The sequence below is a fragment of the Micromonospora sp. NPDC049081 genome, from assembly GCF_040648835.1.
Lineage (GTDB): Bacteria > Actinomycetota > Actinomycetes > Mycobacteriales > Micromonosporaceae > Micromonospora > Micromonospora antibiotica.
The window spans coordinates 1-55,312 of record NZ_JBEZEK010000031.1; the positions used below are offsets into that span (position 1 = coordinate 1).

Annotated in this window: 57 protein-coding genes and 1 pseudogene (1 of these 58 cut by a window edge); 23 read left to right on the forward strand and 35 right to left on the reverse strand. The window is 74.1% G+C overall.

Annotated features, from left to right (window positions below; translation table 11 throughout):
- Positions 1–57: 57 nt before the first annotated feature.
- The 3 genes from AB0B63_RS28755 to AB0B63_RS28765 all read left to right on the forward strand — a co-directional run bounded on the left by AB0B63_RS28755 (position 58) and on the right by AB0B63_RS28765 (position 1,935).
- Positions 58–531, forward strand: a complete 474-nt coding sequence (locus AB0B63_RS28755; RefSeq protein ID WP_357024367.1) for a hypothetical protein — start codon at positions 58–60, stop codon at positions 529–531.
- 118 nt (positions 532–649) lie between these two features.
- Positions 650–991, forward strand: a complete 342-nt coding sequence (locus AB0B63_RS28760) for a PadR family transcriptional regulator (protein WP_208569439.1) — start codon at positions 650–652, stop codon at positions 989–991.
- Positions 988–1,935 (forward strand): permease prefix domain 1-containing protein, encoded by a 948-nt coding sequence (locus AB0B63_RS28765; protein WP_357024371.1) that lies wholly within the window; start codon positions 988–990, stop codon positions 1,933–1,935. The genes AB0B63_RS28760 and AB0B63_RS28765 overlap by 4 nt, the downstream gene beginning before the upstream one ends.
- An 87-nt stretch (positions 1,936–2,022) precedes the next feature.
- Here AB0B63_RS28765 and AB0B63_RS28770 read toward each other — a convergent pair whose 3' ends face one another.
- The 8 genes from AB0B63_RS28770 to pgsA form a co-directional block, all read right to left on the reverse strand.
- Complete coding sequence (locus AB0B63_RS28770; RefSeq protein ID WP_307799648.1) at positions 2,023–2,637, reverse strand: DUF402 domain-containing protein; 615 nt, start codon at positions 2,635–2,637, stop codon at positions 2,023–2,025.
- A gap of 5 nt (positions 2,638–2,642) precedes the next feature.
- On the reverse strand, positions 2,643–3,395 hold the full coding sequence (locus tag AB0B63_RS28775) for a YebC/PmpR family DNA-binding transcriptional regulator (protein ID WP_357024375.1): 753 nt from the start codon (positions 3,393–3,395) through the stop codon (positions 2,643–2,645).
- A 208-nt stretch (positions 3,396–3,603) separates the two neighbouring features.
- Positions 3,604–4,209, reverse strand: a complete 606-nt coding sequence (gene pdxT, locus AB0B63_RS28780) for a pyridoxal 5'-phosphate synthase glutaminase subunit PdxT (RefSeq protein WP_208569436.1) — start codon at positions 4,207–4,209, stop codon at positions 3,604–3,606.
- A gap of 43 nt (positions 4,210–4,252) precedes the next feature.
- Positions 4,253–5,170 (reverse strand): pyridoxal 5'-phosphate synthase lyase subunit PdxS, encoded by a 918-nt coding sequence (gene pdxS / locus AB0B63_RS28785; RefSeq protein WP_208569435.1) that lies wholly within the window; start codon positions 5,168–5,170, stop codon positions 4,253–4,255.
- Positions 5,171–5,473: 303 nt separating this feature from the next.
- Positions 5,474–5,977, reverse strand: a complete 504-nt coding sequence (locus tag AB0B63_RS28790) for a hypothetical protein (protein ID WP_357024483.1) — start codon at positions 5,975–5,977, stop codon at positions 5,474–5,476.
- An 8-nt stretch (positions 5,978–5,985) separates the two neighbouring features.
- Positions 5,986–7,155, reverse strand: coding sequence for a glycosyltransferase family 4 protein (locus AB0B63_RS28795; RefSeq protein ID WP_357024380.1), 1,170 nt, complete (start codon positions 7,153–7,155; stop codon positions 5,986–5,988).
- A 15-nt stretch (positions 7,156–7,170) separates the two neighbouring features.
- Positions 7,171–8,112: a phosphatidylinositol mannoside acyltransferase gene (locus AB0B63_RS28800; protein WP_208569433.1), complete on the reverse strand. Its 942-nt coding sequence runs from the start codon at positions 8,110–8,112 to the stop codon at positions 7,171–7,173.
- On the reverse strand, positions 8,109–8,729 hold the full coding sequence (gene pgsA, locus AB0B63_RS28805) for a phosphatidylinositol phosphate synthase (protein ID WP_219469589.1): 621 nt from the start codon (positions 8,727–8,729) through the stop codon (positions 8,109–8,111). The genes AB0B63_RS28800 and pgsA overlap by 4 nt, the downstream gene beginning before the upstream one ends.
- Before the next feature lie 250 nt (positions 8,730–8,979).
- Here pgsA and AB0B63_RS28810 point away from each other — a divergent pair, with 250 nt between their 5' ends.
- Positions 8,980–11,106 (forward strand): elongation factor G-like protein EF-G2, encoded by a 2,127-nt coding sequence (locus AB0B63_RS28810; protein WP_357024383.1) that lies wholly within the window; start codon positions 8,980–8,982, stop codon positions 11,104–11,106.
- Positions 11,107–11,303: 197 nt separating this feature from the next.
- Here the strand turns inward: AB0B63_RS28810 and AB0B63_RS28815 are convergent, their stop codons facing one another.
- The 4 genes from AB0B63_RS28815 to thrS form a co-directional block, all read right to left on the reverse strand.
- Entirely contained in the window at positions 11,304–12,362 is a 1,059-nt protein-coding gene (locus tag AB0B63_RS28815) for an aldo/keto reductase (RefSeq protein WP_208569430.1), read from the reverse strand.
- A 305-nt stretch (positions 12,363–12,667) separates the two neighbouring features.
- Complete coding sequence (locus AB0B63_RS28820) at positions 12,668–13,306, reverse strand: hypothetical protein (protein WP_357024386.1); 639 nt, start codon at positions 13,304–13,306, stop codon at positions 12,668–12,670.
- Positions 13,307–13,513: 207 nt separating this feature from the next.
- A complete protein-coding gene (locus AB0B63_RS28825; protein WP_357024486.1) occupies positions 13,514–14,026 on the reverse strand; it encodes an HIT domain-containing protein in 513 nt (170 codons plus the stop codon).
- A 129-nt stretch (positions 14,027–14,155) separates the two neighbouring features.
- On the reverse strand, positions 14,156–16,159 hold the full coding sequence (thrS, locus tag AB0B63_RS28830) for a threonine--tRNA ligase (RefSeq protein WP_208569428.1): 2,004 nt from the start codon (positions 16,157–16,159) through the stop codon (positions 14,156–14,158).
- Positions 16,160–16,370: 211 nt separating this feature from the next.
- On the opposite strand from thrS, the gene AB0B63_RS28835 reads away from it, so the two are divergent.
- Positions 16,371–17,270 (forward strand): DUF1775 domain-containing protein, encoded by a 900-nt coding sequence (locus AB0B63_RS28835; RefSeq protein WP_357024390.1) that lies wholly within the window; start codon positions 16,371–16,373, stop codon positions 17,268–17,270.
- A gap of 277 nt (positions 17,271–17,547) precedes the next feature.
- Here AB0B63_RS28835 and AB0B63_RS28840 read toward each other — a convergent pair whose 3' ends face one another.
- Positions 17,548–18,471: an ADP-ribosylglycohydrolase family protein gene (locus AB0B63_RS28840; protein ID WP_357024393.1), complete on the reverse strand. Its 924-nt coding sequence runs from the start codon at positions 18,469–18,471 to the stop codon at positions 17,548–17,550.
- Between the two features lie 73 nt (positions 18,472–18,544).
- Between AB0B63_RS28840 and AB0B63_RS28845 the strand changes: the two genes are divergently transcribed.
- Together AB0B63_RS28845 and AB0B63_RS28850 are read left to right on the forward strand one after the other, a co-directional pair.
- Positions 18,545–19,234 carry a response regulator transcription factor gene (locus tag AB0B63_RS28845; RefSeq protein ID WP_204961325.1) on the forward strand — a complete coding sequence of 230 codons (690 nt, stop codon included), beginning with the start codon at positions 18,545–18,547 and terminating at the stop codon, positions 19,232–19,234.
- A 29-nt stretch (positions 19,235–19,263) separates the two neighbouring features.
- Positions 19,264–20,664 (forward strand): HAMP domain-containing sensor histidine kinase, encoded by a 1,401-nt coding sequence (locus tag AB0B63_RS28850; RefSeq protein WP_208569425.1) that lies wholly within the window; start codon positions 19,264–19,266, stop codon positions 20,662–20,664.
- A 243-nt stretch (positions 20,665–20,907) separates the two neighbouring features.
- On the opposite strand, the gene AB0B63_RS28855 is transcribed toward AB0B63_RS28850, so the two are convergent.
- Together AB0B63_RS28855 and AB0B63_RS28860 are read right to left on the reverse strand one after the other, a co-directional pair.
- Entirely contained in the window at positions 20,908–21,927 is a 1,020-nt protein-coding gene (locus AB0B63_RS28855) for an adenosine deaminase (protein WP_357024397.1), read from the reverse strand.
- Positions 21,924–22,718 (reverse strand): trans-aconitate 2-methyltransferase, encoded by a 795-nt coding sequence (locus AB0B63_RS28860; RefSeq protein WP_357024400.1) that lies wholly within the window; start codon positions 22,716–22,718, stop codon positions 21,924–21,926. Before AB0B63_RS28860 ends, AB0B63_RS28855 begins: the two co-directional genes overlap by 4 nt.
- An 85-nt stretch (positions 22,719–22,803) precedes the next feature.
- Here AB0B63_RS28860 and AB0B63_RS28865 point away from each other — a divergent pair, with 85 nt between their 5' ends.
- Entirely contained in the window at positions 22,804–23,787 is a 984-nt protein-coding gene (locus AB0B63_RS28865; RefSeq protein WP_208569422.1) for an aldo/keto reductase, read from the forward strand.
- 85 nt (positions 23,788–23,872) lie between these two features.
- A complete protein-coding gene (locus AB0B63_RS28870; RefSeq protein WP_357024404.1) occupies positions 23,873–24,067 on the forward strand; it encodes a hypothetical protein in 195 nt (64 codons plus the stop codon).
- A gap of 110 nt (positions 24,068–24,177) precedes the next feature.
- Here AB0B63_RS28870 and AB0B63_RS28875 read toward each other — a convergent pair whose 3' ends face one another.
- The 7 genes from AB0B63_RS28875 to AB0B63_RS28905 all read right to left on the reverse strand — a co-directional run bounded on the left by AB0B63_RS28875 (position 24,178) and on the right by AB0B63_RS28905 (position 28,618).
- Positions 24,178–24,381: a cold-shock protein gene (locus AB0B63_RS28875; protein ID WP_067306996.1), complete on the reverse strand. Its 204-nt coding sequence runs from the start codon at positions 24,379–24,381 to the stop codon at positions 24,178–24,180.
- A 360-nt stretch (positions 24,382–24,741) separates the two neighbouring features.
- On the reverse strand, positions 24,742–25,014 hold the full coding sequence (locus AB0B63_RS28880; RefSeq protein WP_208569420.1) for a DUF4235 domain-containing protein: 273 nt from the start codon (positions 25,012–25,014) through the stop codon (positions 24,742–24,744).
- Positions 25,011–25,376, reverse strand: coding sequence for a DUF3618 domain-containing protein (locus AB0B63_RS28885; RefSeq protein ID WP_208569419.1), 366 nt, complete (start codon positions 25,374–25,376; stop codon positions 25,011–25,013). The genes AB0B63_RS28880 and AB0B63_RS28885 overlap by 4 nt, the downstream gene beginning before the upstream one ends.
- Positions 25,373–25,807 (reverse strand): phage holin family protein, encoded by a 435-nt coding sequence (locus tag AB0B63_RS28890; protein ID WP_208569418.1) that lies wholly within the window; start codon positions 25,805–25,807, stop codon positions 25,373–25,375. The genes AB0B63_RS28885 and AB0B63_RS28890 overlap by 4 nt, the downstream gene beginning before the upstream one ends.
- 248 nt (positions 25,808–26,055) lie before the next feature.
- Positions 26,056–27,294, reverse strand: coding sequence for a mechanosensitive ion channel domain-containing protein (locus AB0B63_RS28895; protein WP_357024410.1), 1,239 nt, complete (start codon positions 27,292–27,294; stop codon positions 26,056–26,058).
- Between the two features lie 80 nt (positions 27,295–27,374).
- Positions 27,375–28,196, reverse strand: coding sequence for a DUF1206 domain-containing protein (locus tag AB0B63_RS28900; protein WP_208569416.1), 822 nt, complete (start codon positions 28,194–28,196; stop codon positions 27,375–27,377).
- Between the two features lie 59 nt (positions 28,197–28,255).
- Positions 28,256–28,618: a hypothetical protein gene (locus tag AB0B63_RS28905; RefSeq protein ID WP_208569415.1), complete on the reverse strand. Its 363-nt coding sequence runs from the start codon at positions 28,616–28,618 to the stop codon at positions 28,256–28,258.
- Between the two features lie 81 nt (positions 28,619–28,699).
- On the opposite strand from AB0B63_RS28905, the gene AB0B63_RS28910 reads away from it, so the two are divergent.
- Complete coding sequence (locus AB0B63_RS28910) at positions 28,700–29,926, forward strand: cysteine desulfurase-like protein (RefSeq protein WP_208569414.1); 1,227 nt, start codon at positions 28,700–28,702, stop codon at positions 29,924–29,926.
- Positions 29,927–29,982: 56 nt separating this feature from the next.
- Here AB0B63_RS28910 and AB0B63_RS28915 read toward each other — a convergent pair whose 3' ends face one another.
- On the reverse strand, positions 29,983–31,470 hold the full coding sequence (locus tag AB0B63_RS28915) for a glycoside hydrolase family 3 protein (RefSeq protein WP_357024415.1): 1,488 nt from the start codon (positions 31,468–31,470) through the stop codon (positions 29,983–29,985).
- A 139-nt stretch (positions 31,471–31,609) separates the two neighbouring features.
- On the opposite strand from AB0B63_RS28915, the gene AB0B63_RS28920 reads away from it, so the two are divergent.
- The 5 genes from AB0B63_RS28920 to AB0B63_RS28940 all read left to right on the forward strand — a co-directional run bounded on the left by AB0B63_RS28920 (position 31,610) and on the right by AB0B63_RS28940 (position 36,571).
- Complete coding sequence (locus AB0B63_RS28920; protein ID WP_255470159.1) at positions 31,610–31,735, forward strand: hypothetical protein; 126 nt, start codon at positions 31,610–31,612, stop codon at positions 31,733–31,735.
- Positions 31,736–31,813: 78 nt separating this feature from the next.
- Positions 31,814–32,764, forward strand: coding sequence for a TIGR03557 family F420-dependent LLM class oxidoreductase (locus AB0B63_RS28925; protein ID WP_357024418.1), 951 nt, complete (start codon positions 31,814–31,816; stop codon positions 32,762–32,764).
- Between the two features lie 188 nt (positions 32,765–32,952).
- Complete coding sequence (locus AB0B63_RS28930) at positions 32,953–34,584, forward strand: ATP-dependent DNA helicase RecQ (RefSeq protein WP_357024420.1); 1,632 nt, start codon at positions 32,953–32,955, stop codon at positions 34,582–34,584.
- 187 nt (positions 34,585–34,771) lie between these two features.
- Positions 34,772–35,275: a hypothetical protein gene (locus AB0B63_RS28935; protein ID WP_208569410.1), complete on the forward strand. Its 504-nt coding sequence runs from the start codon at positions 34,772–34,774 to the stop codon at positions 35,273–35,275.
- A 261-nt stretch (positions 35,276–35,536) separates the two neighbouring features.
- Positions 35,537–36,571: a helix-turn-helix domain-containing protein gene (locus tag AB0B63_RS28940; RefSeq protein WP_208569409.1), complete on the forward strand. Its 1,035-nt coding sequence runs from the start codon at positions 35,537–35,539 to the stop codon at positions 36,569–36,571.
- A gap of 193 nt (positions 36,572–36,764) precedes the next feature.
- Here AB0B63_RS28940 and AB0B63_RS28945 read toward each other — a convergent pair whose 3' ends face one another.
- The 8 genes and pseudogenes from AB0B63_RS28945 to AB0B63_RS28980 form a co-directional block, all read right to left on the reverse strand.
- Positions 36,765–37,748: a DNA topoisomerase IB gene (locus AB0B63_RS28945; RefSeq protein ID WP_208569408.1), complete on the reverse strand. Its 984-nt coding sequence runs from the start codon at positions 37,746–37,748 to the stop codon at positions 36,765–36,767.
- Between the two features lies 1 nt (position 37,749).
- Positions 37,750–38,763 carry a glycosyltransferase family 9 protein gene (locus tag AB0B63_RS28950; protein ID WP_357024425.1) on the reverse strand — a complete coding sequence of 338 codons (1,014 nt, stop codon included), beginning with the start codon at positions 38,761–38,763 and terminating at the stop codon, positions 37,750–37,752.
- Positions 38,760–39,461 carry an SDR family oxidoreductase gene (locus AB0B63_RS28955; RefSeq protein WP_357024428.1) on the reverse strand — a complete coding sequence of 234 codons (702 nt, stop codon included), beginning with the start codon at positions 39,459–39,461 and terminating at the stop codon, positions 38,760–38,762. The genes AB0B63_RS28950 and AB0B63_RS28955 overlap by 4 nt, the downstream gene beginning before the upstream one ends.
- Positions 39,458–40,963, reverse strand: coding sequence for a PfkB family carbohydrate kinase (locus tag AB0B63_RS28960; RefSeq protein WP_357024431.1), 1,506 nt, complete (start codon positions 40,961–40,963; stop codon positions 39,458–39,460). The genes AB0B63_RS28955 and AB0B63_RS28960 overlap by 4 nt, the downstream gene beginning before the upstream one ends.
- 326 nt (positions 40,964–41,289) lie before the next feature.
- Positions 41,290–41,829: pseudogene (locus tag AB0B63_RS28965) on the reverse strand (SIS domain-containing protein); the annotation flags it as partial.
- A gap of 68 nt (positions 41,830–41,897) precedes the next feature.
- Entirely contained in the window at positions 41,898–43,115 is a 1,218-nt protein-coding gene (locus AB0B63_RS28970) for a glycosyltransferase (RefSeq protein WP_208569404.1), read from the reverse strand.
- Positions 43,100–44,074 carry a glycosyltransferase gene (locus AB0B63_RS28975; RefSeq protein ID WP_357024436.1) on the reverse strand — a complete coding sequence of 325 codons (975 nt, stop codon included), beginning with the start codon at positions 44,072–44,074 and terminating at the stop codon, positions 43,100–43,102. The genes AB0B63_RS28970 and AB0B63_RS28975 overlap by 16 nt, the downstream gene beginning before the upstream one ends.
- Entirely contained in the window at positions 44,071–45,816 is a 1,746-nt protein-coding gene (locus AB0B63_RS28980) for an HAD-IIIA family hydrolase (RefSeq protein ID WP_357024439.1), read from the reverse strand. Before AB0B63_RS28980 ends, AB0B63_RS28975 begins: the two co-directional genes overlap by 4 nt.
- 140 nt (positions 45,817–45,956) lie before the next feature.
- Here AB0B63_RS28980 and AB0B63_RS28985 point away from each other — a divergent pair, with 140 nt between their 5' ends.
- Positions 45,957–46,415 (forward strand): SRPBCC family protein, encoded by a 459-nt coding sequence (locus tag AB0B63_RS28985; protein WP_357024442.1) that lies wholly within the window; start codon positions 45,957–45,959, stop codon positions 46,413–46,415.
- 90 nt (positions 46,416–46,505) lie between these two features.
- Positions 46,506–47,273, forward strand: coding sequence for a polyprenol monophosphomannose synthase (locus tag AB0B63_RS28990; protein ID WP_208569400.1), 768 nt, complete (start codon positions 46,506–46,508; stop codon positions 47,271–47,273).
- Between the two features lie 57 nt (positions 47,274–47,330).
- Here AB0B63_RS28990 and AB0B63_RS28995 read toward each other — a convergent pair whose 3' ends face one another.
- Positions 47,331–48,944 carry an NAD(P)/FAD-dependent oxidoreductase gene (locus AB0B63_RS28995; RefSeq protein ID WP_357024445.1) on the reverse strand — a complete coding sequence of 538 codons (1,614 nt, stop codon included), beginning with the start codon at positions 48,942–48,944 and terminating at the stop codon, positions 47,331–47,333.
- A gap of 70 nt (positions 48,945–49,014) precedes the next feature.
- Between AB0B63_RS28995 and AB0B63_RS29000 the strand changes: the two genes are divergently transcribed.
- Positions 49,015–50,448, forward strand: coding sequence for an aldehyde dehydrogenase family protein (locus AB0B63_RS29000; protein ID WP_357024448.1), 1,434 nt, complete (start codon positions 49,015–49,017; stop codon positions 50,446–50,448).
- 51 nt (positions 50,449–50,499) lie between these two features.
- On the opposite strand, the gene AB0B63_RS29005 is transcribed toward AB0B63_RS29000, so the two are convergent.
- Positions 50,500–50,901 (reverse strand): ChaB family protein, encoded by a 402-nt coding sequence (locus AB0B63_RS29005; RefSeq protein WP_208569397.1) that lies wholly within the window; start codon positions 50,899–50,901, stop codon positions 50,500–50,502.
- A 164-nt stretch (positions 50,902–51,065) separates the two neighbouring features.
- On the opposite strand from AB0B63_RS29005, the gene AB0B63_RS29010 reads away from it, so the two are divergent.
- The 4 genes from AB0B63_RS29010 (at position 51,066) to AB0B63_RS29025 (ending at position 53,443) form a co-directional block, all read left to right on the forward strand.
- Complete coding sequence (locus tag AB0B63_RS29010) at positions 51,066–52,049, forward strand: YihY/virulence factor BrkB family protein (RefSeq protein ID WP_208569396.1); 984 nt, start codon at positions 51,066–51,068, stop codon at positions 52,047–52,049.
- 63 nt (positions 52,050–52,112) lie between these two features.
- The gene (locus AB0B63_RS29015; protein ID WP_208569395.1) at positions 52,113–52,529 is read left to right on the forward strand and encodes a DUF2795 domain-containing protein; all 417 of its coding nucleotides are present in this window, start codon (positions 52,113–52,115) and stop codon (positions 52,527–52,529) included.
- A gap of 52 nt (positions 52,530–52,581) precedes the next feature.
- Complete coding sequence (locus AB0B63_RS29020) at positions 52,582–53,043, forward strand: SRPBCC family protein (RefSeq protein WP_219469499.1); 462 nt, start codon at positions 52,582–52,584, stop codon at positions 53,041–53,043.
- A gap of 136 nt (positions 53,044–53,179) precedes the next feature.
- Positions 53,180–53,443, forward strand: a complete 264-nt coding sequence (locus AB0B63_RS29025) for a hypothetical protein (protein WP_208569393.1) — start codon at positions 53,180–53,182, stop codon at positions 53,441–53,443.
- 13 nt (positions 53,444–53,456) lie between these two features.
- On the opposite strand, the gene AB0B63_RS29030 is transcribed toward AB0B63_RS29025, so the two are convergent.
- Positions 53,457–54,788, reverse strand: a complete 1,332-nt coding sequence (locus AB0B63_RS29030; protein WP_357024454.1) for an MFS transporter — start codon at positions 54,786–54,788, stop codon at positions 53,457–53,459.
- Positions 54,789–54,949: 161 nt separating this feature from the next.
- On the opposite strand from AB0B63_RS29030, the gene AB0B63_RS29035 reads away from it, so the two are divergent.
- On the forward strand, positions 54,950–55,162 hold the full coding sequence (locus AB0B63_RS29035; protein WP_208569391.1) for a hypothetical protein: 213 nt from the start codon (positions 54,950–54,952) through the stop codon (positions 55,160–55,162).
- Positions 55,163–55,185: 23 nt separating this feature from the next.
- Here the strand turns inward: AB0B63_RS29035 and AB0B63_RS29040 are convergent, their stop codons facing one another.
- Positions 55,186–55,312, reverse strand: the 3' portion of a protein-coding gene (locus AB0B63_RS29040) for a hypothetical protein (protein ID WP_357024458.1). It continues 707 nt past the right edge of the window; only the last 127 of its 834 coding nucleotides appear in the window; its start codon lies beyond the right edge, outside the window — the gene reads right to left on this strand; it ends in the stop codon at positions 55,186–55,188.

Consider the following 55,312-nt stretch of genomic DNA (forward strand, 5'->3'; position numbering starts at 1 on the left):
CGGGGGGGGGCGGCGGGGGCGCGGGCGCGCCCCCGCCCCCCCCCCCCCCCCACCACCGTGGCCCTCTCGCCGGACCGCCCGGCCGGCAGCACCGACCTGCTCAGCGTCCGGGGGGCGGGACCGTTCCGGATCGGGGCGTCACTGACCCGGCTCACCTCGGCCGGACTGATCGACTGGACGGCCCTCGACTGCGAGGGCGTGGTCACGGCCGGCGTCACCGGTGAGTGGGCCGGCGTGATCATGGTGGCCTTCCGCAACGGGCGGCTGGTCGAGGTGGGCACGGCCACCGCACCGCCCCGCTCACCGTCCGGGGCGTCGGTGGGCATGTCCTGGGCCGAACTGGAGCAGATCTACGGTCCGCGGGGCGCGCTGATCCACAACGACGCCGGGGACGCCACGGCCTACCTGGTGCGGTTCGGCAACCGGGTCGAGCTGTTCACCGGGCACCCGATCCGGTCGGGTGTCGGCTACTTCCAGGTCGGGCTGGCGGATCACGTCGAGCGGGCCTTCCGCCAGGGCCACTCCTGCTGACCGCCGGTCCGGGCCGGGGCGTCGGGGGCTCTCCCCGACGCCCCGGTTCGCGTGGTGGCATCGCCAACATTGCTGTCGTGCTCGACATTAGTGTGTGCCACACAGTATGGTGTGACACATGGTCAACGAAGAGGTCCTGCGGACCCATCTCCAGGAGCTGCGTCGCGGCACGGTGGTGGTGGCCAGCCTGCTGGCCCTGCGCCAACCCGGCTACGGCTACGCGCTGCTGCAACGCCTCACCGGGCACGGCTTCCCGGTCGACGCCAACACCCTCTATCCCCTGCTCCGACGACTGGAGGAGCAGGGGCTGCTGACCAGCGAGTGGAACACCCAGGAGAGCCGGCCGCGCAAGTTCTACCGCACCAGCGCCGACGGGGAGACGGTCCTGGCCCGCCTGCTCGACGACCTCGCCGCCGTACAGACCTCCGTGACCGGGCTGATCGAAGGAGCCGACCGATGAACACCCTGACCGACCGCTACCTCGCGGCGACGCTGCGCTCGGTGCCCGCCGAGCGTCGGGACGAGATCGCCACCGAGTTGCGCGCCTCGATCGAGGACATGATCGAGGACCGCACCGGCGGCGGCCAGCACACCGCCACCGCCGAGCGGGAGGTGCTCACCGAACTGGGCAACCCGGACCTGCTGGCCTCCCGGTACACCGACCGCCGGCTCCAGCTCATCGGCCCGACCTACTACCTCGTCTGGCTCCGACTGCTCAAACTGCTGCTCAGCTTCATCCCGGCGATCGTCGGCACGGTCGTCGTGGTCGTCGAGGTGGCACAGGGCAACGGCTTCGGCGCGATCGGCCGGGGGATCGTCGTCGCCATGCAGGTGGGCGTGCAGATCACCTTCTGGCTCACCCTGACCTTCGCCATCATCGAACGCGCCCAACCCGGCACCACGATGCCCGGCTGGACCGTCGACCAGCTCCCCGACGTCCCCACCCACCGGGACGTCTCCCTCGCCGACACCGTCGCCTCGGTGGCCATGCTGGCGCTGACCATCGGATACCTACCCTTCCAGCACTACCAGTCGTGGGTGCACGACACCGACGGCGGCAACATCCCGATCCTCGACCCGGCGCTGTGGTCGTTCTGGCTGCCGGCGCTGATCGTGGTACTGGCCGCCAGCGTGGTGTTCGAAATCGTCAAGTACCGGACCGGACGCTGGACCTGGCCGCTGTTCGGGGTGAAGGGCCTGCTCGACGTGGCGTTCGCGGTGCCGGTGGCGTGGCTGGCGCTCTCCGACCGGCTGCTCAACCCGGCCCTGGCCGACCGGCTGAGCTGGCTCGCCGACCAGGACAACCGGGACACCCTCGGGGTCGTCATCGCGCTGAGCGCCGCCGGGGTGGTGGTCTGGGGGCTGATCGACAGCGCCGTGAAGACACGCCGCCAGACGCGCTGAACGGACCAGCACCCGACGGGCCCGGCGTACCCACGCCGGGCCCGTCGCACGGTCCGGGAGTGCCGGGTTTAGCGGGGGCGGGTCAGGTCAGCACGGCACGGCAGCCCAGCCGGGCGGCAGCTGCGGCACCGGCCAGGACGGCTCCGGCCGCCAGTGCGCCCAGCCCTCGTCCCACCACCGCTGCCCCGCGTCGAGCAGCGCGGCGATCCGGTCCCCCTCGGCCCGGATCGCCTGCGCCATGCCCGGGTAACGCCCCTCGACGAGGCGCTGGGCGAACAGCTCCACGTCCTTGAAGACGTACCGGTCGGCGTCCGCCGCCCACCACAGGTCCAGCTCGTGGTCGAGGGTGTCCACCCCGATCGGGGTACGCCGCAGCGGGTCCTGGAGGTTGAAGTACCAGCCAGCGAAGGTGCGGTCCGGACCGGTCCAGAAGACGTCGACCGAGTGCGCCTCGCCCGGGCGGTGCAGCATCAGCTTGCCGTGCCCGGACCACGCGGTGTGCCCCGCCGTCTGCCACGGGTGCCGACCGCAGGGGAATTCGCCGTGCTCCGGGAAGCCGAACTCGGCACCCGGCGGCAGATAGAGCGCCAACAGGTCGTCGGTGTCCGCCACGCAGATGGTGGGGCAGCCGAACCAGACCTCACCACGCAGGATCTCCCGCCGGACGACCACGTCGCCCGGCGGGAACCGGTGTGCCGGCACGACCGTCAGGCGTCCACCGCCGCCATCACGTCGTCCGAGACGTCGAAGTTGGCGTAGACGTTCTGCACGTCGTCGCAGTCCTCCAGCACGTCGATCAGCTTGAAGATCTTGCGTGCGCCGTCCTCGTCCAGCGGCACGTTGACGCTGGGGATCAGGGCGGACTCGGCCGACTCGTACTCGATCCCGGACTCCTGCAGGGCGGTGCGGACCGCGATCAGGTCGGTCGGCTCGGAGAGCACCTCGTACGCCTCACCGAGGTCGTTGACCTCCTCGGCCCCGGCATCGAGGACCGCCATCATCACGTCGTCCTCGGTGGTGTCGGCCTTGGGGACGATCACCACGCCCTTGCGGGAGAACATGTACGACACCGAGCCGGCGTCGGCGAGCGAACCACCGTTACGGGTCAACGCCGTGCGGACCTCGGTGGCGGCCCGGTTGCGGTTGTCGGTCAGGCACTCGATCAGCATGGCCACGCCGCTCGGGCCGTAGCCCTCGTACATGATGGTCTGCCAGTCGGCGCCGCCGGCCTCCAGGCCGGAGCCGCGCTTGACCGCACGGTCGATGTTGTCGTTCGGGACCGAACTCTTCTTGGCCTTCTGGATGGCGTCGAAGAGGGTGGGGTTACCGGCCGGGTCACCGCCGCCGGTGCGGGCCGCCACCTCGACGTTCTTGATCAGCTTGGCGAACATCTTGCCGCGCTTGGCGTCGATGACGGCCTTCTTGTGCTTGGTGGTCGCCCATTTAGAGTGGCCGGACATCTCGTACCTCCGTCTGTTGACTCACGCCTCGCGTCGGCTGGCCGCGCCGACTCCGGGCCAGCACCGGCCGCGTTGGAGGGCTGCGACGGGCAGTGCCCGCGCCGAACCGCGGCAATCCTACCGAGAGCACCCACCCCGCCGTCACACCCGGCGCGGCACCGCCACCAACCCGCGCAGGAATTGCCCCTTTCGCCGGGAGATGGGCGGCTCAGTGGGCGGCCCCGACCAGGTCGGCGAAGTAACGGTGCAGACGCAGGTCCCCGGTCAACTCCGGATGGAACGACGTCGCCACCAGGTTGCCCCGGCGGACGGCGACGATGCGGTCGACGGCCGGACCCCCGGTGACCCGGCCCAGCACCTCGACGTCGGCATCGACCCGCTCGACCCAGGGGGCGCGGATGAACACGGCGTGGAACGGCCCGCCGTCGATCCCGGTGATCTCCACCGGCGCCTCGAACGAGTCGACCTGCCGACCGAACGCGTTGCGTCGCACCGTCATCGCGATGCCGGCGAAGCCCCGCTGGTCGGGACGGCCGTCCAGCACCTCGGTGGCCAACATGATCATCCCGGCGCAGGACCCGTAGACCGGCATCCCGGCGGCGATCCGCTCGTCGATCGGCGCGCGCAGCCCGAAGATGTCCACCAGCCGGCTCATGGTGGTGGACTCCCCACCCGGGATCACCAGCCCGTCGACCGCGTCCAGCTCGGCCGGCCGGCGCACCGCACGGGCCTCCGCACCGACCCCGGCGAGGGCGGAAACATGCTCACGGACGTCACCCTGGAGGGCGAGCACCCCGATCACCGGTCCACCCACGTCCCCTCCTCCCGCACCACCGGCAGCGGCCCCGACCCCCGCCTCACCAACCGCGCTCGGCCAACCGGTGCGGCTGGGGGATCTCGTCGACGTTGATGCCGACCATCGCCTCACCCAGGCCCCGGGACACCTTCGCCAGCACGTCCGGGTCGTCGTGGAAGGTGGTCGCCTTGACGATCGCGGCGGCCCGCTGCGCCGGGTTGCCGGACTTGAAGATGCCGGAACCGACGAAGACGCCCTCCGCGCCGAGCTGCATCATCATCGCGGCGTCGGCCGGGGTGGCGATGCCCCCGGCGGTGAACAGCACCACCGGCAGCTTGCCCGTCTCGGCGACCTCCTTGACCAGGTCGTACGGGGCCTGCAACTCCTTGGCCGCGACGAACAGCTCGTCGGCCGGCAGGGAGCTGAGCCGGGCGATCTCCTGCCGGATCCGCCGCATGTGCATGGTGGCGTTGGAGACGTCCCCGGTGCCCGCCTCGCCCTTGGAGCGGATCATGGCCGCGCCCTCGGTGATCCGGCGCAACGCCTCACCCAGGTTGGTCGCGCCGCACACGAACGGGACGGTGAACGCCCACTTGTCGATGTGGTTGGCGTAGTCGGCCGGGGTGAGCACCTCGGACTCGTCGACGTAGTCGACGCCGAGGGACTGCAGGACCTGCGCCTCGACGAAGTGACCGATCCTGGCCTTGGCCATCACCGGGATGGACACGGCCGCGATGATGCCGTCGATCATGTCCGGGTCGCTCATCCGGGACACGCCACCCTGGGCGCGGATATCGGCCGGCACCCGCTCCAGCGCCATGACGGCGACCGCACCGGCGTCCTCGGCGATCCTGGCCTGCTCGGCGGTGACCACATCCATGATCACGCCGCCCTTGAGCATCTCGGCCATGCCGCGCTTGACGCGGGCGGTGCCCCGGACCTGGGGGGCATCGGCGCTCGGGGACGTCGTTTCGGACATGGTCCATCACTCCTCGGACGTGCTCGGGGGCTGACTCCGGCTGATGCTATGACGCCCCGGACGCCGCTCCGACAGCCAATCGGCCCCACGGTGGCCTGCCCTGTGGCCCCCGTCACCCCGGCTCGACCCGGGCCGGTGCCGCCCGCCCCGGTGACCCGGCCCCGCCACCCGAGCCGCCGCCGAGACCCGGCCCCGCCACCGCGACCCGGGGCCGCCACCGCGAAAGGGGCCGCCGCCGCGACCCGGGGCCGCCGCCGCAACCCGGGGCCGCACCGTCGGGCAGCCACCGGTCGGCAGCCCCGGTCAGCCCGCCGGGACGTCGGCGGGCAGGGCCAGGGTGGGGTCGTCGATGTCGAAATACCGCGGCCAGGGGTGGCGGCGGCCCATCCGGCACATCCGCACCAGCGGTCGGCTCCGCGCGCTACGCGCGTCCCGCACCAGGTCGGTGTGCACCTGCCGGGACAGCGCCAGCCGCCGGCTCGCCGCGATCACCGCCCCGCAGGAGGGATCGGCCGGGTCCAGCCGGGCCGCCCGCAGTTGCCGGGTGAGGTCGTTCTCCGCCGCCTCCCGCTCCTCGGGGACGGCGTCCAGGGCGATCCGCGCCGCCGCGTACAGCTCCACGCCGTGGCGCTGCTCGGCCAGCACCGCGGCGGCGGCGGCCCGGCGCAGCAGATGGGCGTCGAGCGCGCGGGCCGCCGACTCAGCCCGGGTCTGCAACCGCTCGACCCGGCCCGCCGTCCAGACCAGGTAGACCACGACCAGGGCGACGACGACCACGGCGACCGACACCGCCCACAGCTGCGGCACCGTCGGGGTCACCGCGGACCACCCAGCCCCGCCCACTCCTGGTCGATGACCCGACCGTCGGTGGCCTCGATGGCCGCCGCGTAGACCTCCACCACCCGACGGGCCACCACCGGCCAGTCGTAGTGGGCAACCACCTGATCGCCGCAGGCGCTCAACGCGGCCCGCTGCGCCGGGTCGTCGAGCAGCTCCGCCAGGACGGTCCGCAGGCCGGCCGGGTCACCGGTCGGGAAGAGCCGGCCGGCCCGCCCGCCGTCGAGCACCCGCCGGAACGCGTCCAGGTCGCTGGCGACCACTGTCGCGCCGGCCGCCAGCGCCTCGGTGAGGATCATGCCGAACGATTCGCCGCCGGTGTTCGGGGCGACGTAGAGGTCGACGCTGCGCAGCATCCGGGCCTTGTCGACCTCGGAGACCAGACCGAGGAACGTGACCTGGTCGCGCAGCTCCGCCGGGAACCGCCCGAACAGGTCGTCCGGGTCACCCGGCCCGGCCACCAGCAGGCGCAGCCCCGGCCGGTGGGCGGCCAACGCGACGAAGGCGTCGCGCAGGATCGGGAAACCCTTGCGGGCCTCGGTGAACCGGCCGAGGAAACCCAGCGTCCCGCCGCTGCCGGTGGCGCACTCCCCCGGCCAGCCGGGCAACGGCTCGACCCCGGCGAACTTCGCCACCGCCACCCCGTTGGGGATCTCCACCGCCCCGCCGTCCATGTGCTCGACCTGCACCTTGCGGGCCAACGCGCTGACCGCGATCCGGGCGGTGATCCGCTCCAGCAGGATCTGGAGCACCCCCTGGGCGGCGGCGAGCACCCGGGACCGGGTCATCGCGGTGTGGAAGGTCGCCACCACCGGCCCCCGGGCGGAGAGCACCGCCAGCATCGACAGGCTCGGGGTGAGCGGCTCGTGCACGTGCAGCACGTCGAACTCGCCCCGGGTGAGCCAGCGCCGCACCCGGGCGGTGGAGACCGGCCCGAACGCGATCCGGGCCACCGAACCGTTGTACGGCAGCGGCACCGCCCGCCCGGCGGAGACCACGTACGGCGGCAGCGTCGACTCCTCGTCGGCGGGGGCCAGGACACTCACCTCGTGCCCCAGTCCGAGCAGCGCCTCGGCCAGGTCCATGACGTGGTTCTGCACCCCGCCGGGGACGTCGAAGGAGTACGGGCACACGATGCCGATCCGCACTGGCGCCCCCTCCCCTCAGACCGAACCGGCGCTGGCCGGGGGCGGCGCCGCGGTGGACCCGCCGTCGGTGGAGCCCCGCTGGTCCAGCCACATCCGCTGCAACATGTGCCAGTCTTGCGGATGACGGGCGATGCCCGCCGCCAGACAGTCGGCAATCCGCTGGGTCAGCACCCGGACCCGCTCGTCCAACGGTGCGCTGTCCGGGTCGGGCACCGGCAGCGGGCCCTCCAACTGCGCGCGCGGCATGTCCGGTTCGTACCACAGCGACGCCACGTAGAGCGGGGCGCCGGTGCGGATGGTCAGCAGGGCGGGCCCGGCCGGCATCCGGGTACGGCCGCCGAAGAAGTCCACCTCGATGCCCCGGGCGGACAGGTCCCGGTCGGCCAGCAGCGGCACCACGGTGCCCGCGCCGAGCCGGTCCACCAGCACGTCGAAGGCGGGCCGGGCACCGCCGTGGGTGGGCAGGATCTCCATGCCGAGACCTTCGCGGAAGGCGAGGAAGCGCTTGTAGACGCCCTCCGGCTTGAGCCGCTCGGCGACCGTGGTGATCGGCAGGCCGCTGGCGGCCACCCAGGCACCGGCGGCGTCCCAGTTGCCGGCGTGCGGCAACGCCACCACCGCGCCCCGGCCGGCCGCCACGTCGGCGACGAGCAGCTCCGACCCGCCGAGGTGGAACCCGTCGAGGATCTGCTGGCGGCTGCGCGAGGGCAGCCGGAACGCCTCCATCCAGTACCTGGCGTACGACCGCATACCCTGCTTGGCCAGTGCGTCCAGCTCCGTCTCGGGCAGGTCGGGGCCGACCACCCGGCGCAGGTTGGCGCGCAGTCGGGTGGCGCCCTTGCCTCGGGCGCGGTGGGCGCGGTCGGCGCCCGCCTGGAAGGCCGCGGCGACCACGGGCCGGGGCAGCGCGCGGGCCAGCCGCCAGCCGGCGACGTAGCCGAGTTCGGTGAGGTTCACTCGGGGCCGGCCAGTTGCGCCTGCCGGTAAACGTGGGCCACCCGCTGGCCGACCGTGAAGATCGACACGGCGGCGAGCAGCCAGAGCGAGATCTCCAGGGCCGGGCCGACCCCGAGGCCGGTGAGCAGCCCACCGACCCCGACGATCAGCAGCCGTTCGGTGCGTTCCGCGACGCCCACGTTCCCGCTCATCCCCAACCCCTCGGCGCGGGCCTTGACATAGGAGACCAGCCCTCCGGCGGCCAGGCAGATCAACGCGGCGGCCACCCCGGAGTGGTTGCCCTCGGTGGCCAGCCAGTAGGCGACCGCGCCGAACACCGCGCTGTCGGAGACCCGGTCCATCGACGAGTCGAGGAACGCGCCGAACCGGGTCGAGCCGCCGCTCATCCGGGCCATCGTCCCGTCGAGCATGTCGGTCAGCGCGAAGAAGGTCACGATCAGCGCTCCGGCCACCAGCTGGCCGCGGGCACCGAAGCCGAGCGCGCCGACGAGCACGCCGACGGTGCCGGCCACGGTGACCGCGTTGGGGGACACACCGGCGCGGAGCAGACCGCGCGCGACCGGCTCCACGACGCGGGTCATCCCCGCGCGGGCCGTCACTTGGAAGATCTTCGCCATGGCGGTCCCACGATAACGGCCGGCAGTGCCGCGCGATACGGCCGGTCGCCCGACCCGCCCGACGAGACTTGTGCGGGGTCCGTCGACGGGTGTGGGATCGGGGCGGAAGGTGAGCCAGCTCACCACCTCGCCCGTTGACCGTTCGCCGGTCGCCGGGCCACCGGAGGATATCGCCGCGGCACCCGACCGGGCCGCTCCCCGTCGTGCGCGGCGGTCGCCACCCACCACCGGCTCAGGGAGGTGCGCCGCGATGGCGCAGAAGAACCAGGACCAGGGCGTCACCGGTGACACGCCGGTGGTGACCACGCCCGACCGGGTACGCAACGTGGTGCTCGTCGGACACTCCGGCGCCGGCAAGACGACCCTGGTCGAGGCGCTGCTCGCGGCCACCGGCACGATCGACCGGGCCGGCACCGTCGCCGCCGGCACCACCGTCTGCGACCACGACCCCGCCGCGGTACGCCAGCAGCGCTCGGTAAGCCTCGCCTGCGCCCCGCTGGTGCACGCCGGGGTGACGGTCAACCTCCTGGACACCCCCGGGTACGGCGACTTCGTCGGCGAGCTGCGGGCCGGGCTGCGGGCCGCCGACGCGGCGCTGTTCGTGGTGTCCGCCGTCGACGGGATGGACGCCGCCACCGCCGCCCTCTGGGAGGAGTGCGCCGCCGTGGACCTGCCGCGCGCCGTGGCGGTCACCCGGCTGGACCACCCGCGCGCCGACTTCGACGAGGCGGTGGCGCTGTGCCAGCGGGTCTTCGGAGACAACGTGCTCCCGCTGCACCTGCCGATGCTCGGCGACGACGGCGAGGCGGTCGTCGGGCTGCTCGCGTTGATCACCCGGCGGGTGCACGACTACTCGGCCGGGCTGCCCGCCGACGTCCGGGAGCCGGACCCGCAGCACCTGCCGGCGATCACCGAGTCCCGGGGTGAGCTGATCGAGGGGATCATCGCCGAGAGCGAGGACGAGACCCTGATGGACCGCTACCTCGACGGCGAGGAGATCGACACCGACGTGCTGGTCACCGACCTGGAGCGGGCGGTCGCCCGGGGCCACTTCCACCCGGTGACGCCGGTCTGCGCGGCCACCGGCGTCGGGCTGGACGTGCTGCTCGACGCCCTGGTGTCGGCCTTCCCGTCACCGCTGGAACGCGAGGTCCCGGCGGTGACCGGGGTGGACGGCTCCCCCCGCCCGCCGCTGCACTGCGACCCGGACGGCCCGTTGGTCGCCGAGGTGGTCCGGACCACCGTCGACCGGCACGTCGGCCGGGTCTGCCTGGTCCGGGTCTTCTCCGGCACGCTGCGCCCCGACCAGACGGTGCACGTGTCGGGGCACGGGCTGGTCGAGCGCGGCCACCCCGACCACGACGCCGACGAGCGGGTCGGGCACGTCTACCGCCCGCTCGGGGCGGCCCTGCGCGAGGTGGACGCGTGCGTCGCGGGCGACATCTGCGCGATCACCAAGGCGGGCAGCGCGGAGACCGGCGACACCGTCTCGGCGAAGGGGGAGCCGCTGCTGATCGCGCCCTGGGCGATGCCGGAGCCGCTGCTGCCGGTGGCGGTGGCCGCCCGGAGCCGGGCCGACGAGGACGCCCTGGCCCGTAACCTGGGCCGGTTGATCGTCGGCGACCCGACGCTGCGGCTGGAGCGCAACCCGGACACCCACCAACTGGTGCTCTGGTGCATGGGCGAGGCACACGCCGACGTGGTGCTCGACCGGCTCCGGGCCGGCGGGGTGGAGCTGGACACCGAGCCGGTGCGGGTGCCGTTGCGGGAGACGTTCACGGCCGCCGCCACCGGACACGGCCGGCACGTCAAGCAGTCCGGCGGGCACGGTCAGTACGCCGTCTGCGACATCGAGGTGGAGCCGCTGCCCCGGGGGGCGGGTGTCGAGTTCGTCGACCGGGTGGTCGGCGGGGCGGTGCCGCACCACTACGTACCGGCGGTGGAGAAGGGTGTCCGGGCGCAACTGGCCCGCGGGGTGGTCGCCGGGCATCCGGTGGTGGACGTGCGGGTGACCCTGGTCGACGGCAAGGCGCACAGCGTCGACTCCTCCGATGCCGCGTTCCAGGCGGCCGGCGCGCTCGCCCTGCGCGACGCCGCCGAGCGGGGCGCTCCGACCCTGTTGGAGCCGGTCGACGAGGTGGTGGTCCGGGTCGCCGACTCCTCGGTCGGTGCGGTGCTGGGTGACCTGTCCGGCCGGCGGGGCCGGGTGCTCGGCACCGAGGTCGACCCGGACGTCGAGGGCCGCACCCTGGTCCGGGCCGAGGTCCCCGCCCAGGAACTGCTGCGTTACGCCGTGCAGTTGCGGGCCCTGACCGCCGGCACCGGCACCTTCCGCCGCACCTTCGCCCACTACACCCCCACCCCCACCCCGAAATAACCCACCCCACCCCCACACCCCCAACCCGCCCCACCCCGCTCACCCCACCACCCCGCTCACCCCACCCACCACCCCACCGCGTCGATCATGGAGTTGTGGTGGGGGTTGAGCCCCCATATGTCCCTTACGCGGGGCCCACAACTCCATGATCGACGGGGGTGGGAGGTGGCGGGGGTGGGGGACGGAGGTTGGAGGGGTCAGGGGCGGGCGGCGGGGACGGGGGGTAGTGGCCAGTGGGGGCGGTCGGCGTCCCGGAGGGCGGCTGTACGCAGGGCGGCGAGTTGCCGTTCCACCTCGGCGAAGTGGTCCGGGGTGAGCGGGCCGAGGCGCAACGCGGCGGCGTTCTCCTCGACCTGGGCGACGGTACGGCAACCGGGGATCGGCACCGTCCGGTCGCTGCGCGCCCAGAGCCAACCCAGCGCGCCCTGGACCAGTGTCCGCCCGTCGGCGGTGAGCGCGCCCCGCACGGCGGTGACCCGACGCAGCCACTCCGGTGCGGGTCGACCGCTGCGGAACCACTCCAGCCAACCCGGCGCCACTCCCCGCACGTCGTCGCGGGGCAGCGTGGAGCCGTTGGTGTACTTGCCGGTGAGCAACCCCATCGCGAGCGGCCCCCGGTTGACGCTGGCCAGGTCGTGCTTGTCGCAGGCGGCCAGCATCACCGGGGCGTCGCGCAGCACCGACAGGCTGTGCTGGATGGCGGTGGCGTGCGGAGCCGCCTGGGCGAACCCGGCGGCCCGGTCGGCCCGGTCGGTGCTCCAGCCGTACGCCCGGACGAGGCCGTCGGCGACCAGTTCCTCGCAGGTGCCGACCAGCGCCTCCACCCGCGGCAGCGGGAGGTCACCCAGATGCAGCTGGTAGAGGTCGATCCGGTCGGTGTCGAGGCGGCGCAGCGAGTCGACGACCGCCCGCCGCAGGTACGCCGGGGAGGCGTCCTCGCCGGTGGCCTGCCGGGACCGTTCGTCGAAGGTGTACCCCCATTTGGTGGCGATCACCGCCTCGTCGCGGCGGCCGGCCAGCGCCCGGCCGAGGACCCGCTCACTGTGCCCCGCGCCGTACGTGTCGGCGGTGTCGAAGAAGGTCACCCCGAGGTCGAGCGCGCGGCGGACGGCCCGCACCGACTCCTCGTCGTCGACCGCGCCCCAGCCCAGCGGTTGGGTGCCCTCGGCCCAGGGGCCGCCGATCGTCCAGCAGCCCATGCCGAGGGCGCTGACCTCGATGCCGCTGCGACCCAACATCCGTGTCGTCACTGCCATCGCCGCATCGTGTCACCTTCGGGACGCGTGGGGAGACGAAGCTGACGCATCGTGCCCGATCGACCACAAGCGACACCGCCGGCACGGCACGGCGGATGGCGGCGCGGACTTCGCCGACCCCCCCTGTCGGCCCACGCCGTCGCGGGCGGTGAAGGCGAGCAGGGTGGCACCGGACGACGGCGACCCACCCGGCCCACCAGTGGCGACGCGGCCAGCGGACGACGGCGACCCACCGGTGGCGGCACGGGCAACGGACAACGGCGGCCCACCCGGCCCACCCGGTGGTGCCGGGGCCCGCCGGGTGATCAGCGGGGCAGGGCTCGGGCGAGCGGCACCGGGGTCGACTGCCCAGGCCAACGGCCGGTCAGGGTGGCGGCGGCCGGCCCGTCTTCGGGCAGTCCGGCACCGGGCAGCCGGCGGGCGACGAGCAGGTCGACGGTGTCGGTGCCGATGCTGGTCGGGTCGCCGTCGCCCACCTGGCGTACCGCGCCGACGACGGGGGCCCCGACGTTGCCGGTGCCGGCCACCGTCATGGACGGCTCGCGGACTTCCCGCACTCCGTCGATCTCGAAGTACTCCTGCGCCTGACCGGTGCCGGTGAGGATGGCGGCGGCCAGGGCGGCGGCGTAGACCGGGTCGCCGCACCCGTCGTAGACCCAGCGGGGGCCGAGCACCGAGTGGTGGGTGGTGCCGACCAGCCACTCGTCGGCGTCGGCCAACGGCGCGTCCCGGTAGGTCAGCGGGACCTGGTAGACCGGGCCGGCGTCGACCCGTACCAGGATCGTCTCGATACCGACGGCACCGGCGGGGTCGTCGAACCGGTAGGCGGCCACCCGGACCGGCTCACCGGCCGCCGGCCCGGAATACCAGCGCCGGCCCGGCAGCCAACCGGCCAGGAGTTCGAGTTTCGTGGGGCGGATCTCCGCCTGGTGCAACAACGCCATGATCACATCCTAGGAGTCGGCACACCGACCACCGCACCCGTCACGCAGGCCCGGTCCACCGACCCGCGCCCGACCCGGACGTGCCGTCACGCGGCCCCGGCCCACCGGCCCGCGCCGGACCCGGGGGGTGCCGTGGCGGGTGGCCCGGGCCGCCAGCCAGGACGGCCAGGCGCGGGCGAGCAACTCGCGGATAGCCCGGGCCGCCGCTCAGGACGGCCAGGCGCGGGCGAGCAACTCGCGGGTGTCGGAGAGCAGTTGCGGGAGCACCTTCGTCCGGCCGATCACCGGCATGAAGTTGATGTCCCCACCCCACCGGGGCACCACGTGCTGGTGCAGGTGGGCGGCGATGCCGGCGCCGGCCACCCCGCCCTGGTTCATCCCCAGGTTGAACCCGTGCGCGCTGCTGACCTGCCGGACCACCCGCATCGCGGTCTGGGTGAACGCCGCCAGCTCCGCCGTCTCGGCCTGGTCGAGTGCGGTGTAGTCGGCCACGTGCCGGTAGGGGCAGACCAGCAGGTGCCCCGGGTTGTACGGGTAGAGGTTGAGCACCGCGAAGACGTGCTCACCCCGGGCCACCACCAGGCTCCGCTCCGGCGGCAGGCCGGGGGCCAGGCAGAACGGGCAGCCGGCGGGCTCCTCGTAGCCGCCCTCCGGCCGGTCCCCCCCGGAGATGTAGGTCATCCGGTGCGGGGTCCAGAGCCGGTCGAGCCCGTCCGCCAGGCCGTCGTCCGCCGGGCCGTGGTCCGTGTCGCCGTCGAGGTGCCGCTCCGCCCCAGTCACACCGCCGATCCTACGATCTCCCGCGCCGACCGCCACCGGCCGTGGGTACGCGGCCGGTGGCGGGCCGGGTCAGCTGCCGGCGGACGGCCCCGAGTTGGTACGCGAGGAGACCACGTCGAGCACGTGGGCGACCGCCTCGGCGACCGGTACCCCGTTGCGCTGGGAACCGTCGCGGTAGCGGAACGACACGGTGCCGGCGGCGACGTCGTCGTCCCCGGCGATCACCATGAACGGGATCTTCTGCTGCTGGGCGGTGCGGATCTTCTTCTGCATCCGGTCGTCACCCGCGTCGACCTGGGCCCGGATGCCTTCGGCGCGCAGCGCCGCGACGAAGCCGTGCAGGTACTCGGTGTGGTCCTCGCGGATCGGGATGCCGACCACCTGCACCGGCGCCAGCCAGGCGGGGAACGCCCCGGCGTAGTGCTCGGTGAGCACCCCGAAGAACCGTTCGATCGACCCGAACAACGCCCGGTGGATCATCACCGGCCGCTGCCGGCTGCCGTCGGCCGCCTGGTACTCCAGGCCGAACCGCTCGGGCAGGTTGAAGTCGACCTGGATGGTGGACATCTGCCAGGTCCGGCCGATGGCGTCCTTGGCCTGGACGGAGATCTTGGGGCCGTAGAACGCCGCGCCGCCCGGGTCGGGCACCAGGGTGAGGCCGGATTCCTCGGCGGCCGAGCGCAGCGCCTCGGTGGCCCGCACCCAGTTCTCGTCGGTGCCGACCGACTTGTCCGGGTTACGGGTGGACAGTTCGAGGTAGAAGTCGTCCAGGCCGTAGTCGCGCAGCAGCTCCAGGACGAAGGCGAGCAGCGACTTCAGCTCGCCGGCCATCTGCTCCTCGGTGCAGAAGATGTGCGCGTCGTCCTGGGTCATGCCCCGGACGCGGGTCAGGCCGTGCACCACGCCGGACTTCTCGTACCGGTAGACCGTGCCGAACTCGAACATCCGCAGCGGCAGCTCCCGGTAGGAGCGGCCCCGGGACCGGAAGATCAGGTCGTGCATCGGGCAGTTCATCGGCTTGAGGTAGTAGTTCGCCCCCTCGACCTCCATGGGGGGGAACATCCCGTCGGCGTACCAGTCGAGGTGCCCGGAGACCTCGTACAGGTGGCCCTTGGTGATGTGCGGGGTGTTGACGAACGAGTAGCCGGCCTGCTCGTGCTTGATCCGGGAGTAGTTCTCCATCTCCCGGCGGATGATGCCGCCCTTGGGGTGGAAGACCGCCAGGCCGGAGCCCAACTCGTCGGGGAAGCTGAACAGGTCGAGGTCGACGCCGAGCTTACGGTGGTCGCGCCGGGCGGCCTCCTCCAGCAGCTTCAGGTACGCCTTCAGCTCGTCGCGGGTCGGCCAGGCGGTGCCGTACACCCGCTGGAGCTGCGGGTTCTTCTCCGACCCCCGCCAGTACGCGGCGGCCGAACGCATCAGCTTGAACGCGCCGATCAGCCGGGTGTTCGGCAGGTGCGGGCCCCGGCACAGGTCCGACCAGCAGACCTTGTCCTCACCGGCGGCGAGGTTGTCGTAGATGGTCAGCTCGCCGCCGCCCACCTCCATCACCTCGCTGGTGTCCAGCCCCTCACCCTTGACCTCGATCAGTTCGAGCTTGAACGGCTCGGCGGCCAGCTCGGTGCGGGCCTCGTCCAGGCTGTCGAAGCGGCGGCGGCGGAACCGCTGGCCGGACTTGACGATCTCCTGCATCCGCTTTTCCAGCTTGGCCAGGTCGTCGGGCTGGAACGGCTTGTCGACGGCGAAGTCGTAGTAGAAGCCGTTCTCGATCGGCGGGCCGATGCCCAGCTTGGCCTCGGGGAAGACGTCCTGCACGGCCTGGGCGAGCACGTGGGCGGTGGAGTGCCGCAGCACGTTGAGCCCGTCCGGCGAGTCGAGGCTGACCGGCTCGACGGTGGTGTCCTCGGCCGGGGTCCAGTCCAGGTCGCGGAGCTGGCCCTGCGGGTCGCGGACCACCACGACCGCCTTCGGGCCGGCGGCGGGCAGCCCGGCCGCGGCCACCGCGTCGGCCGCCGTCGTCCCGGCGGCCACGACGACGGGGTCGGCCACGACGGGGGTACGGGGTGCGGACACGGTGAACTCCTCAACGGCAGGCGGCACGGATGGGCCGGACGCGCCGGCTGCTTCGATGCTATCGGTCCCGCCGTCGCCCCCGGTCGCCGGGAAAGGAAGCCCGGTCGCGGTATCGACCCGCACCGGCGTTGAACCTTTCCGGCCCGCCGTCCGAACTACCAGGTGTGGCCGGAGCCGGTGTCGGCCACGGCGAGACGGATGGGGGCGGAAGATGGCGACGACCCGTGGTGACGCCCGGCGGCGTCGGAGCGTGCTGGTGCTGGCGGCGGTGGCGGCCGGGGTGTTCGGCGCCCCGACCGCGGCGTCGGCGGACGGGGTGACGTCCAGCCCGGGTCAGGCGGTGCAGGGCGACGCGGTGGAGTTGACCTTCGTGGTGCCCGAGGAGCGGCCCGGCGCGCGCACCGAGAAGATCGAGTTCAGGCTCCCGCCGGACGCCCCGATCGGCGAGGTCTACCCGCTGTCGGTGGACGGCTGGGCACCGCTGATCACCTCCCGCGACCTGGACGCGCCGGTCGCCGGGATCCACGCCCCGTCGGTGAGCACGGTGACCTCGGCGGTGGTCTGGACCCGGGGTGCCGGACCGGCGGTGTCGGGTCCGGCGCGGCTCTCGGTGGCCATGGGGCCGCTGCCGCAGCTCGACCGGATGACCTTCGAGGTGGTGCAGACCTACTCCGACGGCACGGTGGTGCGCTGGGCCGACCCGGTGGGGGGTGGGCATCCCGCCCCGACGCTGGCACTGGTGCCACCCGCCCCCGGTGCCGCCCCCGGGCACCACGGCGGGGCGGCCGACGCGACGGACGCCCAGTCCGCCCCGGACGCCGCCGCACGGACGGAGGGCGGGGGCGGCCCCAGCGCCGACCTGCTGCTCGGCGGCGGCCTGCTGGTCGGGTTGGGCGGCGGCGCGGCGATCGGCTGGGTGGCGAGCCGCTCCCGCCGTCGGGCCGCCGCCGACACGGAGCCCGCCGGCGACACGGAGCCCGCCGGGGCCGACGACCCGACGTCGGACACCGACCGCGCCCCGGCCGGGCGCACCCCTTCCGACCGGGGCTGGCGGCTCGACGGGCACGTCCCGACCGACCACCCCGACACCGAGCAGGTGGCAGCACGCTGAGCACCGACCGGACCGCAGCACGCCGAGCGCGGAACGGCTGGCGGCCCGCCGAGCGGCGAGGGGCTGGCAGCACGCAGAGCGCCGACCGGACCGCAGCACGCCGAGCGCGGAACGGCTGGCGGCCCGCCGAGCGGCGAGGGGCTGGCAGCACGCAGAGCGCCGACCGGGCCGCAGCACGCTGAGCGCTGAGCGCGGAACGGCTGGCGGCACGCTGAGCGGTGGGCAGCCGGCAGCACGCTGAGCGCCGACCGGGCCGCAGCACGCTGAGCGGGCGGTCTCAGTCCAGCCAGGCGGGGAGCGCCTCCCGGGCGGCCACCCAGTCGGTCGGCACCCCGCCGGGCGTGCCGACCCCGGTGTGGCCGCCGATGATCCCGCCGACGATCGCTGCGGTGGTGTCGACGTCCCCGCCCGCCTCGACGCAGGCACGGATGGCGGCCGGGTAGTCGGCCAGGTGGGTGGCGACCACCCAGAGGGTGAAGGCGACGGTGTCCTGGGCGGTGACCCGGGAGCCGTTACCCAGGGCCGCGACCGCTTCGTCGAGGGGGCGGCCGAGCAGACCGGCCGCCCGGCGTGTCCCCCGGTGCACCTCGGTGCTCGGGTCGAGGGCCCCGGCGACGGTGGCGAGCAGCCGGGTGACGTCGGGACGGTGCTCCCCCTCAAGCCGGGTCCGGGCGGCGAGTGAGGCGGCGACGGCCACCGCCACCGCGCCCGCCACCCCCTCCGGATGGGCGTGGGTGACCTCGGCGCTGGCGCGGGCCCGGGTCGCCGCCCGGGTGGTCGAGTCGGCGTACCACGCGCCGAGCGGGGCGACCCGCATCGCGGCGCCGTTGCCGCAGGAACCCTGACCGTCGAAGGCCGACGCGGCGGCCACCGGCCACGGGGTGCCGGTGCGGATCAACCGCAGGATCGTCACCGCACCCGGGCCGTAGCCCCGGTAGGGCTCGGCCCGGATGGCGAAGGCCAGCGCCAACCGGTCGGGGTCGACGTCGCCGTGGGTGGCGAGTTCGGCAAGTACCGAACAGGCCATCTCGGTGTCGTCGGTCCACTGCCAGGGCGGCGGGGGCAACCGGCCGGCCGCGAGGTCGTCGGGCCGCCGGCCCGGGACGAAGAACTGGGAACCGAGGGCGTCGCCGACGGACAGCCCGGCCAGGCTGTCCCGGGCCAGCGCCAGCCGTGCGTCGGGAAAGAGGGTGAACGGCATCGTCGTACCAGTTTGCCCGGTTCACGGGTCCGTCGCAACGCACCCGACTTGCCACGGGCAGTACGGTGCTGACGTGGCCACCGTGCTCCTGGTCGAAGACGACCACGTCGTCCGCGGCGCGATGCTGCGCTCGCTCAGCGAACGGGGGCACGCGGTGCACGCGGTCGGGACAGCCCTGGACGCGTTGCGCCGGGTCGCCGCCGAGACCCCCGATCTGGTCGTGCTCGACCTGGGCCTGCCCGACCTGGACGGTTCGGACGCGTTGCGGATGCTGCGCGGCATCACCGACGTACCGATCATCATCGCCACCGCCCGCGACGACGAGCAGTCGGTGGTCCGGCTGCTGCGGGCCGGCGCGGACGACTACATGGTCAAGCCGTTCACCGGCGCCCATCTGGACGCCCGGATCACCACCGTGCTGCGCCGGGTCGGCCGGGCCAGCCGGACGGTGGCCCCGGCCGTGCACACCGTCAGCGGCCTGCGGGTGGACGTGGGCGAGCGCAGTGCGGTGCTCGACGGGGAGCCACTGGCGCTCACCCGCAAGGAATTCGACCTGCTGGCGTACCTGGCCGCACGACCTGGCCGGGTGGTGTCCCGGCGGGAGCTCTTGGAGGAGGTATGGCGCCAGCCGTCGGTCGGCGAGGACCAGACCATCGACGTGCACCTGTACTGGCTGCGGCGAAAGATGGGCGAGTCCGCGGCGAAGCCGCGCTACCTGCGCACCGTGCGGGGGGTGGGGTTCCGGCTGGTGGCCCCCGACTGAGGTCGGCGCTGGCCGCCCTGACGGCCGGCATGTGCGCGCTGGTCGCGTCGGCGTTCCTCGTTCCGCTCGGGCTGACCCTGCGCGGTGAGGTCCGGGAGGAGGCGCTGGCCGACGCGGCGCGACGCGGCGCGATGGTCACGGGCGCGCTCGCCGTCAGCACCGCCCCGGCGACGGTCCGCCGCGCGGTCGAGGCCACCGGTGACGACCCGGCGACCCGCCCGGTGGTGCACGGCCTGGCCGGGGAGCAGCCCGCCGGCCGGGCCTCCGCCGAGGATGTGGAGCGGGCCCGCGCCGGGGAGCAGTCGCGGGTCGTCGACGTCGACGGTGGGCTGGTGCGGCTCGACCCGGTGGTGCTCGACGGCCGGGTCGCCGTGGTCGAGGTCTTCGTGCCCGCCGCCGTCCTCGACGAGGGGGCGGGTGGCACCTGGCTGCTGCTCACCGGGGTGGCCGTGGCACTGGTCGGCGCGGCGGTGGTCGTGGTGGACCGGGTCGCCGCGCGCGCCGTCGACTCCACCCGGGGGCTGGTCCGCGCCGCGCTCGCCGTCGGCGACGGTGACCTGGGGGTACGGGTCGAGCCGAGCGGTCCCCGTGAGCTGGCCGAGGCCGGGTACGCGTTCAACCGGATGGCCGACCGGCTGGTGGCGGCCCGCACCGACGAACGGGAACTGGTGGCGGACCTGTCGCACCGGCTGCGTACCCCGTTGACGGTGTTGCGGTTGGACGCCGAGGGGCTGGACTCCGACGACACCAGCGTCGGCTCGTTCAGCCCGGCGGAGCTGGACCGGCGGCGCACGATCCGGCGGATCCGGCAGGCGATCGTCACCCTGGAGGGCGAGATCGACGTCCTGATCAAGACGACCCGTAAGTCCGTCGCGCACGAGGCCGGGCCGGCCGAGTGTGACGTCAGCGAGGTGGTCCGGGACCGGATGGTGTTCTGGGCGGCGCTGGCCGGCGACCAGAACCGCCCGCACCGGGTCAGCGGCGCCCAGTTCCGGATTCCGGTGCTGGTGCCCCGGGCCGAGCTGGCCGCCGCCCTGGACGCGGTGATCGGCAACGTCTTCCGCTACACCCCGCAGGGCACCGCGTTCGAGGTGGCCGTCTCCCGTCGGGACGGTTACGTGGCGATCCGGATCGACGACGCGGGGCCGGGCATCGCCAACCCGGACCGGGCGTTGCGGCGTGGTGCCAGCGGCCAGGGCTCGACCGGGCTGGGGCTGGACATCGCCCGGCGGGTGGCGTTGCAGGCCAACGGCTCGGTGAGCCTCGACCGGGCCCGGCTGGGCGGGGCGAGTGTGGTGATGCTGCTGGCCGATCCGCAGGCGACGCCCCGGCAGGTCAACCGGTTCGGTCTGGTGGGCCGGATGGCACGCGAGGCACGCGAGCAGAAGGGTGGCCGCCGCTGGCCCCGGCCGCGTCCGACCGACGACTGAGCGCCGCCTCCGGGCCGGGTCGCGCCGGCCGTGACTGTGCTGCGGCGCAAGGTTTCCTTAGATCCGGATTAACGACGGCGACGCGGGACGTGCCGGCTGACAGGATCTGTCCGAACCCATCAGTTCCACCGGCCTGTCGCCCCTGACACCCACCGGCCGGTGGATCGGTACGCGCGGCGGGGGCACGGTCCCCCACACCAGCTCCCGCCGCGTGTACACCACTTCTCCCGACCCCGTGGTGGGTCAGTGGGCCGCCACGAAGGCATCGATCTCGGCGATGATGCGGGCCTGGCCGGCCGGGTCGAGGAACGAGGCGGACACCGCTTCCCGGGCCAGCGCGGCGAGGCCGTCCGGTCCGGTGTCGAGCAGTCGGGCGGCGACCGCGTACTCGTCGTTGAGGGTGGTGCCGAACATCGGCGGGTCGTCGGAGTTGATGGTGACCCGTACCCCCGCGTCGACCAGTTGCCGCAGCGGGTGCTCCTCGATCCGGGCGACGGCCCGGGTGCGCACGTTGGAGGTCGGGCAGACCTCCAGCGGGATGCGCCGCTCGGCCAGGTGGGCGAGCAGCTCCGGGTCCTGCGCGGCGGAGATGCCGTGGCCGATCCGCTCGGCACCCAACTCGCGCAGGGCGTCCCAGACGGTCTGCGGGCCGGTGGTCTCCCCGGCGTGCGGGACCGAGTGCAGCCCGGCCGCCCGTGCCTGGTCGAAGTACGGCTTGAACTGCGGCCGGGGTACGCCGATCTCGGGGCCGCCGAGGCCGAAGGCGACCAGCCCGTCGGGGCGCTCGTCGAGGCTGATCCGCAGGGTCTCCTCGGCTGCCGGTAGGCCGGCCTCGCCGGGGATGTCGAAGCACCAGCGCAGCGCGATGCCGAAGTCGGCCTCGGCGCGGCGGCGGGCGTCCTCGATGGCCTCGCAGAACGCCGGTGCGGGGATGCCCCGGCGCACGTGCGAGTAGGGGGTGACGGTCAGCTCGGCGTAGCGGACCTGCTGGCGGGCCAGTTCGCGGGCCACCTCGTGGGTGAGCAGCCAGACGTCGTCGGGGTCGCGGATCAGGTCGACGACGCTGAGGTAGACCTCGATGAAGTGGGCGAAGTCGCGGAACGCGAAGTAGTCGGCGAGGGCGTCCGGGTCCGCCGGGACGGGGCTGCGTCCCTCGTGCCGGGCGGCCAGTTCGGCGACGATCCGGGGGGACGCGGAGCCCACGTGGTGCACGTGCAGCTCCACCTTGGGCAGTTCGGCGATGAAGGCGGACAGGTCGGTCACTGCTGCTCCTCTTGACGGGCACCCGTGCGGGCGACCACGAAGATCCGACGGAACGGGAAGTACACCTGACCCTGCCGTACCGGGTACGCGTGGGCCAACCGGGCTGCCAGCGTGGCGCGGAAGTCGGCCAGGGCGGTGTCGTCGAGCACCGCCCGCACGGGGCGCAGGGCGGTGCCGTCCAGCCAGCTCAGCACGGGGTGTTCGGCGTCGGCACCGGCGGGCAGCAGGTGCAGGTAGGTGGTTTCCCAGGCGTCGACGGCGCAGCCGGCGGCGGTCAGCGCGTCGGCGTACCCGATCGGGTCGTCGACGGGGTCCTCGCGCAGCATCGGCCGGACGGTGGCCGCCCAGCGGGGGTCTTCGGCGACCTCGCGCAGCGCCCGGTGTGCGGGGCCGGCGAAGTTGCCGGGGACCTGGAAGGCGAGCCACCCACCGGGCGGCAGTGCGCCGGCCCAGCGGCGTAGCAGGGCCGGGTGGTCGGGCACCCACTGGAGCACCGCGTTGGCGACCAGCACGTCCACGTCGGGGGCGGGCCGCCAGTCGGCGACGTCACCGACGGTGAAGTCGACGGTGGTGTCGAGCGTGCGGGCCCGGTCGATCATCTCGGGGGACGAGTCGAGGCCGGCGATCCGGGCGGCCGGCCAGCGGTGGGCGAGGGTCGCGGTCAGGGTGCCCGGCCCGCAGCCGAGGTCGACGACGGCGCGTGGGTGCTCCGCCCCGACCCGGGCGAGCAGGTCGTGGAACGGCCGGGACCGTTCGTCGCCGTAGCGGAGATAGCTGGTCGGGTCCCACATGACTGCCCCCATACCGTACGTACGTTTTGTTGCGACGGTACGGCCCACGCTGCGCCCCGGCAACCTGGTCACTAGGCTTCACCACATGGAACAGCGCAGCTTCGACCGGCTCGGCCGGCAGGTGGGTGTGGTCGGTCTCGGGGCCTGGCAGCTCGGCGCGGACTGGGGACAGGTCAGCGAGAGCGACGCCCGGGCCGTCCTCGACGCCGCCGTGGAGTCCGGCGTCACCTTCCTCGACACCGCCGACGTCTACGGCGACGGCCGCAGCGAACAGCTGATCGGGCGGTTCCTGCGGGACAACCCCGGGCACGGGCTGACCGTCGCCACCAAGATGGGCCGCCGGGTCGAGCAGACGCCGCAGGCGTACACCCTGGACAACTTCCGGGCCTGGACCGACCGGTCCCGGGCCAACCTCGACGTGGACACCCTCGACCTGGTGCAGCTGCACTGCCCGCCGACCGAGGTCTTCGCCGACGACCGGGTCTTCGACGGCCTCGACACCCTGGTCGCCGAGAAGCGCATCGCCGGGTACGGCGTCAGCGTCGAGACCTGCGACCAGGCACTCACCGCGATCGCCCGGCCGGGGGTGGCCAGCGTCCAGATCATCCTGAACGCGGTCCGGCTCAAGCCCCTCGACGAGGTGCTGCCGGCCGCCGCCGCGGCCGGCGTCGGGATCATCGCCCGGGTGCCACTGGCCAGCGGCCTGCTCTCCGGCCGCTACGACGAGCACACCACCTTCGCCGCCGACGACCACCGCACCTACAACCGGCACGGGGAGAGCTTCGACGTCGGCGAGACCTTCTCCGGCGTCGACTTCGACCTCGGGCTGACCGTGGTGCGTCGGCTCGCCCCGCTGGTCGGCGACGGACGCACGATGGCCCAGTTCGCCCTGCGCTGGATCATCGACCAGCCCGGGGTGACCGTGGTCATCCCCGGCGCCCGCAACCCGGAGCAGGCCCGCGGCAACGCCGCCGCGGCCGACGCCCCCGCGCTGACGGCGACCGAACTCGACACCGTCCGGTCGGTCTACGACGAGCTGGTCCGCCCCCGGGTGCACGACCGGTGGTGAGCCACGCCGGCCGGGTCGTCGCATCGGCCCGGCCCGGCCCGCATCCTGGTGACCGGGTCGGCTCCGACCCGGGGAGGGGGGACCGGTGAGAGGGTGGCTCACGCTCACCCTGGGCCTGCTGGCCGTGGTGGTCGGTGCCGTCTGGACCGTCCAGGGCCTCGGCTATCTCGACGGCAGCCTGATGAGCGACCAACGGTTCTGGGCCTTCGCCGGGGTGCTGCTGGTGCTGGCCGGGCTGGTGCTGCTGCGGCGCGGCCTGCGCGCCCGCCGGCTGCCCTGACCCGGGCAGCCGCGCGATGCGGAAAGCCCCGCGTCCTGAGGTGGACACGGGGCTTCTCGTTGATCCGGCTGGCCGGATCACCCGGGCTGGCGTTAGCCGACCGGCTTCGCTCAGAGGGGGCGGACCTGCTCGGCCTGCGGACCCTTCTGACCCTGGGCGATCTCGAACTCCACCCGCTGGTTCTCCTCCAGCGAGCGGTAGCCGCTGGACTGGATCGCCGAGAAGTGGACGAACACGTCAGCACCCCCGCCATCGACGGTGATGAAGCCGAAGCCCTTGTCAGCGTTGAACCACTTCACGGTTCCCTGCGCCATGTGTATCTCCTTCTAAAACTGGCGGCCGAGCACGCCGTGCGGCCGATTGGCCGTTTCGAGCAGCGGTGACCCGGGCAGCCGCCCACGAGGGGAAGACCGCTCCGTGCCGACGCCGTCTCGCAACAGCGGGGATCAGCAAACCACGTACCCAAAAACTCTGCACAGCCTAATCGACGAAATTCTTCGACATGTGACCTGACGGATGCCCGACGATTGCTGACCGGCTCGGCAAAGCCAGGCAAAAGGCCCCCCGCCCGTCGATGGGTCGGGGGGCCACAGGTCGTCGTCACCGGACCGGAGGGCCGCCGTCGTGGCTGGCGCGGTCGCCGCGCCGGCCACGGTGGCGCGCACCGGGACGGGTCAGTCGGGCCAGCGCCCGGTCAACCGTCGTACGCCGACCGCGCCGCCCCGGTCCACCGCCGCCCGGACGACGGAGAAGATCGCCCCCTGCAACGCCGCCGCCGCGAGGATCTCGCCCCAGCGGCGGTCCTCGTCGGTCGGGTCGGGTGCCTCACCGTCCCCGGCGGTCGCCTTCCACACCTGCCGGAAGATCGTTCCGGCCAGCGCGCCGGCCGCCAGTCCCAGCAACACCCCGACCGGCTTGTACGCGGTCCTGCTGATGCCCTTGCTCACCTGCGCCTCCCCCGAATGATCAACAACACCACCACCGCGGCCACCGCACCGGCCGCTATCGTCGCCCACGGCACCGGATCGCGCCGCACCGCCACCGACGTGTCGTACGCCTGGGCCCGCGCGAGGTCGACACCCTGCGCCGCCTGGCCCCGTACCCGGGCCACGGTCAGCGCGGCCTGCTCACGCACCCGCTCCTTCGCCTGCTCCGCCGAGTCCTTCAACCGGGCCTTGACGTCGGCCTTGGCGGCCAGCATCTCCATCGTCTCGCCCAACTCCACCCGGGTCCGCCGGATCTCCTCGCGCAGCGCCTCGGTGTCTCCGGTCCCGTTGCCGTTGCCGTTGCTTCCTGTCGTGCCGGTCATGCCCGTCCCCTGTCCTTCACCGCGGCGGTGACGGTGTCCACGTCCGCGCGGACACTACGCACGGTCGCCTCCGGCATCGGGGGGACCGCCTGGCTGACCTGCTTCTTCCCGACCAGGGCGAGCACCCCGGCGATGAGGAAGAGCACCACCGCCACGATCAACGCCGCCGCCCAGGCAGGTAGCACCAGAGCCAGCAGCAGGATCGCGGCGGCGACCAGTGCGCCGAGCCCGTACAGGGCCAGCGCCCCGCCCCCGCCGAAGAGGCCGATCCCGATCCCGGCGTGCCTGCCCTTCTGGGTCAGCTCCGCCCGAGCCAGGGCCAACTCGTCCCGGACCAGTCGGGAGACCTGCTCGGTGGCCCGCTGCACCAGTTCGGCGGTGGACGGCTCGCTCCCGGTCCGGGACGTACGGTGGTTCGCGACGTCAGCCATGCTGTCCTCCTTTCGTCATCACCGCGCTGTATGCCCGGAGCCGCCGTCCGTCAATCCTGCACACGGTGACCAACCACATCTGACCCCAGGTCGGCCCGGATCGTCCGGCGAAACGCGGAAGCGGGACCGACACAGCCCCCGCGACCAACTGTCACGGGGGCTGTGTGACGGCCCGGCGGCAGCCGGCGGCACTTCCACCCGGCCCGGCGGTGGCCGGCGATCGGCTCAGCGCCGGCCGGCGGATCGGCTCAGCGCCGGCCGTCGACACCATGGTCGGCACCGACGACGACGCCGTCGCCACGGGCGTCGCCGTCGGGACCCACGAACGCCTCGCTGCGGGCGTCGCCGTCGTCGCTGCCACCGAAGACCCGGGCGTCGTCGGGCACCTCGCCCTCGGACCGGCGGCGGGCCGGCCGGCGCGGCTGCACCCACTGCCAGGGCAGGCTGCCCGAGGAGTCCCCCAGCTCGGTACGGGTCCGGGGCAGCGCGGTGGGGCGGTGGTCGCGGACCCAGCCGACCAGGTGCTCGCGCACCAGGCAGCGCAGGTCCCACAGGCTGCCGGCGTCGGCGGCGCTGACCAGGGCTCGTACCTTGATCGCGCCGCCGGTGGCGTCGGTGACCTGGAGCACGCAGACCCGACCGTCCCACAGGTCGGTGCTCTCCACCAGCCGACGCAGCTCCTCCCGCATCGACTGCACCGGCACCGACCAGTCGAGGTGGAACTCGGCGGTGCCGAGCACCGCCGCCTCGGTCCGGGTCCAGTTCTGGAACGGGGTGCTGGTGAAGTAGGAGGTGGGCAGGATCAGCCGCCGGTCGTCCCAGATCTGGACCACCACGTAGCTGAGCGTCAACTCCTCGATCCGGCCCCACTCCCCCTCGACCACCACCACGTCGTCGAGGCGGACCGCGTCGCTGAAGGCGAGCTGGAGACCGGCGATGACGTTGCCGAGCAGGCTCTGCGCGGCCAGCGCGGCGACCACACCGACCAGGCCGGCGCTGGTGAGCACGCCCGCGCCGATGCCCCGTACCGCGGGGAAGGTCATCAGCATCACGCCGACGGCGAGCACGACGATCACCACGATCGTCAACCGGCGCAGCAGCACCACCTGGGTGCGTACCCGCCGGACGTGCCGGTTGTCGGGCACGTCGACCCGCAGGAAGCGGGCCAACGCGGTGTCCTCCGCCACCACCAGCAACGAGGCGACCAGCCAGGCCACCGCGGCGACCACCCCCAGCACCAGGATGTGCAGCACGGCCTGCCGCCACCCGGTGCCCACCGCGTAGCCGGTGGTCCAGCGGACCGCGAACTGGACGGCCACCACCGTGCCGGCGACCTGCAACGGCCGGTGCACGTGTGCGGTCAACTCGGTCATCAGGTGGGACCGGCGGCCCAGCCGCCGGATCACCCGGTGTACCACCTCGACGAGCAACAGCGCGATCGCCGCCGCGGTGGCCGCGGCGGCGATCGTCTCGAGGTAGTCCTGCACGTGGTTGTCTCCCTCCGGCCGGGCTGATCGCAATCGGGCAAAGGCCCAATGGTGCCCGGCGTTTCCGGTATCGACCAGGCTCAGATCTTGCGGAACCGGGACTGGAAGAAGCAGTAGACCCCGAAGGCGGCGATGCCGAGCGCCATCAGCGCCAGGATGAACGGCCCGTACGGCTGGTCCCGCAGGGTGCGCAGCGCGGCGTCCAGGCCACGGGCCTTCTCCGGGTCGTAGTTGATCGCCGCGACCACGATCAGCAGGCCGGCGACGGCGAACACCGCACCCCGGGCGATGTAACCGGCCATGCCCAGCCGGCGGACCGTCTGCCGGGTCTTGCCGTTCATCTCGTTGGTCTTGAGGTTCCGCTCGAACTTCTTCTTGTAGCCGTAGATCACCATGCCGATGCCGACGGCGGCGAGCACCAGGCCGGCGAACCCGACCAGACCACGGCCGCCGCTGGAGGCCATCAGCTTCTCGCTGAACTGCTCCTGCTGGTCGGCGCTGTTCGAGCTGGCGTCCTGCACCACCTTGATCGAGGTCCAGGCGAGCCAGAGGAAGACGACGGTACGCACGACCGAGGCGATCCGCTCGAAGAGACGTTCCTTGCCGCGCTTGGCGTGGTGGCCGACGGCCGCCTCCAGGGCCTGCCAGATGGCCATCGCGATCAGGCCGACGGCGATCGCGATCAGCAGGAACTTGCCCATCGGCTGGGCGCCCAGGGCGCGCAGGGCACCGTTCTGGTTGCCCTCCTCGCCGGAGCCGGCGAAGGCGATCTGGAGGATGACCCAGGCGAAGAGCAGGTGGACGATCCCGTAGCCGATGAAGCCGGCCCGGGCGAGGAGTTCCAGCCAGCGGCTGTCCGCGGTGCGGCTAGCGGTGGCTTGGGCGTTCCGGGTGAGAGACATGGGCCCACAATCTCCGTTCGGGAAGATCCCCAAACGTGGTGCCGCCGGCCCGGGGCAGGTCAGCTGCCGGCGTTGCGCGACACCCGGATCTGCACCTGCTGGTCGGTGACGCTGTCCAGGGTGACCGCGAAACCGCCCACCTCGGTGGCCTGCTGGCCGATGGTCAACGAGAGCTGCTCGCCGGCCACCTCGACGGTGACCTGGTCACCCTGCGCGCCGATCAGCTTCGCCTCGACGCCGAGGATGGAGGCGCGGGCGTCGACACCCCGGTCGAAGGTGACCGTGCAGGCGTCCAGCCCGCAGTCGGTGTCGGCGCCGTCCGAGCTGCATCCGGCCAGCACGGCCACGCCGAGCGCCAGGCCGGCCAGCAGGCCGGCGGTCCGACGGAGGGGGGTGGGGGCGGTGGCGCTTCGCTTCGTCACCCCACCAAGGGTACGAGACGTGGCCCAGCCCACCACCCGGGTGGATCTCCGGCCTGGTGGCGGGCGGGCTAGGGTCCCGGCATGCCGATCGACATCACCCGGACCCGGGCCGCGTACCCCGCGCTCGCCGAGGGCTTCGCCCACTTCGACGGTGCCGGTGGCACCCAGACCCCGCAACCGGTGATCGACGCGGTGGCCGACGCCATGCGCCTCGCGGTGGGCAACCGCAGCACCGCCTCCGTGCCCGGCCGGCGTTCGCTGGAGCTGGTGACGCAGGCCCGCACGGCGGTGGCCGATCTGCTCGGCGGCGCACCGGAGGGGGTGGTGCTGGGGTCGAGCGCGACGACGCTGACGTATACCCTGGCCCGGACGCTGGGTGCGGACTGGGGCCCCGGGGACGAGGTGGTGGTCTCCCGGCTCGACCACGACGCCAACGTGCGGCCCTGGGTGCAGGCGGCCGAGGCGGCGGGGGCGACCGTCCGCTGGGCGGAGTTCGACCCGGGCACCGGTGAACTGCCCGCCGGGCAGTTCACCGACCTGGTCGGCGAGCGGACCCGGCTGGTCGCGGTGACCGCCGGCAGCAACGCCACCGGCACCATGCCGGACGTGGCGGCGATCGCCGCAGCGGCACACGCGGTCGGCGCGCTGGTCTGTGTGGACGGGGTGCACTCGGTGCCGCACGGTCCGACCGACCTGGCCGCCTCGGGTGCCGACTTCCTGGTCACCAGCGCCTACAAGTGGTCCGGGCCGCACCTGGGGGCGGTGGTGGCCGACCCGGCCCGCTGGGCGGGGCTGCACCCGGCCAAGCTGATCCCCTCCTCCGACGCGGTGCCCGACCGGTTCGAGGCCGGCACCCCGAGCTTCCCGCTGCTCGCCGGGGTGGCCGCCGCCGTCGACCACCTGGCCGGGCTGGACCCGACGGCGACCGGGGACCGCCGGTCGCGGATCCGGGCCGGCCTGGCCGCCGCCCAGGCGCACGAGGGGTCGGTCTTCGCCCGACTGGCCGCCGGGCTGGCCGCCCGCCCGGCGGTGACCGTCCTGCCGGCCGGGGCACGCCGCTGCCCGACCGTGTCGTTCCGGCTGGCCGGGTGGACGCCGGCCGGGCTGGCCGCCGCGCTCGGCGCCGCCGGGCTCTGCCTGTCCAGCGGCGACTACTACGCCTACGAGTACTTCCAGGCGCTCGGGTGGCGCGACAGCGGCGGTGCCGTCCGGGCGAGCGTCTACCACTACAACACCCTCGACGAGGTGGACCGGTTGCTGGCCGAGCTGGACCGGCTCACCGACCAGGGGGAACCGGCGGCCCGCTGAACCGCCGGGGCCGGGCTGGCGGCGTCAAGCCGCCGGGGCGGGCCGGCGGAGCCGGGTCAGCGGGCTCCGGTGAGCAGTTCGGCGGCGGCCCGGGCGGCGGCCCGGGTCGCGCCGTGGGTGGCCAGGTGCAGCCCGCCGGTGACCAGCTCGGGCAGGCCCAGTTCGACCACGACGGCGTCCGGCCGGGTGTCCAACGCCCGGTCGACCGCGGCCCGCATCCAGGGGTGCCGGTGCAGGTCCCGTACCACCAGCACCAGCGGTCGGCCGGCCGCTGCGGCGGTCGGGTCGGCGGGTAGGTCGGCCTCGGTGAGCCGGACGGTGGTGGTGCCGGGAATCAGGTCGGCCAGGGGTGCCCCGAGCCCCCACGGGGTCTCCGCGCCGATCGCGATGTTGTGTGGCGCGGCGAACTCGACCACGTGCGCGGCGGCGGTCAACGGCAGCCGGCCGACCGCGTCGCCGCTGACCCGCAGCGCCCGCCGGGCGGCGGTCAGGCCGACCGACGAGCCGTCGGCGGGGCGCGGGGCGTGGGCGGTCCGGCCGGCGCGGGCGGCGGTGCTCCACTCGGCGAGCTGACCGACCCGCTTGGCGGCCTCGGCGAGGCGTTCCTCGGGCAGCTCCCCGGCGAGGACCGCGGCCACGATCGCGTCGCGCAGGTAGCGGGCGGTGGCCTCGTCGGCGCGTTCGCCGCCGACGCAGATCGCGTCCGCCCCGGCGGCGAGGGCCCGTACGGCGGTGCCGGCGAAGCCGTACCGGTCGGCGACGGCGCGCATCTCCACCGCGTCGGTGACCACCACGCCGGAGAAGCCCAGCTCCTCGCGGAGCAGGTCACCGAGGATGCGGGGGCTGAGGGTGGCCGGCAGGTCGGGGTCGAGGGCGGGGACCAGCAGGTGCCCGGTCATCACCGCCTGCACCCCGGCGGCGACGGCGGCCCGGAAGGGGACCAGCTCGCCGGCGTCGAGCCGGGCCCGGCTGGCGGCGATCCGGGGCAGGTCGTGGTGGGAGTCGACCCGGGTGTCGCCGTGGCCGGGGAAGTGCTTGGCGCAGGCGGCCACCGCGGCGGACTGGAGGCCGCGTACCCAGGCGGCGGTGTGCCGGGCCACCAGCTGCGGGTCGGCGCCGAAGGAACGCACCCCGATCACCGGGTTGGCCGGGTTGATGTTGACGTCGGCGTCCGGCGCGTAGTTGAGGGTGATGCCGAGGTCGGCGAGTTCGACACCGAGGTCGCGGGCCACCTCCTCGGTGAGGGCGGGGTCGTCGACGGCGCCGAGGGCGAGGTTGCCGGGTCGGGAGCTGCCCCGGCCGGACTCGATCCGGGTGACGTCGCCGGCCTCCTCGTCGATGGCCACCAGCACGTCGGGGCGCTCGGCGCGCAGCGTCGCGGTGAGCGCTGCCACCTGCTCGGGGTCGACGACGTTGCGGGCGAACAGCACCACCGCGCCGAGCCCGTCGGCGAGCCACCGGCAGACCCAGTCGGGCGGGGTGGTGCCGACGAAGCCGGGTTGCAGGACGGTGGCGGCCAGCCCCGCCAGGTTGCGCTCGTTCATCCGGCCCCGGTACCCCCGTCGCGTGTCGACGGCCCGGTGCCGTCGCGGTGCTGCCATGGTCACACCGGGCGACATAATAGTCAATAAACCTTACTGTTACTGTCTGGCGTCGGTCGGGGAGGCGTGCGACAGTGCGGGGATGGACCTGCCGCCGCTCGCCGACGCCACCTCACCGGCCGACATCCCCGGCGTACGCCTGCTCGGCCTGGTGGTCGGCGGGTTGCTGCTGCTGGCCGCGATCCGCGCCATGTTCGGCCGCCGCTGACCGACTGATCCCCCACCACCCGGGGTACCGCTAGCGGAGGTCACGCCGCACCCGGCGGCGTCCCGGCGAGGGGACACCATGAAGATCGGTTACTTCCTGTCCAGTGAGGAGTTCACCCCGGCGCAACTGCTGGAGCAGGCCCGGGGTGCCGAGCGGGCCGGTTTCCAGGCACTGTGGATCTCCGACCACTACCACCCGTGGACGGACGCCCAGGGGCAGAGCCCCTTCGTCTGGTCCGTCATCGGGGCGCTGAGCCAGGTCACCTCGTTACCGGTGAGCACGGCGGTGACCTGCCCCACGGTCCGCATCCACCCGGCGGTACTGGCGCAGGCCGCGGCGACCAGCGCCGTCATGCACTCCGGCCGGTTCGTCCTCGGCGTCGGCACCGGCGAGGCGCTCAACGAGCACATCCTCGGCGACGCCTGGCCGCAGACCGACGTCCGGCTGGACATGCTGGAGGAGGCCGTCGCGGTGCTGCGGGAGCTGTGGCGGGGCGACTTCGTCAACCACCACGGCCGGCACTACACGGTGGAGCACGCCCGCATCTACACGCTGCCCGACACACCCCCGCCGGTGTACGTCTCCGGCTTCGGACCCAAGGCCGTCGACCTGGCCGCCCGGATCGGCGACGGCTACGTGAGCATGATGCCCGACGGCGACCTGGTCAGCCGGTTCCGGGACAACGGCGGCGACGACAAGCCGTGCCAGGCCGGTTTCAAGGCCGCGTACGCCGACACCGAGGACGAGGGCGCCCGGATCGCGTACGAGACGTGGCCCAACGCCGGGGTGCCGGGCGAGTTGTCCCAGGTGCTGCCCTCCCCCCGGCACTTCGAGCAGGCGGCCCAACTGGTCACCCCGGAGCAGGTGCGGCAGGGCTTCGTCTGCGGCAACAGCGCCGACGCCCACCTCGAGATGATCGACCGGTACGCCAAGGCCGGCTTCGACGAGGTCTACGTGGGCAACGCCGGCCCGCACTGGCAGGGCCTGTTCGACCTCTACCAGCGTGAGGTGCTCCCCCACCTCCGCTGACCCCTCCCCCACCGACCACGATCGACCACGGGTCACCGACGCACACCGCCGTCGGTGACCCGTGGTCGATCGAGCGTGCGCGCCCGGTCACGACGCCTGACCTGCGACGTACCGGCCCCCGTGGGCGGTGGGTCCGATCCGGTGGGAGCGGTTTCGGCGCTGATGCCCCCGGGTACCTCCGGCCCTCGATGAAGCTGTCCATGCACTCGACGACGTTGCGCCGCGCGGCGCGCAGCCTGTTCGGCTGGAAAGCGCTGCGGCCCAACCAGCTCGCCGCCATGCGCGCGGTGATGAAACGACGCGACGCCCTGGTGGTACTCCCCACCGGAGCCGGCAAGTCGGCGATCTACCAGATCCCGGCGAGCCTGATCCCCGGGCCGACGGTGGTGATCTCCCCCCTGCTGGCCCTCCAGCAGGACCAGATCGCCGCGCTCAACGAACGCCAGCGGCCCGAGCTGCGCGCGGTGCGGATCAGCTCCGACGAGAGCGCGGCCCAGCAGGCCGAGGCGATCACCGAGATCCGGCAGGGGCGGGCGGAGTTCCTCTTCATCACCCCGGAGGCGCTGGCCAACCCCGACCGGATGGCCGAGGTGCGGTCGCTGGAGCCGGCCCTGGTGGCGATCGACGAGGCGCACTGCATCTCGGCGTGGGGGCACGACTTCCGCCCCGACTACCTGGCGTTGGGCCACCTGATCGACGGTCTCGGCCGCCCGCCGGTGGTGGCGTTGACCGCCACCGCCTCCCCGCCGGTACGCGACGACATCATCGCCCGGCTGCGGCTGCGCGACCCCGAGGTGGTGGTCTCCGGGCTGGACCGGCCGAACCTGTTCGTCGAGGTCGCCCACTGCCCGACCGACGACTACCGCTGGCGACGGCTGATCGCGCTGCTGCGCGACGACGTACGGCCCGGCATCATCTACGTGCCGACCCGGCGGGCCGCCGAGGAGTTGGCCGAGCGACTGACCACCGCCGGATATCCGGCGGAGTTCTACCACGGCGGGATGCCCACCGCCGCCCGGCACCGGCTGCACGAGGCGTTCCTCGCCGACCAGGTGCCGATCATGGTGGCGACCTCGGCGTTCGGCATGGGCATCGACAAGCCCAACATCGCCTGGGTGGTGCACATGGCGCTGCCCGACTCGCCGGACAGCTACTTCCAGGAGATCGGCCGGGCCGGGCGTGACGGTGCGCCGGCCCGGGTGCTGCTGCTGTGGCGGGCCGAGGACGTCGGCCTGCAACGCTACTTCTCCGGCGGCCTGCCCGACGAGACCGAGCTGCGGGACCTCGCCGCGCTGCTGCGTCGTCGACCGGCCACCAAGAAGGCGCTGCGCGAGTCGACCGGTCTCGGGCCGCGCAAGCTCGGCCAGTACCTGGCCCTGCTGGAGCAGATCGGCGCGGCCGAGCCCCGGGCCGGGCAGAAGATCGGTGCCCCGCGCTACGCCCCCACCGCGGCGGAGGCCGGCGCGGCGGCCCTGGCCGAGGCGGAACGGCAGCAGACCGTGACCCGGTCCCGTACCGACATGATGCGGGCGTTCGCCGAGACCACGGGCTGCCGGGGGCAGGTGCTGCTGGCCTACTTCGGTGAGCAGATGTCGCACATCTGCGGGCACTGCGACAACTGCCACGCCGGCACCAGCGTCGCCAACGACGGCGCGGTCGGCCCCTTCCCGGTGCACAGCCAGGTCCGGCACCCCGAGTGGGGCCCAGGCCTGGTCCTCAACTACGAGGACGACCGGATGACGGTGCTCTTCGACGAGGTGGGCTACAAGACGCTCTCCGTGCGCGTGGTGTCCGAACAGGGTCTGCTGACGCTGGACTAGCCTGACCCGGGCGACCCGGTGCCGTTGCCCCGCCCGGACGACCCGGTGCCGTGCCGCGACCGGGTGGTGGCGGTGTGGCCGCCGGAGTGGTGGTGGCGCGGCCGGGTGGTGGCGGTGCCGCAGGAATGCCTTCGCGCGGCGCACCCGTGCGAGGGGCACAGGGGAAACAACCGAGAGGGGCTCAGTCGTGATCGAACAGCCGGCGTACACCGGGTTCGGGTTCTCCGACGAGGAGTGGGGGCTGCTGGTCGGCCTGCCGCAGTCGGTCCTGACCGCGGCGAGCGCCGCCGAGTCGGACGGCGCCCGGCGGACCCGGGCCGAGAACGCGGCCGGGCTGGAGACCATCTCCGCCGGCCGGGAGTCGGCCAGCCCGCTGGTCGCCGCCGTCGCCGGGGAGATCGTGTCCCGGGTGGGCGACCCGGAGGCCGGCGAGGAGTTGCCGGTGATCTCGCCGGCCGATCCGCAGGCGCTCATCGACGACGTGCTGGTCCGGGCCGGGGAGGCGGCCGCCCTGCTGGCCGCCAAGGTCGACGAGGGCGAGGGCGGGGCCTACCGGCACTGGCTGGTGGAGATCGCCGAGCAGGTGGTCGGGGCGGCGTCCAGCGGGGGGCTGCTCGGCATCGGCGGCGACCAGGTCAGCGATTCGGAGCGCAGGTTCCGCGACCGGCTCTCCCAGGTCCTCAACGACTGAACACCGCACCGCGTACGGCTACGGGCCGGGCCGCCGTCAGGCTGGCCCGGCCCGCGCTGTCGTCAGCGTCGTCGACCCGCGCCGACCGCACCGCGCGTACGCGGGTTCCTGCCTCAAGGTCACGCTCGAACATGGTTGTAGTGGCATCGCCACGCCCGGAGGCCACTACAACCAGGAAGCAGCATGATCTTGCTGGGTGCACGCGGGGTGGGCTCTTCGTCCACAATGGTGGGGTGATGCCCGCCGACGGGGAGGCCGGACATGGTGCACCGCACAGTGATCGACACCGAACAACTGCCACCGACGGAACGGTTCGGGATGTGGCTGGACCTGGTCGCCCGGACCGCCGCGCCGCTGCGGATCCGCTCCGCGCACCAGCACGACTTCCGGGCCCGCGCCGAGTTCGTCGAACTGGGTCCGCTCCAGTTGGTGCGGTACCGCTACCCGTCGTTGGAGGCGGTCCGCACCGCGAAGCTGGTCCGGCGTACCGAGGTGGACTTCCACATGCTCGCCCTCACCACCAACGGCACCGGCATCGCCGGGCAGGCCGGGCGGGAGAGCCGCCTGGGCGCGGGCGAGTTCACCTTCTACGACGGCTCCCGGCCGCACGAGGTGAGCCACCTCGGCGACGGCAACGGCGCGGAGCACGCCGCCTCGATCGTCGCCCTGATCCCGTACGGGTCGATCCCGCTGACCCCGGATCGGCTCACACCGCTGCTGGCCGGCCGGATGTCGGCCAGCGAGGGCATCGGCGCGCTGGTCGCCCAGTACCTGACCCGGATCACCTCGTACCCCGAGCAGTACCGGCAGGCCGACGCCGAACGGCTGGGCGGGGTGGCGCTGGACCTGGTCTCCACCATGTTGGGCCGGTACCTGGTCGCCGAGGACGAGCTGCCCCGCGAGGTACGTCGTCAGGCGCTGCTCGCCCAGGTGCGGGCGTACGCCCGACGTCGGCTGGGCGACGCCGGGCTGACCCCCGCCACCATCGCCGAGGCGCACCACGTCTCCGTACGCAGCCTGCACCGGCTCTTCGAGGCGGAACAGACCACGGTGGCGGCGTACATCCGGGAACTGCGGTTGGAGCGCTGCCGGCGGGACCTGGCCGATCCCGCGCTGGCGCACCGGCCGGTCCAGGCCATCGCCGCCCGCTGGGGTTTCCGGGACAAGGCGCACTTCAGTCGCGCCTTCCGGGCCGCCCATCAGCTGACCCCCCAGGCGTACCGGACGCTCCACCTGCAACAGGCACGGATAGTCAACAGCCCGGCGTCCGAAGTCAACCCGGGGCCGACATACTGACCGTGGGCCGACGGTCACCCGACCGTGCGGCCCGACGGTAACGGGGGACCGCGGTGGCGTCCGTGACCCACGGTCACGGACGACCGCCCCGGTGCCGCATCCACCCGGCGCGACCGACATCGCGCGGTGGGCTCCCCGGCCGCACCGACCCCGGCCCCGTCGCCCTTCCCCCCAGGACTCGCGGCGGGGCCGGTCAGGCCTCCTCCAGCAACTCCAGCACCAGCCGCTCGACCTGCTCCTGCGGGGAGCCGGCGGCCACGGGCAGCACCACCCCGTCGTGGTAGAGGTCGACCACCCGGGGATCCACGTACGACGTACGGGCCACCGTGGGGGTGTTGCCGAGCAGTTCGGCGACCTCCCGCATCACCCCGGCCACCGCCCGGCGACGGGCCGTCATGGAACGCTGCGTCCCCACGGTCGCCAGCTCGGTGGCCGCCCGGACGGTGGCGTGCCAGGTGCGGAAGTCCTTGGCGGTCATCTCGCCGCCGCTGGCGTCGCGCAGGTATCCGTTGACCTCGTCGCTGCGCACGTCCCGCCAGGCCCGCCCGTCCCAGTAGCCGAAGAGCCGTTCCTCGGTCCGCCGTCGCCGCCGCAGGGTGGTCAGCACCCGGCACAGCTGCGGGTCCTCGATCCGGCGGACCTGGGCGATGCCACCCTTGGCCGGGAACTCGAAGACCACGCAGCCACCCCGGGACCGGGCGTGCTCCGGGCGCAGGGTGGAGACCCCGAAGGTGGCGTCCTCCCCGACGGCGTACTGCTCGTTGCCGACCCGGAAGGTGCCCATGTCGAGCAGGCGGGCGACGGTGGCGAGCACCCGGTCCCGGTTCAGCCCCCGGCCGGCCAGGTCACCGGCGATACGCTCCCGCAGGCTCGGCAGCCGCCGGGCCACCTCCAGCACGTGGTCGAACTTCGCCTCGTCCCGCTTACGCCGCCACTCGGGGTGGTAGAGGTACTGCCGGCGCCCTGCGGCGTCGGTGCCGGTGGCCAGGATGTGCCCGTTGGGGTACGGCGCGATCCACACGTCCGACCAGGCCGGTGGGATCACCAGGTCGCCCAGCCAGGCCAGGGTGTCGGGGTCCCGGACCCGGTCACCGTGCCGGTCCAGGAAGGTCCAGCCCTTGCCGCGTCGGCGACGCCCGTACCCCGCCCGACCCGGATCACTGCGCCGCAGTCGCACCTCAGACCCGTACCGTTTCCTCGGCCTCGTCCACGGCGGCCAGCACCCGGTCGACCGGGAGCGCCGCCCATCTCGACGCCGGTGGTACCCCGGACGAACCGTCGCAATCCTCGCCCGACGCCCAGAGCACCCGGTGCCACGGCCGATCCGGCGGCGGCCCCCACCGGGCCGGAGGCACCGGGCCGAACAGCAGCACCGACGGCACCCGGTAGGCGGTCGCGAGGTGGCCGACCCCGGTGTCCCCGCTGACCACCAGCCGGGCGGCGGCCACCAACGCGGCCAACTCACCCAGGTCGGTCCGGCCGGCCAGCACCGCCGACCCCGGCAGGCCCGCGTCGGCCGCCACCCGGCCGGCCAGCTCCCGCTCGCCTGCCGAGCCGGTCACCACCACCCGGTGCCCCCGGTCGGTCAGCTGCCGGGCCAACGCGGCGAACCGGTCCGCCGGCCACCGCTTCGCCTCGACCTTGCTACCGGGATGCACGACTGTCGCCCCGGTCGGCATCCGCCCCGCTGCCGGCCGGCGCAACGCCAGGTCGGTGCGGTCGGCCGTGACGCCGTACCAGGCGAGCAACCGGCACCACCGGTCCACCTCGTGTTCGTCGTCGCGCCAGCCGGGGCCGGCGCAGTGCCCGGCCGGCGGACACCGGAAGGCCCACAGCCGGCCCGCCCCGGCCAGCATCCGGTGCGAGCCCGGTCCCCGACCGTGCAGGTTGACCGCCACCTCCGGCGGCGGCCCGGACCACCCCGGCGCACCCGACGGCGACGACCCGGGCCAGGACGGCGCACCACCGGACGACCGGTCGGGCCACCGGGTCGTGTCGGGCCAGGGTGGCCGGCCGAGGTCGTCGGTGGGTAGTAACCGGTCGATCCCGCCGACCAGGTCGACCAGCGGGCCCAGCCAGGCCGGCGCGGCCAGCACCAGCTCCTCGTCCGGGTATCCGGCCCGCAGCGCCCGCAGCGCGGGCACCGCGGTGGCCAGGTCACCGACGCCGAGCGCCCGCAGCACCAGGATCACGGGTACGAGGTCTCCTGTTCGGCGCAGACCACCAGCTCCCGCACGGCACAGCCGGGTGGTTGGGACAGCGCGAACATGATCGCGGCGGCGGTGTCGGCCGGGTCGTTGAGCTTGGCGTCCGGCCCCGGTCGGTACTGCGGGTCGCGGTCGTCGAAGAAGGCGGTCCGCATCCCGCCCGGGATCACCAGGGTCACCCCGACGCTGCCGGCCAGCTCGGCGGCGAGCGACCGGGTGAACCCGACCACCCCGAACTTCGCCGCGCAGTACGCGGTGGCGTCCCCGACCGCCTTGACGCCCAGGGTGGAGGCGACCGTGACGACGTTGCCCCGGGACTCCTCCAGGTAGGGCAGCGCGGCCCGGATCACCGCCACCGTGGCGAGCAGGTCCACCACGACGATCCGCTCCCAGGTGTCGCGGGGTACGTCGGCCAGCCGGCCCGGCACGTCCATCCCGGCGGCGGTCACCACCGCGTCCAACCCGCCGGCCTGCTCGGCCAGCTCCCGGGTGGCCTCCTCGGCGGCCCGGGTGTCGGCCAGGTCGCACTCGACCCACGGCACCCCGTCGCCGGGGCGGCGTCGGTCCAGCACGAGTGGTCGTCCGCCGGAGCCGGCCACGGCGGCGACCACCGCCGCGCCGAGCCCGCTCGACCCGCCGGTGACCAGGACGGCCGGACCGGCACCGGGTGGACTGCTGCTCATCGTGCTCCCTCCGCTGTCGTACGTGCCGGGCCCGCCGTCGAAGGCGCCGGGCCGGCCGGGGTACCCGCCGGCCCCGGCTGCGGGGCGGCGGTCCGGCGTCCACCGCGGGCCGCCGCGATCATCTCGGTGGTGGAACGCCCGGCGAGGTACGGCACCACCACGCTGTCCCCACCCCACCGGCGCAACAGCTCGGCCTCCGGCAGGGCCGGTCCGTCACCGACGCCGGTGGCGTAGTCCCCGCCCTTGACCCAGATGTCGGGCCGCAGCCAGCCCAGCGCCGCGTGCGGGGTGGTCTCGTCGAAGACCACCACCGCGTCGACGCAGCCCAGCGCGGCGAGCAGCCGGGCCCGGTCCCCCTGCGGGATCACCGGCCGGTCCGGGCCCTTGAGCGCGGTGACGCTGGCGTCGGAGTTCACGCACACCACCAGGCAGTCGCCGAGCTGCCGGGCGGCCTGGAGGGTCGCCACGTGCCCGGCGTGCAGCAGGTCGAAGCAACCGCCGGTGGCCACCACCGTCCCGCCGGCCGCCCGGACCTCGGCCACCACCGCACCGGCGGCGGCGGCCCCGATCCGCTCCCCGCCGCCGACCAGCACCGGCGGGCAGGCGCGCACCGGTGCGGGCAGCGCGGTGGCCACTCCCCCGTCCGCCACGTACGCCGACGCCGCGCCGACCGCCGCCTGGACCGCCTCGGAGACCAGCGCACCCTGGGCCAGCGCCAGCCCGGCCGCCGCGGCGAACCGGTCCCCCGCCCCGCAGGTGTCCCCCTCGGCGGACAGCGGCGCGGAGACCATCAGCGGGGTCGAACCGGCGGAGCAGAGCAGCGCGCCGTCACCGCCGAGGGTGACCACCACCGCCCCGGCCCGCCACCGGTCCCGCAGCCCCTGCCCGGCACGGGCCGCGACCGCCAGCCGGGACCCGCCCGGCGGCACCTTGGCCAGGTCCCGGGCCTCCGCCTCGTTCGGCGTGACCAACTGCACCCCGGGCACGGCGACCGGGCCACGCGGATGCGGGTCCCACACCACCGGGGCCCGGGTCGCGGCCAGCGCCGCCCGCAGCGCCGGCTGCCGGGCCACCCCCCGGCCGTAGTCGCTGACCAGCACCGCGGACGCCCCCGCGAGCAGCCGGAGGACCGCCTCGGAGGGTGGCCCCGGTTCTCCCGCCGCGCCGCCCCGGTCGTGGCGCAGCAGCACCCGGCCCCGGGCCCGCAGCCGGATCTTCTCCGGCGTGGTCCCGGCCAGCGGCAGGCCGTACACCTGCACCCCGGCGGCGGTCAGCAGGCAACTGAGCCGGGCCGCCCCGGCGTCGTCGGCGAGGGCGGTCACCAACGCCACCTCGGCACCTGCGGCGGCGAAGACGGCGGCCAGGCCCGCCCCGCCGGGCCGGTCGGCGTACGCCGTCTCGTCCAGCACCGGCACGGGTGAGTCGGGGCAGAGCCGGTTCACCACCCCCTCGACGTCCCGGTCGAGCAGGGTGTCCCCGACCACCACCAGTGGGCCCCTCACGCCGGATCCTCCCGGTGCCCGTCGGCCGCCGGGTCGATCCCGTCGACGACCACCTCCACCCCGGCCCGCACCGGACCGGGGTCCGCCAGCGGTGGCACGGGCCGACGATCCCCCGCCGGACCATCCCCCAACGGACCGTCCACCGGCAGACCGTCCGACGGGTCGGGCAGGGCGTCCACCGACGGGTCGGGCAGGGCGTCCGTTAGCGGATCGGGCAGTTCGTCGGCCGGCGGGCCGTCGACCGGCAGGTCCGGGACGGCGACCGGGGTGGCGGGCGGCGGCCCGGTCGGGGCGACGCCACGGTCGGCGGCCACGGCGGCCGACTGCCCGGCCAGGGCCGCCAGCGCCGTGGGCAGCGCCCGGTCGACGTACTCGCAGAGCACATGGGTGGAGACCAGGTGCAGCTCCTGCACCACCTGGCTGTCCGGGGAGGCGACGGTCAGCGCCTCGTGGCAGGCCCCGGCGAGCGGGTTCGGCGCGGGGCCGGTGAACGCCCAGCAGCGCAACCCGGTCTCCCGGGCGGCGTCGACGGCGGCGAGCAGATTGCCGCTGGCCCCGCTGGTCGACATCAGCAGCAGCACGTCACCCGGCCGGCCGTGGGCCCGTACCTGGCGGGCGAAGACCTCGTCGTAGCCGTAGTCGTTGCCGATCGCGGTCAACGCCGAGGTCTCGGCGTGCAGGGCGATCGCCGACAGCGGCTGCCGATCGTCACGCAGCCGGCCGACCAGCTCGGCGGTGAGGTGCTGGGCCTCGGCGGCGCTGCCCCCGTTGCCGGCGACCAGCAACCGCCCGCCGCCGACCAGGATGCCGGCCAGCTCGGTGCCCCAGCGGGCCAGCAACGGCTCCGCCGCGCGGTACGGCAGCATCGCCTCGACCAACAGGTCGAGGTGCGCGTCCAGCAGGCCGGCCCGCGCCGCCCGGGTCGACGTCGTCATCAGGCGACCACCCGGCTCGGCCGGTGCACGGCGGCGACCTCGGCGTACACCTCGGCCAGCCGGTCGGCGGCGGTCGCCCAGGAGTAGCTGTGGCGGGCCCGCTGCAACGCGGCGGTGGCGTACCCGAAGCGGCGGATCCGGTCGCCGAGCAGGCTGCCCAGCGCGGCGGCCAACGCCTGCGGGTCACGGGCCGGGACCAGGTCGCCGGTCACCCCGTCGACCACGGTGTCGCGGATGCCGCCGACCGCGGTACCGACGACGGGCACCCCGCAGGCCATCGCCTCCAACGGGGTCAGCCCGAACGGTTCGTACCAGGGCGCGGCGACCAGCACGTCGGCCGACCGGTACCAGCGGCCCATCTCCTCCCGGGGCACCGCCCCGACCAGCCGGACCCGGTCGGCTACCCCGCAGGTGCCGGCGAGCGCCCGCAGCCGCCGGGCGTACGGGTCGGTCTCCAGCAGCCCGGCGGGCGGCCCCCCGACCACCAGGCACTCGGCGTCGGGCACCAGTGCCATCGCCCGGATCACCGTCTGGAAGCCCTTACGCTCGACCAGCCGGCCGACGGTGAGCACCCGGGGACGGTCGGGTTCCCGCTCGACGGCCGGGCCGAGCGGGGCGAAGGTGTCCAGGTTCACCCCGGACGGCACGACGGTCATCCGGGACCGGGGGACACCGAGGCGGACCAGCTCCCCGACCTCGTCGCGGCACTGGGCGACGACCCGGTCGACGGCGCGGCCCAGTTCCCGTTCGTAGCCGATCCGCCGGGCCGGGCTGGTGTCCTGCACCCCCTGGTAGCGCTTCTTGACGGTGCCCAACGCGTGGTAGGTCTGCACCACCGGCACCCCGGTCTGCCGGCTGGCGGCGAGCGCGGCCAGCCCGCTCATCCAGAAGTGCGCGTGCACCACCTCGGGTGTCCAGTCCCCGCCCCGCCACCGGGCGGTGAGCCAGTGGCTGAACTCCTTCATGTGCGGCAGCAGGGCGTCCTTGGCGACCGGCTCGGCCGGGCCGGCGGGCACGTGCACCACCTCGTACCCGTCCGGGGCCCGGACGGTGACCGGCAGGTCGACGGCGTCGCGCCGGGTGTAGACCCGGACGTCGTGGCCGGCCGCCACCAGCGCGGCGGAGAGTTCCGCGACATGCGTGTTCTGCCCACCGGCGTCCTCACCGCCCAGCACGGCGAGCGGGCTGGCGTGCTCGGAGATCATCGCGATGCGCATACTTCCTCCTCCAGCAGGCGGTCCCAGTCGGCGAGGAAACGGTCGAGGCCGTAACGGCCCAGCGCGGCGGTACGCGCCTGCGCACCCACCCGGCGGGCCTCGGCGGGGTCGGCGACGAACCCGGCGGCGGCGGCGAGCAGGGTGTCGACCCGGGTGGACAGCGCCCCCGCCCCCGGTGGCACCGCCTGTACGGCCTCGGTGGTGGCCAGCGCGACCACGGGCATGCCGATGGTCATCGCCTCGATCAGGCTCAGCCCCAGCGAGGTCCACCGGCACAGGTGCAGGTAGGCCCGCCGCCGGGCCAACTCGGCGTGCATCCGGTGCTGCGGGACGTCGTCGTGGCTGGTCAGCCGGTCGGCCGGCAGGCCCAGGTGGTCGGCGAGCCCGGCGACCTTCATCCCGAAGACGTCCAGCGGAGCGATCTCGGCGAACCGGGCCAGCAGGTCGGTGCCGGTGATCCGCCCCCGGCGTACCGGCTCGTTGATCACCACGGCGAGCCGGTCCAGCTCGCCGGTCCAGGTGACGGCGGGGGGCACCACCCCGTGCTCGACGACTGCGGTGCGGGTGCTCCCGTTGTCCCAGAACAGCTCGTTGAAGTGGGTGACGTGGGTGAGCAGCAGGTCGTCCCGGTCGGCCATCGGGTGCCGGGTGTTCGGCACGTCGCCCTTCGGGGTGTTGTGTTCGACGTAGACCGCCGGCACCGCCCGGCCCACCGGTCGGCCGAGCCACTCGCCGGCCAGGTCGTACTCCTCGGGGCGTTGCAGCAGCACCACGTCGACGTCGGCGTGGCGCAACTGCTGCGGGGTCACCTCGACGGCGCTGTCCGGCCACGGGTAGGTGCGCGCCCGGCCCAGCCCGTACGCGCCCCGGTCGGGGGTGACCGGCACCAGGTAGCGGTGCTTGCCGTGCACGAAGGACGTGGTCCACGACCCGTGTACGTGCCAGAGCAGGATGTTCATCGGTGACTCCCCCGCCCCACGGTCACCGGCGACGTCCCGGCCGGCGAGGGTCCGGCCGGTGACGGCCCGGCGGGGCCGAGGAGCGGCACGCCGACCGGGCCGGTCGGGGCGTCGGCGGGAACGCCCAGCAGGCGTACCGCGTCGAGGACCCGGCCCGGTTCGACGGCGGCCAGGCAGGGGTGGCCGGGTACCGGGCAGACCGTGGCCCGGGTGTCCCGGCAGGGGGCGGCGGCGTCGCCCAGCCGGACCGTCGGCACCCGGTACGGACCCCACTGTCCGTAGGGGACGGTCGGGGCGAACAGGCTGACCACCGGCACGCCCAGCGCGGCGGCCAGGTGCGCCGGCCCGGTGTTGCCCACCACCAGCGCACCGGCGTCGGCGAGCACCCCGGCCAGGTCGGCCAGCCCGGTCCGGCCGCCCAGGTCGATGCCGGTATCGCCGGCCACCCGGGCGGTCAGCGCGGCCTCGTCGGGTCCGCCGGTGACCGCCACCCGGTGCCCGGCGGCGGTGAGCACCCGGACGATCCGGGCGGCCAGGTCGGGTGGCACGGCCCGGCTCGGCACCGCCGAACCGGGATGCAGCACCAGGTAGCCGGGGTCGCCGAGCCCGGCCGGTGCGGGCGGCAGCCGGTCGGTGCGCACCCGCAGCCGCAGGTCGTCGCCGTCGGGCAGGGCGAAGCCGGCGGCGACGGCCAGCGACAACGCCCGTTCCGGCTCGGGCAGCCCGGCGGGGACCCGGTGCCGGACGTCGAGCAGGGAGCCGGGGTAGTCGTCACTGATCGCGCTGACCCTCGGGACACCGGCCATCCGCAGCAGCAGGGCCAGCGGCAGCGGTGACTGGTGGAAGGAGGTGAAGACGACCGCCTCGTCGGCGCGTACCGCCCGCAGCCGGGCGGTGAGCCGGTCGATGTCCTGCGGGTCGACCGGGGCGGGTGCGCCGTCGATCCAGGGCAGCGGCCACTCGACGATCTCGTCGACACCGGGCAGCAGGGCGGCGGCGTCCCGGCCCCGGGGGCCGCAGAGCAGCACGACGCGCCCGGCGTGACCGGCGACGGCGCGGATGGCGGGACCGGTGACCAGGACGTCCCCGGCGGAGTCGCTGCGGACCACCAGCACCGTGCCGGTGCGGCGCGGGGACGGCGCGGCGACCAGGGCGGCCCGGCGCAGGATCAGGTCCACGGCGGCGGGCAGGTCGGCGGCGACGTGTCCGGCGGCGGCCACCTCGGCGGCCCGGGTGGTGGGGGTGGGCACCAGGATCGCGGCGGCACCGGCCGCAGCGGCGGCGGCCTGGTCGGCGTCGATGTCCCCGACCAGCACGCAGCGGTCCGCGGTGGTGCCGAGCGCCCGCGCGGCGGCGTGCACCATGCCCGGGGCGGGCTTGCGGCAGCCGCAGCCGGCGCGCTCGTCGTGCGGGCAGTGCTGCCAGGTGTCGAACGGGCCGAGCAGCTCCTCCACCCGGGCGTTGACGGCGCGCAGCTGTGCGGCGGTGAACAGCCCCCGGGCCAGCCCCGACTGGTTGGTGACCACCCCGAGGCGCAGGCCCGCGGCGCGCAGCCGGTCCAGTGCCGCCCGGGCCCCCGGCACCGGCCGGACCTTGTCCGGGTCGCCGTTGTAGGGGACGTCCTCGATCAGGGTGCCGTCGCGGTCGAGCAGCACCGCGTCGTACAGCGCGGGACGGCCCCGGCCAACGCCCGGGTCAACCCGGCCTGACCTGCACTGATATGGCTCCGCGTCCCGTGGCACGGGCGGCGGGTTCCCGAGGCCCCGGGGAGTAAACCTGACCCTGTCGGCAGGTGGGTCGGGTCGCCGGTGCAGCGTTACCCGTCGGCCCGGAGAAGCTAACGCGCCGGGTTAGGCCGGGACGACCCGGGTACAGGGCAGCGATGGCGATCGTGGAGGGAGTGGTCGATGCACCCCCGCAGCAGGTCTTCGACGTGCTGGCCGACGGGTGGACGTACAGCGACTGGGTGGTCGGCACGGTGCACGTGCGCGACGTCGACGCGCAGTGGCCCCGGGTGGGCACCCGGCTGCACCACCGGGCCGGGCCGTGGCCGTTCTCGCTGGAGGACGCCTCGACGGTGCTGGCCTGCGACCCACCGCACCGGCTGGTGCTGCGGGCCGGCCTGTGGCCGGCCGGGGAGGCGATCGTGGTGTTCACCCTGACCCCGACCGGTGACGGTGCGACCCGGGTCCGCATCGGCGAGGACTTCGCCGCCGGCCCGTTGCGCTGGTTCCGCACCAAGCTCAACGACCTGGTGCTGCACCAGCGCAACAAGGAGACCCTGCGTCGGCTCTCCGACATCGCCGTACGGCAGAAGGCCGACACGCACGCCGATCGGTGACCGGACGGTCGCGGGGAGCCTCGGCGGGGTCCCGCCGGGCTTTTGGCTACCCTGTGGGGGAATGCCGTCCGCCGACTGAGGATGTCCGACATGATCGAACCCGTGGAGCTGCCGTCACCGTGGCGGGACGCACGCCTGACCGTCGTGGTCCCCACCTACAACGAGGCGGGCAACCTCCCGGTGTTGGTCGACCGGCTGCTGGCCCTTCCGCTGCCGGGGTTGAAGGTGCTCGTCGCCGACGACAACTCGCCGGACGGCACCGGCGAGGTGGCCGACAAGCTGGCCATCGAGCACCCGGACAAGGTGCAGGTGGTGCACCGGGCCGGCAAGGAGGGCCTGGGCCGGGCGTACGTCGACGGCATCGGCCGGGCCCTGGACGGCGGCGCGGAGTACGTGGCGCAGATGGACGCCGACCTGTCGCACCCGCCGGAGGCGCTGCCCGGGATGCTGGGGGCGTTGCTGTCCACCCAGGCCGGCGTGGTGATCGGGTCCCGGTACGTGCCCGGCGGCCAGCTCGACGAGGCGTGGCCGCTCTACCGGCGGGCGCTCAGCGGCTGGGCCAACCTGTACGTGCACACGCTGCTGCGGGTGCGCATCCGTGACCTGACCGCCGGCTTCAAGATCTGGCGGGCCGACGCGTTGCGTGACATCGGCCTGCACCGGGTGCAGTCGAACGGTTACAGCTTCCAGGTGGAGATGCACTACCTGGCCACCAAGCTGGGGCACACCATCCTGGAGGTGCCGATCCGGTTCGAGGAGCGTCGCGACGGCCTGTCCAAGATGACGACCGCCACCAAGGTGGAGAGCGCGCTGATGCCGTTCAAGCTGCGTACCCGGCACCGCAACCTGGACTCCTGACGCGGGCACCGGTGACCGGGGTCGCCGGTGCCCGCTGCGGGGCCGGTTCGGCCCGGTTCAGTGGTCGGCGCGGTAGAGCGTCCGGTGCGCGGCGTCGATCATCCCGGCGTACAGGCCGCCGGTGACGGCACGGTCGCGGGCCAGCGCGGCGCGGGCGGCGTTCGCGCCGGGTGCGCCGTGCACCCCGCCGCCGGGGTGCGCCGACGCGCTGGCCAGGTAGAGCCGGTCGATGGGGGTGTCGGCCCGGCCCAGGCCGGGGATCGGGCGCAGGAACAGCTGCTGGTACGCCGCCGCGGTGCCACCGCCCAGCGCCCCGCCGACCAGGCTCGGGTCACCCTGCTCCAGCTCGGCCGGACCGGCGACGTGCCGGCCGACGATCCGGCTGCGGAACCCGGGGGCGGCGGCCTCCAGCACGTCCTCCATCCGGTCCACCTGGCGGGCGATGTCCTCGGCCCGCCAGTCCCGCCGGAACGGCAGGTGGGTGTACGCCCAGAGCGACTCGGTGCCGGCCGGCGAGTGCGTCGGGTCGGCGGTGCTCATCTGCCCCACCAGCAGGAACGGCTGTGCCGGGATCTCGCCCCGGGCCAGTTCGGCGGAGTACGTGGTGAGCCCGTCGAGATCGGCGCCCAGGTGCACGGTGCCGGCGCCGGCCACCGCCGGGTTGGTCCACGGCAGCGGGGCGGACAACGCCCAGTCGACCTTGAGGGTGGAGCCGTCCCAGCGGAAGTGGGCCAGGTCCTCCACCAGTCGGGGTGGCAGCAGAGCGGCACCCACCAGGTCCAGGTAGAGGGCGGGAGCGGGCACGTCGGCGAGCACCGCCCGGCGGGCCCGAAACGTGGCCCCGCCGACGGTACGCACCCCCATCGCCCGGCCCCGGGCGGTGAGCACCCGGTCGACCTGCGCCCGGTAGGAGATCCGGCCGCCGCGTTCGGTGAGCCGGGCGACCAGCGTGTCGGTGATCCGCTGGGCGCCACCGACCGGCACCGGCCAGCCGACCTGCTGACCCAGCATGGCCAGCAGCCAGCCGTACACGCCGGAGCCGGCCTCCTCGGGGGACAGGTCGGTGTGCAGGGCGCAGCCGGCCAGCAGCGCGGGGCCGCCCTCGCCGGTGAACAGTTCACCGCCGAGTTTGCGTACCGGCAGGACCAGCCGGCGGGCCAGGCGCAGCGCGCCGCCGACCCGCAGTTGGCGTAGCAGACCCAGCCCGCCGCGTACCGGGGGGAAGGGGGTGGTGATGGCGTCGAGCATCGGCCCGGACACCTGCGCCCAGTCGGCGTACGCGTGTCGCCAGCGGTCCCCGTCGCCGGGGGCGAACGTCTCCAGCGAGGCGGCGGTGGTGTCCAGGTCCCGGTTGATCACGGCGGCCCGCCCGTCGGGCAGCAGGTGGGCCAGCACGTCGGGGGCGTGCGTCCAGGTCAGCCCGTAGCGGGGCAGGTCGAGGCCGGCCAGCACCGGGGAGGCGTACCCGAGGGGGTAGAAGGAGCTGTAGAGGTCGCTGAGGTAGCCGGGGGCGGTGACCTCGGCGGAGCGCACCGCACCACCGGGCGCGTCGGTCGCCTCGAGCACCAGGACGTCCCAGCCGGCGTCGGCGAGCAGGTTGGCGGCCACCAGGCCGTTGTGTCCGGCGCCGATGACGACGGCGTCCGCGCTGTCCGTGCCGGTCGCGATCATCAGATCCGGCTACCCGGCCGGCAACCGGGCGAAACGCGTTTGCTTCGCCGGGAGCGGGGCATCCCGCCGCATGTACCGGGTGGAGCAGCTGATCGGCGGGGTGTGGGGCGCGGGCGGCGAGGGTGGTGAGCTGACGGTCCACGACCCGGCCGACGGCTCCCCCGTCGGCACCGTGCCGGTGGCGACGGCGGACGAGGTGGCCAAGGCGGTCGAGGCGGCCCGGGAGGTGGCCGCCGAGTGGGCGGCCACCGCGACGGCGCAGCGTGCGGAGCTGCTGCTCCAGGCGGCGGACGCGGTGGCGGCGGACGCTGAGGAGTTGGCCGCGGCGACCACGGCGGAGATGGGCAAGCCGCTGGGTGACGCCCGTGGCGGGGTGGCGGCCGGCGTGGGCACCCTGCGCCAGTACGCCGAACTGGGCCCGCTGCGGGGCGGCCGGACGCTGCACGGCGGCGTCGACGCGATCGACTTCATGACGCCGCAGCCTCGGGGGGTGGTCGCCGCGATCACCCCGTGGAACGACCCGGTGGCGGTCTCCTGCGGCCTGCTCGGTGCCGCCCTGGTCACCGGCAACGTGGTGCTGTTCAAGCCCAGCGAACGGACCCCGGTGACCGGTTGGCTGCTGGCCCGGCTGCTCGACGGGGTGTTCCCGGCGGGGGTGCTGTCCCTGCTGACCGGGGGCGCGGAGGTGGGTGCGGCGTTGGCCGCGCAGCCGGTGGACGTGGTGGCGCACGTCGGTGCCACCGCGACCGGCCGGGCGATCGCGGCGGCCTGCGCCCGGACCGGGGCCAAGGCCCTGCTGGAGAACGGCGGCAGCGACCCGCTGGTGGTCGACGCCGGGGTGGACCCGGGCTGGGCGGCCGAACAGGCGGCCCTCGGGGCGTTCGCCAACGCCGGGCAGCTCTGCGTGGCGGTGGAGCGGATCTACGCGCACCGGGACGTCGCGGAGGACTTCGTCGACGCGCTGGTGCAGCGGGCCGGGGCGCTGGTCGTCGGGCCGGGGCGCGACCCGGCCACCGAGCTGGGCCCGCTCGTCGACCGGCGGCACCGCGACCAGGTGCACGGGCAGGTCACGGCGGCGGTGGCGCAGGGGGCGACGCTGCGCGCCGGTGGGGTGCTGCCGGACGGGCCGGGGGCGTTCTATCCGGCGACGGTGGTCACCGACTGCCGGCACGAGATGACGCTGGTCCGGGAGGAGACGTTCGGGCCGGTGGCGGCGGTGGTTTCGGTGGATTCGTTCAGCGAGGCGCTGCGGTGTGCCGCCGACTCGCCGTACGGGCTGGCGGCGACGGTGCTGACCGGGTCGATGAGCCACGCCCAGCGGGCCTGGCGGGAGCTGCCGGTTGGCACCGTGAAGGTCAACGCGGTGTTCGGGGGCGCTCCGGGTGGTGCCGCGCAGCCACGCCGGGGCAGCGGCCAGGGCTTCGGGTACGGCCCGGAACTGCTGGACGAGTTCAGCACGGTCAAGGCGGTCCACCTGGAACCGCCGGCCGGCGGGCACTGGTGAGCCGGGCCGCCCCGAACCGGGGCGGCCCGCGTACCTCACCGGATCCGGCGGTCAGTCGCCCCGGGCCTTGCGGGTGGCCCGGTCGTTGGCCTTCTCGATGGCCTTGACCAGTTCCGGCTTGGTCATCCGACTGCGGCCCGGCACGTCGAGTTTCTTCGCCACCTGCATCAGGTGGTCCTTGGTGGCGTTGGCGTCCACCCCGCCGGCGGTGGGTGCCCGGCGGGCGGGGCCACCGCCGGCGGCCTGCCGGTCGCTGGGTCCCTTGCGTCCCTTGGGTTCCCAGTGGTCGCCGACCTTCTCGAAGCTGTGCTTGACGGCGGCGAAGGCGGCGCGGTGCGCCCGTTCCCCCTCGCCGTAGGTCTGCACCGCCGAGTCGTGTGTCTTCTCCCAGGTGCGTTGCGCCTTGTCCGGGGAGCGTCGCAGCGTGCTGGGCAGTACCTCGCGCCCGGGCATCTCGTCCTCCTCCGCGTCGACTGTCTGGCTGTCTGCACGGTTCCCTGCGCCCGCACCGGCAAACACGGGCGTCGGGTTTGTCGATTTCCGCCGTCGGGTACCGCCCGGCCCAGGCGCGCACCGGACGTCGGGTCCGCGGGTCGCCGGGCGACGAGGAGCCGAGCATGGCAGCGACGACGGAGCCGACCGCGGTCGCCGAGGACGGACCGCAGCTGCGGATTCCCCGGCGGATGCGCCAGTTGAGCTGGTCCACCTGGCGGGGGGTGCTGATCCGCAGCGGGCAGGGTTTCGTGAAGGACAACTGCGCCGACTGGGCGGCGGCGTTGACCTACTACGGGGTGCTCGCCCTCTTTCCGTCCACGGTCGTGGTGGTCGCCCTGGTCGGTCTGGTCTCCGACGGCGAGCGCACCGTGGACACGGTGTTGGATCTGGCCCGCGACATCGGGGCCGGCTCGGTGGTCGGCAACGAGGGTTTCGTCTCCGTGGTCCGCACGGTCGTCGACCAGCAGAGCGGCACGAAGGTGCTGCTCAGCTTCGGGTTGGCGGGTGCGTTGTGGTCGGCGTCCGGGTTCATCGGCGCGTTCACCCGGGCCTCCAACGCGATCTACGGGGTCGAGGAGGGCCGCCCGTTCTACCGGCTCCGCCCGTTGCAGATCGCGATGGCCGCGCTGTCGCTGGTGCTGCTCGCGGTGGTGGCGCTGGGCCTGATCGTCAGCGGCCCGGTGACCGACGCGGTGGGTGACCTGGTGGGGGCGGGTGGACTGGCCCGCACGGTGTGGAGCGTCGCGAAGTGGCCGGTGCTGGCCATGGTGATGATGACCCTGTTGTCGCTGATGTTCTGGATCGCACCGAACGTCCGGCAGCCCCGGTTCCGCTGGCTCACCCCGGGTGGGGCGGTGGCCCTGCTGTCCTGGATCGTCGCCTCCTTCGGTTTCGGCCTCTACGTGGCCAACTTCGGCTCGTACGACGTCACCTACGGCAGCCTGGGCGCGGTCATCGCCTTCCTGGTGTGGCTGTACCTGTCGAACTCGGCGCTGATGTTCGGGGTGCAGATCAACGCCGAGTTGCAGCGGGGACGCCGGTTGCAGGCGGGCCGGGACGCCGCGGCTGAGCCGGCGTTGCCGCCGAAGGCCACCGCCGGTTCGTGACCGTCGGGGTACCCGTGTCCGGCCCAACGTTTCCCCGCACCGACTGCGGGTAGCACACCAGACATGGAACGTGGCAGCAGCAAGCACGCACCGAGGGTCGACGACCAGATGAGCCAGGAGGTCAGCGGCCTCGTCCAGGGGCCGGGCACCGCGGGCTCGCGGGTCGAGGAGTTCCGCGAGGCGGAGCCGGCCGGCGAGGACCAGCCGGGCGCCACCACGGCCCCGGCGGGCGACCTGCGGACCGGCACCCCCCAGGGGATGACCTCGGAGGACGTGGAGGCGCGCAGCCGGTTGGGCCGGTTCATCACGATGGCGGCCCTGCCGGGGGACCGCCTGGCCCTGGTCGCCAACGCGCGGGAGAACCAGGCGCCCGACGACCTCGTGGCCGCCCTGGAGCGGCTGCCGGAGGGCACCCGTTACCAGACGATTTCCGAGGTGTGGGCCGCCCTCGGGCACCGAAACGAGACGACGCGCTGGTGACCGGATCGGCCCACGATCCGGACGACCACCAGCGGGCAGAGGAGGACTTCCAATGAGCGGCGTTATCGAACATGTGGACGTGTCCGTACCGGTACGGACCGCCTACGACCAGTGGACCCAGTTCGAGGAGTTCCCCCACTTCATGGAGGGGGTGCAGGAGGTCCGGCAGCTGTCGGACACGATGACCCACTGGACGGTGGAGATCGCCGGGGTCAAGCGCGAGTTCGACGCCGAGATCACCGAGCAGCTGCCCGACGAGCGGGTGGCCTGGAAGTCGACGGGCGGCACCCAGCAGGCCGGCGTGGTGACGTTCCACCGCCTCGACGAGGACAACACCCGGGTGACCCTGCAGATGGACTTCGAGCCGCACGGCGTGGTCGAGCAGGCCGGCGACAAGCTGGGCGTGGTGGACCGGCGCACCAAGGGTGACCTGGAGCGGTTCAAGCAGTTCATCGAGCGTCGCGGTCAGGAGACCGGCGCGTGGCGCGGGTCGGTCGACCGCCCGCAGCCCTGATCCACGCCCCCGTACGGACATCCTGTGCTCCATCGACGGCCGCCGGCTCCCCCGGCGGCCGTCCGCGGTGCCGGGGTGTCGCGGTCCGCCCCGGGGCTGGCCGTTTGCGATCATCTGGTCGGGGTACCGCGAAGGGATGACGGACAACGACGGCAGGGTCTGGCGGGACGAGGAGAAGACACCGCTGGAGGAGTTGGACCGGGCGATCGCCCGGTCCACCATCGACGGGCAGGCCGACGATCCGACCGGCAACGACGCGGGCGAGGAGGCGGCCTTCGGGCACGGCCCCGAACCGGTGGACCGGGGTGCCGGCCCGACCGCCGAGCGCCGGGAGATGACCGACACCGAGCGTGCCTACCGCCCCTCCACGACGGGACGTACGGGCCCGGACACCATGTGACCCAACGGCCCGCTCAGTCGGCCGGTGCTGCGGTGCGGCGGGCGGCTGCCGCATGCGCCACCAGTAGGGCCACCGTCAGCACCGTCAGCACCGGGCCGAGCAACCGCACCGACGTGTCACCGAGCAGCACCCCGAGCCCGGCCGGGATGAGGGCGGCGCCGATCCCGGCTGCGCCGATCTGCACGCCGATCACCCGGTCCGCGTGCTGCCGACCCACCCGCTCCGCCGTGCTCAGGGTGAGCAGGGGGAACACCGGCGCGGCGGCGAAACCGAGCACGACCAGGCCGGCCACCGTCACCCAGCCCGGGGCCGGCAGCGCGATCAGCACCGCCCCGACGGCCATCCCGAGCAGGCTGCCTCGCAGCACCCGGGCGGTGCCGAGCCGCTCGGCGACCAGCCCCTGCACCACCCGGCCGACGAACAGGCTCCCCCAGTAGGCGGAGACGCTCAGCCCGGCGACCGCGGCGGACAGCCCTCGCCCCTCGGTGAGCAGCAGGAACGCGTAGAGCCCGGCGGACACCTCGATGGCCACGTAGATGGCGAAGGCGAGCGCGCCGAACCAGACGGCGGGCAGCCGCAGGGTCTCGGCGATCCGCACCACGGCCGGCTCCGCCACCCCGCCCGGCGTCGCCACCCCGCCCGGCGTCGCCACCCCGCCCGGCACAGCGTCGTCGACCGGACCACGCTGCGGGGGCCCGACCGGCGCGGCGACGGCGTCGACCGGTGCACTGGCGGCGGTCTCCCCGGCCGGACCGGCGCGCTTCGGCGACCCCGGGCCGCCCGCCCGGTCCCGCCACGCGCCGACGGTGAGCGCGAACGCGGTGGCCAGCGCGAGCTGGGCGGCGGCGGTGACCGCGTACCCCCAGCGCCAGCCCGCGCCGGTGCTCAGCATGGCGGTCATCACCAGGGGGCCGATCGCCACGCCGAGGCCGAAGAAGGCGTGCATCCAGTTCATGTGCCGGGGGCCGAACGCCCCGGCCGCGTACGCGTTGAGGCCGGAGTCGATGGCTCCGGAGCCGAGGCCGAGCACCAGCGCACAGCAGATCAGCACGGTCAGCCCGGGTGCGCTGGCGTAGCCGGTCAGCGCCAGGCTGGCCAGCAGGGTGCTGCCGGCGAGCAGCCGGCCCACGCCGAGCCGGGCGAGGGTGAACCCGGCCAGGACGCTGGAGGTCAGGTAGCCGATCGTGCCGGCGGTGAGCACCAGGCCGACCGCTGCGGTGGGTACGCCGAACTCGGTGCTGATCGAGGGCCAGCCGACGCCGAGCAGACCGTCGGGCAGGCCGAGGCTGACGAAGGCGAGGTAGGCGAGCAGGAGCAGGGAGGTACGGGGCGGGGCGACGGGCACGGAGGCTCATCCTGCCGCATCATCGAGAACGGGTCGACGTGATTGTCGCCTCCCCCGAACCGGTGGTTTGGAACGCCCGGACGGGCAGGAAAGCGGACAGGTAGTCCAGAATCCACCGTTCGGCTGACGGTAATCCGCAGGGGGCGCGCAAGACTTTCGGGATGCAACAGGGCTCCGGTTTCCTCACCCCTCGTCAGCGTCGCCTGGCCTGGCTCGGCTTCCTGCTCGCCGCGCTCCAGGCTCCGGTCTCCGCCAAATTCTCCTCCGACGACTCGTGGCTGTTCAGCCTCTGCGTCGCGCTGATGGTGGCCACCGTGATCATCGCCGACGACGCCAGCCGTCGTCGTCCGGCCGACGCCACCCCCGCGGAATGACACCCGCCCGGCCGCACCGCTGATCAGGGGGTCGGGCCGGGGAATTCCCGCTGCGGGCAGCTGAGCGGACGGGCCGGGTCGACCCGGTGCAGGGCGTACCCGGTCCCCTGGGTCGGGACGTGCGTGCTGGGTGCCCGGTCGCCGAGCTGG

Bases quoted from the DNA above. Each gene is read 5' to 3' on its own strand.
- AB0B63_RS28760 (WP_208569439.1), top strand. From the start codon at position 650: ATGGTCAACGAAGAGGTCCTGCGGACCCATCTCCAGGAGCTGCGTCGC.
- AB0B63_RS28765 (WP_357024371.1), top strand. From the start codon at position 988: ATGAACACCCTGACCGACCGCTACCTCGCGGCGACGCTGCGCTCGGTG.
- AB0B63_RS28775 (WP_357024375.1), bottom strand. From the start codon at position 3,395: ATGTCCGGCCACTCTAAATGGGCGACCACCAAGCACAAGAAGGCCGTC.
- pdxS (WP_208569435.1), bottom strand. From the start codon at position 5,170: ATGTCCGAAACGACGTCCCCGAGCGCCGATGCCCCCCAGGTCCGGGGC.
- pgsA (WP_219469589.1), bottom strand. From the start codon at position 8,729: ATGGCGAAGATCTTCCAAGTGACGGCCCGCGCGGGGATGACCCGCGTC.
- AB0B63_RS28810 (WP_357024383.1), top strand. From the start codon at position 8,980: ATGGCGCAGAAGAACCAGGACCAGGGCGTCACCGGTGACACGCCGGTG.
- AB0B63_RS28815 (WP_208569430.1), bottom strand. From the start codon at position 12,362: ATGGCAGTGACGACACGGATGTTGGGTCGCAGCGGCATCGAGGTCAGC.
- AB0B63_RS28820 (WP_357024386.1), bottom strand. From the start codon at position 13,306: ATGGCGTTGTTGCACCAGGCGGAGATCCGCCCCACGAAACTCGAACTC.
- AB0B63_RS28835 (WP_357024390.1), top strand. From the start codon at position 16,371: ATGGCGACGACCCGTGGTGACGCCCGGCGGCGTCGGAGCGTGCTGGTG.
- AB0B63_RS28840 (WP_357024393.1), bottom strand. From the start codon at position 18,471: ATGCCGTTCACCCTCTTTCCCGACGCACGGCTGGCGCTGGCCCGGGAC.
- AB0B63_RS28850 (WP_208569425.1), top strand. From the start codon at position 19,264: ATGTGCGCGCTGGTCGCGTCGGCGTTCCTCGTTCCGCTCGGGCTGACC.
- AB0B63_RS28860 (WP_357024400.1), bottom strand. From the start codon at position 22,718: ATGTGGGACCCGACCAGCTATCTCCGCTACGGCGACGAACGGTCCCGG.
- AB0B63_RS28865 (WP_208569422.1), top strand. From the start codon at position 22,804: ATGGAACAGCGCAGCTTCGACCGGCTCGGCCGGCAGGTGGGTGTGGTC.
- AB0B63_RS28875 (WP_067306996.1), bottom strand. From the start codon at position 24,381: ATGGCGCAGGGAACCGTGAAGTGGTTCAACGCTGACAAGGGCTTCGGC.
- AB0B63_RS28885 (WP_208569419.1), bottom strand. From the start codon at position 25,376: ATGACCGGCACGACAGGAAGCAACGGCAACGGCAACGGGACCGGAGAC.
- AB0B63_RS28890 (WP_208569418.1), bottom strand. From the start codon at position 25,807: ATGGCTGACGTCGCGAACCACCGTACGTCCCGGACCGGGAGCGAGCCG.
- AB0B63_RS28900 (WP_208569416.1), bottom strand. From the start codon at position 28,196: ATGTCTCTCACCCGGAACGCCCAAGCCACCGCTAGCCGCACCGCGGAC.
- AB0B63_RS28910 (WP_208569414.1), top strand. From the start codon at position 28,700: ATGCCGATCGACATCACCCGGACCCGGGCCGCGTACCCCGCGCTCGCC.
- AB0B63_RS28915 (WP_357024415.1), bottom strand. From the start codon at position 31,470: ATGAACGAGCGCAACCTGGCGGGGCTGGCCGCCACCGTCCTGCAACCC.
- AB0B63_RS28920 (WP_255470159.1), top strand. From the start codon at position 31,610: ATGGACCTGCCGCCGCTCGCCGACGCCACCTCACCGGCCGACATCCCC.
- AB0B63_RS28925 (WP_357024418.1), top strand. From the start codon at position 31,814: ATGAAGATCGGTTACTTCCTGTCCAGTGAGGAGTTCACCCCGGCGCAA.
- AB0B63_RS28930 (WP_357024420.1), top strand. From the start codon at position 32,953: ATGAAGCTGTCCATGCACTCGACGACGTTGCGCCGCGCGGCGCGCAGC.
- AB0B63_RS28940 (WP_208569409.1), top strand. From the start codon at position 35,537: ATGGTGCACCGCACAGTGATCGACACCGAACAACTGCCACCGACGGAA.
- AB0B63_RS28955 (WP_357024428.1), bottom strand. From the start codon at position 39,461: ATGAGCAGCAGTCCACCCGGTGCCGGTCCGGCCGTCCTGGTCACCGGC.
- AB0B63_RS28970 (WP_208569404.1), bottom strand. From the start codon at position 43,115: ATGCGCATCGCGATGATCTCCGAGCACGCCAGCCCGCTCGCCGTGCTG.
- AB0B63_RS28975 (WP_357024436.1), bottom strand. From the start codon at position 44,074: ATGAACATCCTGCTCTGGCACGTACACGGGTCGTGGACCACGTCCTTC.
- AB0B63_RS28985 (WP_357024442.1), top strand. From the start codon at position 45,957: ATGGCGATCGTGGAGGGAGTGGTCGATGCACCCCCGCAGCAGGTCTTC.
- AB0B63_RS28990 (WP_208569400.1), top strand. From the start codon at position 46,506: ATGATCGAACCCGTGGAGCTGCCGTCACCGTGGCGGGACGCACGCCTG.
- AB0B63_RS28995 (WP_357024445.1), bottom strand. From the start codon at position 48,944: ATGATCGCGACCGGCACGGACAGCGCGGACGCCGTCGTCATCGGCGCC.
- AB0B63_RS29000 (WP_357024448.1), top strand. From the start codon at position 49,015: ATGTACCGGGTGGAGCAGCTGATCGGCGGGGTGTGGGGCGCGGGCGGC.
- AB0B63_RS29005 (WP_208569397.1), bottom strand. From the start codon at position 50,901: ATGCCCGGGCGCGAGGTACTGCCCAGCACGCTGCGACGCTCCCCGGAC.
- AB0B63_RS29010 (WP_208569396.1), top strand. From the start codon at position 51,066: ATGGCAGCGACGACGGAGCCGACCGCGGTCGCCGAGGACGGACCGCAG.
- AB0B63_RS29015 (WP_208569395.1), top strand. From the start codon at position 52,113: ATGGAACGTGGCAGCAGCAAGCACGCACCGAGGGTCGACGACCAGATG.
- AB0B63_RS29020 (WP_219469499.1), top strand. From the start codon at position 52,582: ATGAGCGGCGTTATCGAACATGTGGACGTGTCCGTACCGGTACGGACC.
- AB0B63_RS29025 (WP_208569393.1), top strand. From the start codon at position 53,180: ATGACGGACAACGACGGCAGGGTCTGGCGGGACGAGGAGAAGACACCG.
- AB0B63_RS29035 (WP_208569391.1), top strand. From the start codon at position 54,950: ATGCAACAGGGCTCCGGTTTCCTCACCCCTCGTCAGCGTCGCCTGGCC.